Genomic DNA, 57,671 nt, shown 5'->3' on the forward strand with positions numbered 1-57,671 from the left:
TCTCCGGATAGATGTTGATCTTCTTGGTCGTTGATCCATCTACCGGAGACCTCCCCACATCCCCACACCAGGGCCCGTTCTTAAACAGCTCCTAGGCCGCGGTTGTGACTAAAGGTCGTTGCCGGCGTAGGAGAGGTTGAAGCTCTTATTCGTCGGCGGGAAGTCCGGCACGATCGTGTCGGTCAGTGCGACGGGCAAGGCGGGCCAGTTGAGGAAGCTGGGGTCGACGACCTTGACCCGGCGCAGGGTGCCGTCGGAGGCGAGTTCCACGCGGTGCACGATCGTGCCGCGCCAGCCTTCGACGATGCCGACGCCGGAGCCAGCGGCATGGGGGCCGGCATCCGAGGTGTCGCCCGGAGAGGTCGTCCGGCCGTCGAGAACCTTGACCAGACGTGTGATCAGCTCGATGGAGTGGGCGATCTCCTCAGTGCGGACAGTGAAGCGGGCCAGGACATCGCCCTGAGTGTGGCTGTGGGAGGCACGCTCCCCGGGTTCAGGAAGAGTGGGATGGTCGTGCCGGGCGTCGACGGCAAGTCCGCTGGCGCGGGCCACGTAGCCCAGCGTACCGAGGTCGGTGGCCTGCTCATGAGTCAAGACCGCGGTCCCCGAGAAGCGGTCCCGCACCACGCTATGGCCCAGCGCGAGGCTGGCCAGCTCGGCAATGTCCTCGCCGATGGAAGCCAGCGTATCGGTGTCGGGCAGGTGCCGGACAGCGGTGCCGCCGAGGTGGATGCCGCCACGCAGGAGCCGGTGACCGGCGACGTGATCGTTGATGCGGAGCAGTTGTTCGCGGATGCGGCCAGCGTGGGCGTTGAGAATGCTGTGTCCCGCGTCGTTACACAAGGCGCCGAGGTCGGTGACGTGGTTGTAGAGGCGCTCCAGTTCCAGCAGGATCGCGCGGAGCTGCTGGGCTTGTACCGGGACTGACAGCGACCGGGCGTCTTCGATGGCCTGGCAGAACGCGAGCGTGTGCCCGACAGCCGTGTCGCCGCTGACGCGTTCGGCGAGTTCGAATGCTTCCTCGGGGCGGCGTCCTTGGAACAGCTTTTCCAGTCCTTTATGGACGAACCAGAGGCGGGCTTTGAGGTTGAGGATGGTTTCGCCGACGACCGAGAAGCGGAAGTGGCCGGGTTCGATCATCCCGGCGTGTACTGGCCCCACGGGAATCTCGTAGACGCCGGGGCCTTCGACGGTGCGAAAGGGGTAAGGACCGTCGACGTCGCCGAACTCTGGTGGCTCCCCGGCGTCGTGCAGCATCGGGTACCAGCCTTGGGGCCAGTGGAAGTGCCGGACCAGTCGGCGTGGCAGCGGGTGGTCGTCGGGCACGATGCCGAACAGATCGCGCATTTCGCGTTCGAAGCGGCCGGCGGAGAAGGACAACCTTGCCACGCTCGGCAGGTGCGGATGGTCGCGGTCGAGTGGCACGTGCAGTTCGATGCGACGATCGGTGCCCGCCTGCGTGAACAGGTAGACGGCGCGCAGCGCGTCGCCGTCGTCGTGCCCGGCGATCAGAGCGATCCGGAATCCGGCATCCAGCAGCTCCCCCACCTGTCCGGGGACCGCGTCGGGGCTGATCGTGAGCGCGGTGCGGCGGTAGCCGACCGATTCGCCGTGAGCGTGGTGTTCGGGTGTGGTCATGGTGTTCCCGCGAGGAGATCGGCGGCCAGGGACAGCAACGGGTGCAACGGGCCGGTGGTGACCCCGATCGCGGCGCAGGCCAGGAGGCCGACGACCAGTGCGGCACCGGCGATGACGTTCATTCGGGGCGACGCGGTGGCCGCACCCGGCCCATCGGGCGCGGCCCCGAGCACCATGCGGCTGGTATGGGTTACCAAGGCGGCGGCGATCACGAGGACGAGGACGAGCGCAGCGGCCATCGCCCAGCCGAGTCCTGCGGTGAATCCTGCTCGGGCGATGCCAAGCTCGCTGGCGAACAGGCTGAACGGTGGCAACCCGATGAGGGCGAGGACACCGAGCCCGAAACATCCGGCCAGGACCGGCTGTCGGGCGGCCAGGCCCCGAACCTGGTCGATGCGGCTGGTGCCGGTGATCTGCAGGATGTGTCCGGACCCGAGGAACAGCACGCTCTTGGCCAGCCCGTGGCCGAGGATGTGCAGCAAGACCGCAGCGATCGCGAGTCGTCCGCCGACCGCGGCCCCCAAGGCCAGCAGGCCCATGTGCTCGATGCTGGAGTAGGCCAACATCCGCTTGTAATCACGTTGGGCCAGCAGCAGTGACGCCGAGAGTGCCAGCGAAGCCAGGGCGATCACCACCAGGAGCGTCCGGGCGAAGCCGGTTCCCAGTGCGGCGTCGGCGATCACTTTCACCCGCAGAATTGCGTAGAAGGCCACGGAGAGCAGCACCCCGGACATCAACGCCGACACGGGCGCCGGTGCTTGGCTGTGCGCATCGGGCAGCCACGCATGCAAGGGCGCCAGGCCCGCTTTGGTCCCGAACCCGACGATCAGCAGCACGACGGCGATGCGAGTGACGCCCGGGTCGAGGGTGTGGGCACTGGCAGCCAACTCCGCCCAGTTCAGACCCGCACCGGGAGCAGTGTGCTGCGAGGCGTAGTTGAGCAGGAACGTGCCCAGCAGCGCCAACGCGATGCCCGCTGAGCAGATCACCACGTACTTCCACGCCGCCTCCACCGCGGGACGAGTTCGCCGCTGTCCCACCAGAAACGCGGTCACGATGGTGGTGGCCTCGACCGCGACCCACAGCATCCCCAGGTTCGCGGCCAACACCGCGAGTGCCATCGCCGCCAGGAACAACTGGACCAGCAGGCAGTGCCGAGCGGCGGTGCGCGAACTGGCCCGCCCGGCGATGATCTCGGTACGCAGGTGGTCTGGTGTCGCTGCCGTGGCCAAGAAAGCGATGGCTCCGATCACGACAAGCATGAACGCGCTCAGCGCATCAACCCGCAGCAACCCTGCCAAGACGGTGTGAGGATCGTCGTTGACGACCGCGGCGGAGGTGGCGATCGCGGTGGCGAGCACGAGCGCCGCGCTTGCGGCGCTGACCCAGGCGGTGGCGCGGCGCCATCCCGCCAGCGCGTAGATCACGGCTCCGAGCGCGGGGACGACGACGGGGGCAAGGAGGAGAAGGTGAGTCATCAGTCGTGCAGCTCCCGCAGTTCGTCCAGGTCGGTATCGCCGAACGTGGCCCGCATGCGCGTGGTCAGAATTTGCAGGACCAGGACGGCCAGCAGCACGTCCAGGGACACCCCCAGCTCCACGACGAGTCCGACTCCGGAGGTGGTGAGGAATCCGACTGCGGTGATGCCGTTGTCCATCAGCAGGAAGCCGACCAACTGGGATAGGGCGCGCCGTCGAGTGACCAGCACGAAGAACCCGATCAATACGACGGTCATGCCCACGGCGACGGCCTGCGTCGCCGGTGACGGAGCCAAGGCGACCAACGGTTGGGACACCGCATACCCCAGCAGCGTCAGCACCGCTGCAGCGAGCAGGGACGAGGCGACGTTGACCAGTGGCCGGGTCTCCCGGCGCTCTTCGCCAGCCGCCGCCAGCGCGCGTCGCAGCAACGCGGGAAGCACCCCAGCACGCAGCACTAGGATTCCGACTGCGACGGCCCCCAACTCGATCGAGCCTTCGTGCGCAGCCAGGACCGCGACGAGAGCGGCCAGTGCCAGTCCTTGCAGCGCGAACACGCGGATGATGACGGCCAGTTCCCGGCGCCACAGCACGAGTACAGCAGTGAGCAGCAGGACGCCGCAGGCCAAGTCCAACAGTTGGACGTAGAGGTCGTGACTCATCGCGATCTCAGATGCTCGGTCGTCATGGTGGTTCCCATCGAAGATTCGTCAGTGGGGCTGTGCCAGGAAGAAGGAGGCGGTGACGGCCAGCAACGACAGCAGGAATGATCCGGCCAGCAGCTCGGGCACCCGGAACAGACGCAACTTGGCCAGGAACACCTCCCCCGCAGAGAGCAGGACCCCGAGCAGCACCACCTTGATCACGAAGGCCGCGACTCCCGCGAGCAGGGCGACGGGCGTGGCGGCGGTCGCGATGCCCCACGGAACGAACAGGTTCGCCAGCAACCCGAGAAATGCCGTCAGTCGCATCGCCGAGGCCCATTCGACCAGGCCCAGGTCCCGGCCTGCGTACTCCAGGATCATTGCCTCGTGCACCATCGTCAGTTCCAGGTGCGTGGAGGGGTTGTCCACCGGCAGCCGCCCTGTCTCGGCAATGATCACCACGACCAGGGCCACCGCGGCCAAAAGGCTGACCGGGGAGATCACCCGGGCCGGGTCCTGCAAGGTCGAGGTCACGATCGCGCCCAGATTGGTCGACCCGACTCGCACCGACAACGCGAAGATCGACACCAGCAGTGTCGGCTCGACGAGCGCGATGATGGTCATCTCGCGGCTGGCGCCCATGCCGCCGAACGCGGTGCCGGTGTCCAACCCGGCCAACGCCAGCGCGACGGTGCCCAGCGCCAGCAGGGCGACCACCGCGAACAGGTCTGCGACCGAATCCACGGCGGATGCGGTCGTCACGAACGGGGCCACGATCGCGACGACCACGGTCGTGGCCACTAGCACCAACGGCGCGATCCGGAACACCTCGCTGGTGCCGCGTGGCGTGATGGACTCCTTGCGCAGCAGCTTGCGCAAGTCCCGCCACGGTTGACCGATTCCCGCCCCGGCACGGCCTTCCAGCCGTGCCCGCACCTGGCGCATCACCCCTACCAAGAAGGGTGATCCTGCGACGACGAGCACGAACTGCAGGACCCCGCCGATCACGCCCAACGCGTTCATCGGATCACCACCAGCAGGATCAACAAGCCGCACACGGTGTAGAAGCCGTAGCCGAGGTAGCGGTGCACACTGCCGGTGGCCAGCCGGCGGGCAACACTCCCCCAGGCAGTGATCAATCGCAGAACAGGCTCGTAGAGGCGGCGTTCGAGGCGATCGGGCACGCGCTGGCGGTATTCCACGGCTTGCACGAGGTAGCTCGACTCCTGATGGTGGGTCACGTCGATGTCCTGTTCTGGCTGCACCACGTCGTCGAAGACCCGTTGCAGCGGTTCGGCGAAGGACGTCGCCGTGTACTCCATGCGGGGCGACAGTGGTCCCGCACCGCAGTCCCACAGTCGGGCGGTGCGCCGGGCTCGGCGTGCCGCGATCAGGCGCACCGCTCCGACAAGGACGACGCTGACCACTAGAAGGGCGACGGTCAGCAGCAAGGGCGAGAGCGCTCCCGCGACCCCGTTCAACTGCAGCGTGACCTGCCCGCTCACAGCGGGCTGCGCAGTCCCCAGGGTCATGGTGCTCGCGGAGCCGACCGCGGGCAGGACCACGCTGGGCACCAGGGCCAATGTGACGCAGGCCACTGCCGCAAGCCCCATCCCGGCCAGCATGCTGACCGGGCTTTCGGTGGCATTCGCGGCAGCGCTGCTGCGTGGCCGAGCCAAAAACCCGACTCCGAACGCCTTGACGAAGGTGGCCACGGCCAACCCGGCGGTTAGTGCCACGGCCGCCACGGCCACCGGCATCACGATCGCGGTCGCCGCGCCCGAGGCGGGCAGCCCGTGGATCAGGGCCTGCAACAGCAGCCACTCGCTGACGAACGCGGTTCCTGGCGGCAATGCCGAGGCTGCCAGCGCTCCGAGCCCGAAGCCCCACGTGGTGACTGGCATACCTGCCCGAAGCCCACCCAACGCGTCGAGATCACGGCTGCCGGTCGCGTGCAGCACCGAGCCGGCAGAGAGGAACAACAAGGTCTTGAACGCGGCATGATTGATCACGTGCAGCAGCGCCGCAGACAACGCCACCCCCGCCAGCACATCGTCGCCCGCGGAGGCGAAAAGCCCGGCCGCTCCGACTCCGACCAGCACAAGTCCCATGTTCTCGGTCGTCGAATTGCCCAAAAGCCGCTTCAGGTCGCTGCTCATTGCGGCCTGCAAGATCCCGTAGACCGCAGACAGTGCGCCCAGCACGAGCACCAGCAGCCACCACCATCTGGGGCCGCCGCCCAGCAGGTCGAAACCGACCCTGGCGATGCCATAGATACCGAGGTTGACCATCGCTGCCGACATCAGCGCCGACACATGACTCGGGGCCTCGGGATGCGCCCGCGGCAACCAGGCGTGCAGCGGCAAGATCCCGGCCTTGGATGTGAACCCCACCAGAGTCAACACGAACACGACGTTGGCCACGACCGGCGACAGATTCGTTGCAGCGGCCCGCAAAGCTGGGAACGAGTCATCGGCGGAATGCGCCACCAGCACGAGCAACCCGATCAGGATCGCCACCATGCCCAGATGGGTCATCACCGCGTACCAGCGCCCGGCGACCGCCACGGTGTCGCGCTGCTGATGCTCGGCGAGCACCAGTACCAGCGAGGTCAGCGCCATCAGTTCCCAGCACACTAGGAACGTGCCCACGCTGGCCGCCGCCGGAACCAGCAGCATGGCCAGCACGAACAGCGGCAACACCGCTTGGACGCCCCGGCCGTCGAGTCCGTGGCGGGCATAACCGATGCCATACACCGCGACCGCGATCGCGACACCCCCGGTCACAACCAGGAATAACCCGCTCAGCGCGTCTACCGCAAACGACACACCAAACAACGGCAACAGCGCGGGGATCTCCACCGAGTACGCCTGTCCGGCCACAGCAACAGCCCCTGCCAGCACGCCAAATGCCCCAACGAGCACCGTCCCGACTCCGACAGGGACGAGACGAAGTCGTCGCGGAGTGATCAGGGCGAGCAACGCGCTCAGCACACCGACGGCCACGGCCGCACCGAGGCCCGCATGGACGAGGTTCATCGACCAGTCAACTTCCGCAAGCCCTCGACGATCTCCTCCGGGCGAGGCGGACAACCCGCGATCTCCACGTCCACAGGCACCACGTCCCGCACGGCACCCGTGACCCCGTACGCCTCGGCGAACACTCCGCAGTTCCGGGCGCAGTCGCCGACGGCCACAACGAACTTCGGCTCCGGCAGCGCCTCGTAGGTCCGCCGCAGTGGCTCGGCCATGTTCCGAGTCACCGGGCCGGTCACTAGCAGCGCGTCCGCATGACGAGGCGAGGCCACCAGCCGAGCACCATAGCGTTCGGCGTCATACACCGGCCCGAACGCAGACCCAATCTCGACCTCGCAGCCGTTGCACGACCCGGCATCCACATGCCGGATCTGCACCGAACCACCCAACTCCGCCGCAACCGAAAGCTCCTCGCTCGGCTGCGACGGTGCAGGCTCGGCGACCCGACCCGTCCTGCGGATCTTGCGCCACAAACTCAACACACTGTGCTCCCAATTCCTCTTCGGAGGGGAGCGGTCACCCTGCCGATCGGCAGGACCCCGGTACGGCAGGGTGACCGCAGCTCACGCGCTCGCGGACGCGCCAGGATTGCGTAGGTCGTCCAGCAGCTCGGCCTGCCCGGACAGCACCTTGGTCAGGATTGTCCGCGCCACCGCCAACAGTTCCGCCACATGCGGACTCGTCAATGAGTAGTAGACGGCGGAGCCTTCCTTGCGCGTGGTGACAAGCCCGGCCCGGCGCAACACCGCCAACTGCTGCGAGAGGTTTGCCGACTCGATCCCGACCTCCGGGAGCATTTCGGAGACGGCATGCTCACGCTCACTCAGCAGCTCCAGCACCCGAATCCGCGCAGGATGTCCCAGCGTCTTAAAGAACTCAGCCTTCAGCTGATACAGCGGCGTGCTCATCCAGCTCCCTCCACGGAACCCTCGATGCGTGTCCACCACCAGCGTGCACACGCCAGGCCCCGGCCTGCGCCTGCCCGACGAAGTCGAGTCCTACGCATCGATCCCTCCGCGCCGCTCAGCCGAACACAAGAAGTCAGCAATTGCAAACCTTAGCAATTATTTACTCCGGGAAGGCACGCGGGGACAGACGTCATACACCGCAACAAGACTGCACGAAGCCAGTCCGACAGCAGGCGGATGGAGCGGATAGATCGCCATCCCTGCCCACCACGCCTCGGTTCGAGGCAAGCACGCGAGCTGGCTTTAAGTTAAGAGAGCGGGAGCAAGCGGCGCGGCGATCCAGCACTGCCATCCGCCCGCGCCCGCTCGGTGACCTCGGCTCGCGCCGGGAGCTACGAGGCGAAACCCGAGGGGCAGGCAGCTATGACGGAGCGGCGCGACTGGCATCAGCGCTGACGTGCCCGGGGGGCATCTCCGGAGATACGATGGATTTCACCAAGACGCTGACTGTCGGCTTGCTACGAGCAATCGAGTCCGCCACGGATGACGTCCACTAGAAGATCCGCTGGGCGCCGATGTGATCAAGCAGACATGGGTGGCGCACTCAGGACCTCGTGGAGGTGGCCCCCTCCCCGAGGAGACCTGGAACGGGTGGGCGGCGATGGCGATGACACAGCAGTACCTCGCCGGTGAACTGTCCCTGCGCTTGGCGCAGCTGCAGACACTGGCCGCGGACGAGACCTCGCTGCGTAGGGTCGCGTCGCTGCGTCACCACGCGGAGACCGACCCGCTGACCGAGCTGGCCTCGATCGCCAATCGTGCGATCGACCTCGCCGATGTCTTGTGCTGGAGCTCAGTGACACGCGGAGACGTGGCCTCGTTCAACCGCGAGGCCGCGGTGTCCGCCGAGCTTTACGAATTCAGCGTGTGCGCTGGGCTGCTCACCGAGGGCTAGCGCCGAAGCCCTCCCAGATCGAAGTTACCTACGGGAGGTTAAGCCATGACCACAGCACATGAGCCGCAGGTCTCCGAGGCGCAGATCTCCGTCCATTGGCGTGAGGAGGAGTACTACCAGCCGCCGGCGAGGTTCATTGGCCAGGCGAATGCGGCCGATCCGGCTATTTTTCGAACGCTTTAGCGAACAGTACTTTCCCGACTGCTTCAAGGAGTACGCGGAACTGCTCACCTGGGACTCCTACTGGCACACCATCCTCGATTCCAGTAACCCACCGTTTTGGAAGTGGTTCGTCGGGGGTCGGCTCAACGCCTGCTACAACTGCGTCGACCGGCACCTGGCCACGCGACACAACGAGGCAGCCCTGATCTGGGTACCCGAGCCTGAAGGCGAGACCACGCAGGCGATCACCTATCAGGAGCTATACCAGCAGGTCAACGAGTTCGCCGCCGTGCTGCGCGAGTTCTGCGGCGTCGAGACCGGCGACCGGGTGACCTTCCACCTACCGATGGTTCCGCAACTGCCCGTTGCCATGCTCGCCTGCGCCAGGCTGGGCGCCATCCATTCCGAGGTGTTCGGCGGGTTCAGCGGTGCGGCGTGTGGGGACCGAGCCGCTGACGCGACCAGCCACGTCCTGGTGACGATGGACGGTTACTACCGGAACGGTCAGCTGGTCGATCACAAGGCCAAGGCCGACGAGGCTGTCGCGACCGCCCACGAGCGCGGCCACGAGATCGACAAAGTGCTCGTGTGGCGGCGGCACCCCGGTAGCTACGGGTCGCAGAGTCCGATGGTCGAGGGCCGGGACTTCTTCGTCGACGAGTTGCTCGCCGAGCAGCGCGGGAAGGTGGTCGATCCCGTGTCGATGCCCGCGGAAGCCCCGCTGTTCCTGATGTACACCAGCGGCACGACGGCACGGCCCAAGGGCTGCCAGCATTCGACCGGCGGGTATCTCGCCTACGTGGCGGGCACCTCGAAGTACTACCAGGACATCCATCCCGACGACACGTACTGGTGCTGCGCGGACATCGGGTGGATCACCGGGCACTCCTACATCGTCTACGGGCCGCTGGCACTGGGCACCACGAGCGTGATGTACGAGGGCGCACCGGCCTATCCGGATCCTGGCCGGGTCTGGCGAATCGCCGAACGGCTCGGGGTGAGCATCTTCCACACCGCGCCGACGACGATCCGGATGCTGCGCAAGCTCGGCCCGGACGAGCCGGGCAAGTACCACTACCGCTTCAAGCACATGACGACGGTGGGCGAGCCGATCGAGCCGGAGGTGTGGCGTTGGTACTACGAGACCGCCGGCAAGCGCGAAGCAGCCATCGTCGACACCTGGTGGCAGACCGAGAACGGGGGATTCCTCGGCAGCACCTTGCCTGCCCTGCAGCCGATGAAACCCGGTAGCTGCGGTCCCGGCGTACTGGGTATCTACCCGGTGATCTACGACGAGGACGGCAACACCGTCGAGGCCGGGAGCGGTCAGGCGGGAAACATCTGCATCCGCAACCCCTGGCCCGGGATCTTCCAGACCATTTGGGGCCAGCCGGAGCGGTTCGTCGAGACCTACTACCAGAAGTACTGCCGCGACCCCGAGAGCAAGGACTGGCACGACTGGCCGTACTTCGCCGGTGACGGCGCCGTGCAGGCCGCCGATGGTTATTTCCGGATCCTCGGCCGGGTCGATGACGTGATCAACGTGGCTGGCCACCGGCTCGGCACCAAGGAGTTGGAATCGGCCAGCCTCACCGTCGAGGAGATCGCCGAAGCCGCCGCGGTCCCGGTTGTCGACGAGCTCCGTGGGCGGGCCGTCGAGATGTATGTGTCCCTGAAACCGGGGTTGAAGCCCAGCAAGGACATCGAGGACAGGGTCGCCCAGGCGATCGACCGCGAGATCGGCAAGATCGCGCGACCAAAGAACGTCTGGGTCGTCACCGACATGCCCAAGACCCGCTCCGGGAAAATCATGCGACGCGTCATCGCAAGCATCTCCAACTTCGGCGACGTCGGGGATGTCTCGACACTGGCGAACCCGGAGATCGTTGACGACATCCGCCACCACATCCAGAGCGACAAACTGGCCCACGGCGATGTCCCCCGCCAGCTCACACCACAGGAAGCCGAGGAGATCCAATCGTTCGGCCGGGTCGAATAGTCGCTGGCCCCGCCGGGCCGGTCATGTCCCCACCCGGTTGGCCCGCTGAGACTCGTCGACTTCCTGGCTTGGAGGGGCATCGAGTCGAGCTACCGGCCGGCTAACCGCAAGACACCCTCGGCGCTGCGGTGGGCGGTGGAGAGCTGGGAAACGGGAAGTTGCGCAACCAGGCGTCAACTAAGTACGAAGTTCCGCAACCGACATACCAGCAGCATGTACCCCGACCCCGACAACGTGCGATCAGCGCGTTACGGACCGTGGACTATGAAGCGAGTCGACCGAAACGAACCCTGGGGCCGGTTTGCCGCACACGGCCATGTCCGGGGTGGTTTCCTGGTCGAACTCGCCTTTGGCGACGCCGTCTAGGAAGGCTACGACCTCCGCCTCGGTGAACTTCAGCTCAGCGCCGGTCCCGGAGGGCTGGGGCACGGTGCCGCGGAAGGCGTACATCCCGTCGGTGCGGCGGGTCATCTCCAGGCAAAGACCGACGGTCTCACCGGAGCGCACCCCGGTCAGGAAGGTGTCGAACTGCGTCTCAGTGAACAGAGTCTCGACCCGGCTGGCACACGGTCATGCGGTGTTCCGACCATGCGTCCGGCGGAACGTTGAATCGGCCAGGGCTGCAACGCGTTCTGGACGCCGCACGCGCAGGATTGCTCGACGTCCTGCTGGTAGGCCACGTCCACAGCCTGTCCCGCAAGGAGCGTCACCTCCACTTCCTGTTCGGAAAACTCGACTCGTACGGCGTGGTCTTCCACTCGGCCCTCGACCACTCCTTCGACACCTCGACTCCCACGGGCCGGTTCCAGATGCAGATGCTGGGCTCTTTTGCCCGGTTCGAGGAAGAAGGAGCGCTCGAAGATCGCCGTGCTGCACGAGGCTCCAGCGCCGGGTTGAGCAACGGCTGTTCGCCTGGCCAGGACCTGGGCCGCTCGGTCACTGGCCGACAGGTTGGCCAGAGCGCCGCTATTAACCAGTGAGCCCTTGGACGAAATCCGTTTGCTCACAACGAATCACGAAGGGCTGTCATGACCAGCGCATACGCTGACTCCAACGACGAGTTGCAGCAGGATATCGCTGTTCCTGTCGAGCACCCTGCGGATGGCGTGGAACCAGGGACGCGTGCGGTGATCTACCTGCGCGTGTCCTCCACCGGGCAGGTCAAGACCGACTACGACCCCGAGGGCATCTCCATCCCGGCCCAGCGGGAGGCGTGCCTGCGCAAGGCCAAGGACTTGGGCCTGACCGTCATCGATGAGTACGTCGAGCCCGGCCGCTCGGCGACGGAGATGACCAAACGGGAAGCATTCCAACGGATGCTGGCCCGTGTGCGCGGCCAAGGCGATGTCGACTACGTCATCGTCTACATGCTCTCCCGCATGGCACGGAACCGCTACGACGACGCCATCGTCATGGCCGACCTCCGCAAACGCGGCGTCACGCTCGTCTCCGCCACCGAGGCAGTCGATGACTCGCCTGTCGGACAGCTCATGCACGGCATCCTGGCCACCTTCAACGAGTACCAGTCCCGCCAGTCCGGCGCCGACATCGCCAACAAGATGGGTCAAAAGGCGCGCACTGGCGGGACTCTCGGCCGCGCCAAGATCGGGTATCTCAACCACATCGACCACTCCGACGGCCGGGTGATCCGCACCATCGTCCTCGACGACGAACGGGCACCTTTCGTACAGCTCGCTTTCGAGCTGTACGACACCGGGGACTACACGCTCGATGAGCTGGCCGACGAACTCTACGACCGCGGCCTCCGCACGCGACCCACCGCCAAGCACCCGGCGAAGAAGGTCTCGATCAACAAGCTCTCGCAGATGCTGCGGGACCGCTACTACATCGGCTACGTGACCTACAAAGGCGAGGAGGTCCGAGGCCGACACGAGCCGTTGATCGACGAAGACCTCTTCGACCGGGTTCAGGACCGGATCAACTCCCGATCCGCGGCCAAGGAGCGGCGCCGGCTGCACCACCACTACCTCAAGGGCTCACTGTTCTGCGGGCGCTGCCGACGAGCAGGGGTGACCCAACGGATGATCATCCAGCGCACCATCAACTCCAAGGGGGCCGAGTACCTGTACTTCTTCTGCCGCAACCGGCAGAACAGCACCTGCGACGCCCCGCACGTCAACGCCGAACTCGTCGAGGACGCCATCGAACGGCACTACGCCACGATCCGCTTCAGCCAGGCGTTCATCAGCGACGTGCGAGCCCAGATCGACACCGTCATCAGTGAACAGGAAAAGTCCGCACGGCTGCTGCACCAGCAGCTCTCCACCCAGCTCGCCGAACTCGACACCCAGGAGGAGAACGTGATCGACCTGGCAGCCGACGGCACCCTGCCGCAAACCAAGGTCAAAGCCAAGCTCCGCGACATCGAACGCCAGCGACGGCACCTCACCGGGCGCCTGGCCACCGCCTCCGCCGACCTCACCGATGCCGCCCGACTGATCGACGTGAGCCTGAAGCTGCTCGAACGCCCCGAGGACCTGTACCGGCGGTGCAACGACGAGCAGCGGCGCCTACTCAACCAGGCGATCTTCCACAACATCTACATCGAGGACGAGGAGGTCACCGACCACGACCTCCAGGAACCCTTCAATCAGCTCCACGCCATCCAGCAGACGCAACGGTCAACGCACGCACAGCACACCATGCCCGCCATTCCGGAGCCCCGAGACAGCAAAAAGGCCACCCGCCAAGCGGGTGGCCCATCCACGCCTTCCGGCGTTGAGGTACTACTCCAGGGCCTTCAATCAGGCACGTGTTCTAGTAGTACCTCTAAGGTGGAGCTAAGGGGATTCGAACCCCTGACCTTCTCACTGCCAGTGAGACGCGCTACCAACTGCGCCATAGCCCCGTATGTCTGTTCGCGGCTCTCACCGCTGCCTGTGCGAAATAATGTACCCCATCGCCCGCAGGCACCCGCACAGGGGGTCCGCCTCGCGCAGCCGACGCGGCCGGACCCGCCGCCGACCGGCGTCGCACGGCCTCGTCATGCCTCAGTCAGAGCTCGTCGCGCAGGTGGGCGCTGATGGGCAGCACGAGCGGGGTGCCCGCGACCGGGTCGGACACGACCTTCGCGTCGAGGCCGAAGACGTCGGAGAGCAGGTCCTCGGTGAGAACCTCATCGGGTGTGCCCCGGGACACGACGGCGCCGTCGTGCATGGCGACGAGCGTGTCGGCGTAACGGGCGGCGAGGTTCAGGTCGTGCAGCACCATGACGACCGTCGTGCCGCGTTCGGTGTGCAGCCGGTGCACCAGGTCGAGCACGTCGACCTGGTGGGCGAGGTCGAGATAGGTGATGGGTTCGTCGAGCAGCAGCAGTGACGTCTCCTGCGCGAGGGTCATCGAGATCCACGCGCGTTGCCGCTGACCGCCGGAGAGTTCGTCGACGGCGCGGTCGGCGTAGGCGCTCATGCCCGTGACCGAAAGCGCGTGGGCGACGGCCTCCTCGTCGCCGGACGACCACTGCCGGTACCAGTGCTGGTGCGGCTGCCGACCGCGCGCGACGAGGTCGGCGACGGTCAACCCGGCCGGGGCACTCGGGGTCTGCGGCAGCACGCCGACGGCCTTGGCGACGTCCTTGGTCGGCAGCCGGTCGATGCGTTTCCCGTCGAGGAGCACAGATCCGCTGCGGGGACGCAGCAACCGTCCCATGCCGCGCAGCAGCGTCGACTTGCCGCAGCCGTTGGGCCCGATGATCACGGTGACGGACTCGTCGGCGACGTCGAGGTTCAGGCCGTCGACGACGATCCGCTCGTCGTAGCCGAGCCGGACGTGCTCGGCCTGCAGTCGGGGCGTGGTCACGCGCGGGCCTCCTTGCGCGTTCGCAGGAACAGGAAGATCAGGTACGGCGCGCCGAGGATCGCGGTGAGCACGCCGACCGGCAGGCCGGGCGTCACGGTACGTACCGCGAGGTCGGCGCTCACGGTCAGCAGCCCGCCGAGCACCATCGAGCCGACGATCGGCGGCTGCGGGCTGCGGACGAGTCGCAGCGCGATCTGCGGCGTGGCCAGCGCGACGAACGTGATCGGCCCCGCCACGGCGGTCGCCACCGCGGCAAGGGCCGCTGCGAGCAGCAGCAACGTCGCCCGCGCCCCGTCGACGCGGATGCCAAGGCCACGGGCCGTGTCGTCGCCGAACTGCAGCCCGCCGAGGGTGTGCACGCCCGCGATCGTCACCGGGACCAGCAGCGCCAACGCCAGTGCCAGCGGCCCGAGCGCCTCCCAGCCGACGGCGGCCAGGTTGCCGACGATCCACGTGGTCGCGCGCGTGGCGTCGTCCACGTCGCCGACGGTCAGCAGCCAGTACACGACGTTGTTGCCGATCGCGGCCAGGCCGATCCCGACCAGCACCATCCGGTAGCTGTCCAGGCCCCGCCGCCACGCCAGCGCGTACAGCAGCAGCCCCGCCAGCAGGCCGCCCGCCAGTCCGGCCAGCGGCACGCCGAGTTCCGCGACCATGCCGCTCACCTGGCCCGCCGACCCGCCGAGCACGATCACCGACACCGCGCCGACACCCGCGCCCCACGTGATGCCGAGGATGTCCGGACTGGCCAGCGGGTTGCGCGCGACCGTCTGGAACAGCGCCCCTGCCAACCCGAACGCGGCGCCCACGAGCACACCGGCGAGCGTGCGGGGCAACCGCAGGTCGAAGATGATGCCCGTCTCGGCGCGGTCTCCCCCGCCCGCCAGCGTGCGCAGCACGTCCAGCAACGCGATGTCCGAGCTGCCGCGCCCGATGTTCAACGCGGCGACCAGCACCAGCAACACCAGGCAGATCACGGGCACGAGCACCGACCGGGGCCGGAACGAGGCCGCCAGCCCGCCCACCTGCACCTGCTTGCGGCCGGGTACGGATTCGATGTCACGCACGGCACTCATATCTTGCTCAACCCTCGCCGCCGGACCAGATGAATGAACCCGGGCGCACCGACGGCGGCCAGCAGAATGCCGACCTCCAGGGTGTCGCCCGCGATGAGCCGCCCGAGCACGTCCGCGAGCAGCACCAGCACCGCACCGAGCAGTCCCGCGCACGGCACGAGCCACCGGTAGTCGGGCCCGGTGAGCACCCGCGCGATGTGCGGCACGAGCAGCCCGACGAACGCGATCGGACCACACGCCGACACCGCGGCGCCGACCAGCAGTGTGATCGCGACGATGCCGAGCAGCCGGGTGCGGCGCACGTTGCGGCCGAGCGCGGTCGACACGTCCTCCCCGAGCGCCAGGCTGTTCAGGCCCGGTGTGTTGGCCAGGGCCAGCACGAATCCGGCGATCAGGAACGGCGCCAGCTGCCCTGCCACGGCCAGTTCCCGGCCCGCGATCGACCCGACGTGCCAGAACCGGTAGGTGTCCATGCCTTGCCGGTCGGTCAGGACGATGGCCGAGATCAGGCCGTAGAGCAGGGCGCTGACGGCGGCGCCCGCCAGCGCGAGCGTGACCGGCGTCGCACCTCCGCGCACGGTGCCGAGCACGAACACGAGCACCGCCGCGACCAGCGCACCGGCGAAGCCGAACCAGATGTAGGAACCGAGTGCGGTGACGTCGAACACGACCACGGCGGTGACCACGCCCAGCGCAGCACCCTGGTTCACGCCGAGCAGGCCCGGGTCGGCCAACGGATTGCGCGTGTGGCCCTGCATCAGCGCGCCGCCGACGCCGAGCGCGAGGCCCGCGAGGATGCCGAGCACGGTGCGGGGCACGCGCAGCGACCGCACGATGATGTCGTCCTCACCACCCGCGGGCGCCACCAGCGCCTGCCAGACCGCGTCGAACGGCACCGGGTGCGCGCCGTAAGCCAGACTGGCCGCCGAGGCGAGCAATAGCGCCCCCAGCAGCGTGACCAGGCACAACAATCGCCTGGTGCGCCGCCGGTGCAGCGCACGCCGACCCGTCGGGGCCGGATCCGCCGCGAGCGTGGCGTTCATCTCGTCCGCTCCTGGTTTCGTCGTGACGCCCCTTTCGCACCGGGCGTCGCTCGTCTATGGTCCCTGAACCTGTTAGGGAAGCCTAACCGAAACGGAAAGGTGGGCACTCATGCTCCTGTCTTACAGACGGCGCACGGCCGTCACGGCCGCGGCCCTCGGACTCGCGGCATGCCTGGGCCTGACCGCCTGCGCGTCGGAGGAAGGGGCGTCGTCCGGTGGCCAGGGACAGTCCGGCTTCCCCCGTACCGTCTCCGACGCCATGGGCGAGACGACCATCGAGACCAAGCCGCAGACCGTGGCGGCACTGGACTCGAGCTTCGCCGACGCGGCGGCCGCACTCGAGACCGAGGTCGCGGCGTACACGAAGTACCCGTCGTCCGACGGCCCGCCGGAATACCTCGGTGACGACCGCAAATACCTGGAAGGCGGCAAACAGGTCGGCGAACTCGACTCCCCCGACGTCGAGGCGCTGTACGACATCGCCCCGGACCTGATCGTCTCGGCCAAGATCCGCCACGAGCAGATTCACTCCAAACTGTCCAATGTGGCCCCGACGGTGTTCAGTGAGTCGACGGGCGCCACGTGGAAGGAGAACATCCGACTGCTGGCCGAAGCGCTCGGCAAGGAGAAACTGGCCGAACAGAAGATCGGCGCCTACGAGGAGCGGGCCAAGGCGATCGGCGACGCGATCAAGAAGAAGGAGGGCGAGACGCCCACGTACTCGCTCGTGCGGTTCATCGAGGGTGAGCAGACCGTGCGGCTGTATGCGAGCGAGTCCTTCCCCGCGCTCGTCATGCGCGACGTGGGCCTGAAGCGGCCGAAGGGCCAGCCGGACACCTCCGACGAGATCAACGTCGACGTCAGCCAGGAGGACATCGGCAAGCTCGACGCCGACCGCGTGTTCGTCTCCTCCTACGCCGACGAGACCCAGCAGGCGGCCGATCCGCGCAAGAAGTTCGAGTCGAACCCGCTGTGGAACCGGCTGTCGGGCGAGATCACCGACGTCGACGACGAAACCTGGTACGTCTCGGTGAGCCTGCAGGGCGCGCACGCCATGCTCGACGACATCGCCGAGCAGTACGGCGTCGACCCGGCTCGAGGCTGAACGGACGGCGACGGCGGGCAGCACCCGGACGCGGCCCGCCGTCGCCCGGCGAGTCGGACATCGCCGCCCGAGCGAGGCGCGACCGACCGCACAGCAGCGCAGGACTCACAACCTCCGAACGGATCTGGTGAACCGCTGACGAACCGTGCCATGGTCTCCCCGACTGCCGGTATCCTCTGGGGAGGAATTAGCTATGGCGCATTTACGCACACGATTCCAGCGTTTCACCGCTGTCGGTGCAGCGATATCACTCGCACTCGTCGCAGCACCCACCGTTGCCCATGGGCAAGCTCCGCACGCCGCACAGCAGGAAGATTTCAGCATCGTCGTCCTGCCGGACACCCAGTACAATTCCAAGAGCTTTCCGACGGTGTGGGACTCGACCGGGAAATGGATCGCGGCCGAAGCAGAGTCACGCAACATCCGCTACGCCCTGCACGTGGGGGACGTGGTGCACAATTCGGATGAGGCCATCCAGTGGCAGCGTGCCGTCAACGGCATGGACTACCTGCACAACGCCGTGCCGTACATCATCGGGCCGGGCAACCACGACATGGACGACGCGGCGAACTCGCGCGATGCGACGGCGTTCAACGAGAACTTCCCACGGTCCGAATTCGCCGATCTTCCCTCGTTCGGCGGCACGTACCCCTCCGACGGAAACGACAACAGCTACCACACTTTCTCGGCCGGCGGCACCGATTGGCTCGTTCTTGCGCTGAAGTACGAGCCCACGGACGCCGAACTCGAGTGGGGCAACCAGGTCATCGCCGACCATCCAGACCATCAAACGATGGTCGTCACGCACTCGTACCAGAAGGGCGACCAGCGCAACGAGACCGGCGAGGAGGTCTGGAACAAGCTCGCCTCGAAACACGAGAACGTGTCCTTCGTCTTCTCGGGACACCATGTCGCGGCGGGAATGATCGAAAGTGAGGGCGAGAACGGGAACACGGTGTACCAGGTCCAGGCCGACTACCAGGACCCGGACAATCCCGATCCCAACAGCTTCCTGCGCTACATGCGCTTCAGCCCAGCCGACAAGACCGTGAAGGTCACCACGTACTCGCCGCACCTCGACGAGAACAAGGGCGACGCCGACAATGAGTTCACGATCGAGAACTTCGAGTTCCTGACGCCCACCGGCTGAGCGGCCGACGCGGCGTATCGCCGGATGGCTGAACGGCACACGTGAGCCCGCTCCCGAGCACGCCCGGGAGCGGGCTCACGTGCCGTGTCGACCGTTGCCCGACGTCAGCTGTTGCCGGAGGTGAGCTGGTCGAGCCAGTTGTCGGTCAGCTGCACGATCTCGCCCTGGTGCGTGACGGTCGGCGTGCTGAAGCCCTTGCCGCGCGGCCCTTCCTGCATCAAGTCGGGGTTCTGCGAGGTCTTCTGGAACTCCGACTTGAGCCGATCATCGTACTTGCCGTTCCTGATGCCCTGGGCGAACGCATCGCTCTCGATGCCGAGGTCGCGGCCGAGCTGGATGAGCTGCTCGTCGCTGTACCCGCGGCCACCCTCGGCGGGCTGGTTCTGGAACAGGCTGTCGTGGAACGCCGTGAACTTGCCCTCGTCTGCGGCCAGCAGTGAGGCGTTCGCGGCGTCCAGCGAGTACCCGGGCGGGTCGGACGCGTCCATCAGCATCGGCACCGGGTGCGTCCGCACCAGCAACGACCCGTCGTCGATCTTCTGCTGGATCTGATCGCCGAACTGCTCGTAGAACGACCCGCAGGCCGGGCACAGGAAGTCGGCGTAGATGTCGATGGTCGTCGGGGCGTCCTGGTCGCCGGTCTCGACGACGACGCCCTCACGCTTCTCCGGGGCGTCGAACTGGGTCTGCGCCGCGGGGATCTGCTGCCCCTCGGTCTCGTTCTTCGACGCGTTCGTCCACAGCACACCGCCGACGACCACGGCGGCGACCAGCACGACGACGCCGACGATCAGGCCGACGCGCTTGCCGTCCGCCATGCCCGCCGAGCCCCGTGCCTGGGCCACGACGTTCTTGCCCTGCTGATGTTGCTGCTGCCGCCGCTTCCGTGCGTTGCGTTCCGCTCCGCCCACTGGGGTCCTTCCTCGCGTTTGGTCCCCTTCTAGGCTACGTAAACCGGGTAAAACCCCTGTCCAGGGAGGCGTGCATGCAGGTTCCGCAGCTGCCGGAGCTTCCCGCGGCCGCGGTCGCGGGGGAGGTCTGCACCGCACTGGCGGGCGACGGCGCGGCGGTGCTCGTCGCACCACCCGGCACGGGCAAGACGACGCTGGTGCCGCTGGCGCTGGCGCAGGCGTTCGACGACCACGGTCGCGGCGGGCGGATCGTCGTCGCAGAGCCGCGCAGGCTGGCCGCGCGAGCTGCAGCGAAACGGATGGCCGACCTGCTGGGCGAACGGGTCGGCGACACCGTCGGGTACGCGGTGCGCGGCGATCGCCGCACGTCGGCGCGCACGCGTATCGAGGTCGTCACGACGGGTCTGTTGGTTCGTCGGGTGCAGCGCGATCCGGAGCTGCCGGGCGTCGCCGCGGTGATGCTCGACGAGTGTCACGAACGCCACCTCGACGCCGACCTGTTGCTCGCACTGCTGCTCGACGTGCGCGCGGGCCTGCGCGACGACCTGCGCCTGCTGGCGACGTCGGCGACCGTCGCCTCCGACCGGCTCGCCGCGCTGCTCGGCGACTGCCCCGTCGTCACCGCCGACGCGCGCACGTACCCGGTCGAGATGCGGTACTCCCCGCCCGCGCGTGGTGAACGCACCGACGCCTGCGTCGCCCGGACGATCAGCACGGCGCTGGCCGAGACCGACGGCGACGTACTGGCGTTCCTGCCGGGCGCTGCCGAGATCGGCCGGGTCACGCGCGCGCTCGACCTGCCCGGTGTCGACGTCCTGCCCCTGCACGGCAGACTCTCGGCGGGCCACCAGGACGCCGCGTTGACCGAAGGCCCGCGGCGGCGGGTGGTGCTGGCGACCGCAGTCGCCGAGTCGAGCCTGACCGTGCCGGGGGTGCGTGCCGTCGTCGACTCCGGACTGTCACGGGTACCGCGGGTGGACCACCGGCGCGGACTGTCCGGGCTCGTCACCGTGCGGACCCCGCTGGCGATCGCCGAGCAGCGGGCGGGCCGCGCCGGTAGGCAGGGCCCCGGCGTGGCGTACCGATGCTGGCCGGAGTACGAGACGGCGAGCCTGCCCGCCTACCCCGAACCGGAGATCCGCACCGCCGAACTGTCACGCCTCGCACTCGAACTGGCGTGCTGGTCGACACCGGACGGGCGGGGGTTGTCGTGGTGGGACCCGCCGCCGGAGGGCGCGCTGGCCGCGGGCACGGAACTGCTGCGCACCCTCGGGGCGATCACCGGCGACGGCACCGTCACCACGCGTGGCGGCCGACTCGCCGACGTGGGGCTGCATCCCCGGCTCGCCCGGGCGCTGGTGGACGGCGCCGACGAGACGGGCGCCGACGTGGCGGCGGAGGTCGTGGCACTGCTCGACGCCGGGTCGGCGGGAGACATCGATGTCGAGGAGGCTCTCCGGAACCTGCGCCGATCGCGCTCGCCCGAGGCCTCCCGGGCGCGCCGCGAGGCCCGCCGCCTCGCGGGTCTCGTCGGGCAGGAGGGCCGTTCGACCCAGACCGGTTCCGGGCGGGGCGGTTCAAGGCGGGGCGGTTCGGCAGACGGCGACGCGGGCGACGTCGCCGCCGTCGTGGCGCTCGCGTACCCGGAGCGACTCGCCCGCAGGCGCGACGCGACCTCGCAGGTGTACCTCATGGCGAGCGGCACCGCGGTGGAACTGCCGCCGGGGAGCGGGCTCGCCGACGCGGAATGGCTGGCCGTCGCCGACGCCACGCGGGAACCCGGCCGTGCCCACGGCGTCGTGCGGCTGGCGGCGCGGGCCGACGAACAGCTGGCGACACTCGTCGCGGCGAACCTGCTGACCGAATCAGACGAGGTCTCGTGGACCGGCGGGGACGTGGCAGCGCGGTCGGTGCGGGCCCTCGGCGCGATCACCCTCGCCGAGCGCCGGGTGCCCGACCCCGAGCCGCGACGCGTGCGCGCGGCTCTGCTCGACGGGCTGCGCGACGAGGGATTCGACGTGCTGACGTGGCCGGACGCCGCGGTGCGCCTGCGGCAGCGGCTGGCGTTCCTGTACGCGCGACTCGGCGAACCGTGGCCGGATGTCGGCGACGACGCGCTGCTCGCCCGCGCCGACGAGTGGCTCGAACCGGAGCTGTCGGCCGCGCGCCGCCGGGCCGACCTGGCACGGATCGACACGGCGTCGTCCCTGCGCAGGCTGCTGCCGTGGCAGGAGGCGCGCAGGCTCGACGAACTCGCCCCCGAGCGGATCGACGTGCCGTCCGGGTCCAGCGTCCGCGTCGACTACTCCGGTGACGATCCGGTGCTGGCGGTGAAACTCCAGGAGACGTTCGGCTGGCGCGCCACCCCGCGGATCGCAGGCGGCAACGTGCCTGTCGTGCTGCACCTGCTCTCGCCGGCGGGCAGGCCGGCCGCCGTGACGTCCGATGTGGACTCGTTCTGGGATTCGGGGTACGCCTCGGTGCGGGCCGAACTACGCGGCCGATACCCGAAACACCCGTGGCCCGACGACCCGCGCACCGCCACGCCGACCCGCGGGACGAAACGCAGGACCTGACAGCGCCGTGACCGTTCTCAGCTGAAGAGCGACCGCTCCGGCCGGGCGGGCAGTCGCTCGGCGAGTTCGGGATCGTCCTCGTAGTGCAGACCGAGGCTGACGGCCTCACGGATCTGCTGCCGGTTCTCGCGCACCACCTCGGCGAAGAAATGGTCGATGCGATCATCGGCGAGCACTTCCAGCACGATGCGGATCACCGTGTCGGTCACCGAATGGACGACCTCGTCGTGGAACGGCAGCCGCGAGAACCGGCCCGCCTGCGGATCGTTCTTGAGCTTCTCGGTGACGATCTCGCGCAGCATCTCCTGGTTCTGCGACAGCGACCGCGCCAGGTTCTCCGGATAGTTGCCGGTCTCGAGGACCTTCACCACCTCGTCGAGCACGACGACCGTCACGGGCTTCTTGATGGCCTGCACGATCGTCGTCGAATAGCGCTCGACGAGCTTCTGCGTGAAACGTTCCCCGAAGGCCCGGTCCGCGGTGCGCGCAAGCCGCACGACCACCACGACGATGCGCAGCAGGCGGAACCCACGCAGCGCCGGGTGGGCGATCGGGATCATGCCGAGGATCTCGTACCACCCGCGGACAGGGAACATCTTGTCCCAGCCCGCCCGGTGCCATCGCCACAGGAATTCGACGAGGAACACACCGCAGATCGCCGTGTCGACGACGAAGATCGTCTGCGCCGTCTCCGCTGGGACGTCGAAGAACATCAGGTAGCACAGCAGCGCCACCGAGCCGGCGGCGAGCACGAGCATCGCCAGGTCGACGAGGCTCGGCCGACGCCCGGCCCGCGGCGTTCCGGTGGTCATGGGCGCACATTGTGCCACCTGTGATCACTCACACGCGTACAGCGCGTCGACCGCCCTCCGCAGCCGGCCTGTGCCCTCGAGGGCCCCTCGGGGCGTTGAGCGCCACTACGGTGCCTTTGGCTGCGCCCCGTACGTCAGGTGGTCGTCGCTCGGACGAACGACAGCACCTGGGGTTGCGACACGGCGTAGGCGGCCTCGTTGACCTCGGCACCGTGACTGCGGGTGTCGCTGAAGCCGTGGTGGGCCTCGGGGTACAGGTGGACGATGCTGGCGGCGCCGGTGCGCGACTGCAGGCCCTCCTGCAGCTTGGCGAACACCTCGTGGGGAACGATCGTGTCCTGCCCCGGGTAGAGCATCATCACCGGCGCGCCGATCCGCGGAGTCTGCTCGAACGGGTCGGCCGTGTGGTTGTCCGCGGGCGTGGCGGGCACCGTCGGGTGGTAGGCGACGACGTTGGCGAGCCGCTCGTCCCGCGCCCCCAGCAACAGTGCGAATCGCCCACCGAGGCAGTAACCGATCACGCCCACCTTCGTCAGCCCGAGCTCGCCGAACATGTGGTCCAGCAGCCGCTGCATCTCCGCCAGGCACGTCTCGTCGTCGAGGCCGTGCATCAGTTCGACCATGGTGTCGAGCTCGTGATCGTCCATGCTCACGCCGTGGAACGGGTCCCAGCTCAGGGTCGTGACGCCGGCCTCGGCGAGTTCGGCGGCGAACTCACGGACTCGCTGTCCGATGCCGGTGATCATGGGAAGCAGCAGCATCCCTGCGCCCGTCGGCTCGGCAGGGCGCGCCAGATACGCGCCCAGGCCGCCGACACCGATCGTCGAAGTGTCGATCTCCTCTGCCATGGGTGCGAAACTATCCCTCACCTGCACAGCCGTCCGCGGAGGGGATCGATGACGACGGACCGCACGCTCGCCGAGCAGCTCGACGGACCCCATTTCGACGGGTTGCCCGCCGGTATCGACGCCCTTCCCGATGAGCAGAAACAGGTGCTCGCCGACGCGCTGCGGCAGGCCAGGCGCCGGCAGGCCGCGGCGCTGCAGGAGTCGGCCGACAGCGCGTTGTCGCACATCCCGTTCTTCATCCGGCCCGCGGTCCGCAAGGCGGTGGGACTGTGACCGGGGCGCTCGACCGGCTCGCCGCGCGCGCCGAGATCGTCAAGCTCGCCCGGGTGCTCGGCCAATCGGAACAGCGCCTGGAGTTCCTGCGGGACGTGCCCGCCGCCGACATCCGCGCGTTGCGCGATCAGGCCACCGAGGCTCTGCACGGCGCGCACCAACCGGTATTGCGCAAGCTCGTGGCGGCCAGCGGGATCATCCCGGTCCCGGTGCTGGTGACACTGGCGCAGAAGGCGTTCGGACCACTGCTCAGCGCACGTCTGGCCGGGCTGATCGACGGCGACCGGGGCGTGGCGATCGCGCTGAAGCTGCCCGCACCGTTCCTCGCCGATGTCGCGGCGGAGCTCGATCCGCGCCGCGCCGTCCACATCCTCTCCGAACTGCCGACGGCCACCGTCACCGACGTCAGCAGGGAACTACGCAGACGCGAGGACTGGATCACCCTCGGCCGGTTCGTCGGCGGCGTGCCTCCCGAGATCGCCGAGGCCGGCCTGGCCGAGCTGAACGAACGACAGGTCCTCGAGGTCGCGTTCGTCGTCGACGACAAGTCGTCGCTGAGCACGCTGGTCGCACGCCAGCCGGCGGAACAGTGTGCCGCCTACGCCCGCGCGGCCGACGAGTACGACCTGTGGCACGCGCTGTTCGACCTGCTCGCGCACCTCGACGACGGCCTGCGGGAACGCCTCGTCACCGCAGGCCTCGACGAGGACCCCGAGCTCCATTCCCGCGCCCACGAAGCCGCCGCGGACCTCGGCGTCGAGTCCCTGCTGACCTGACGGCCCGGCCCGCGGCACAGCGGTCGCCGGCGAGCCCAGCGGTCGTGCGGGTGCAGGACACGCAGGTCAGGCCGCGCGGTGGCCGCAGCGCCACACGGCCCACGTGAGCGGGACGCCGGGCCGGTAGGCGAGGTGGGTGGCCGACGGTGCGTCGAGTACGTGCAGGTCGGCGCGCGCACCGGCACGCACCGTGCCGACGGCGCCGTCGCCGGTGTCACGGCGCAGGGCCCGCGCGCCGCCCGCGGTTGCGGCCCACACGGCCTCGCGCACCGTCAGGCCCATCTGCAACACGGCCGTCGCCACACAGAACGCCATGGACGTCGTGTACGAACTGCCCGGGTTGGCGTTGCTGGCGAGGGCGACGGCGGCACCCGCGTCCCACAGCCTCCGCGCCGGGGCGAGCGGCTGCCGGGTGGACAGGTCGCACGCGGGCAGAAGGGTCGCGACGGTCGACGACGAGGCCAGCGCGTCGACGTCCTCGTCGGTCAGGTGGGTGCAGTGGTCGACACTCGCCGCGTCGTGGCGCACCGCGAGCCGCACGCCGGGCCCGTTGCCGAGCTGGTTGCCGTGCACCCGCACCCCGAGGCCCCTGGTCGCGGCCGCTGCCACGATGCGCTCGGACTGCGCCTCGTCGAACGCACCCGCTTCGCAGAACACGTCGACCCACGCGGCGTACGGGGCGACGGCGTCGAGCATGTCGCCGCACACGAGGTCCACGTAGGACTCCGCGTCGGCCCCGGGCGGTACGAGGTGCGCGCCGAGATAGGTCACCTCGTCGGCGTGCCGGGCGGCGAGCCGGGCCGAGCGGGTCTCGTCCTCGACGGTCAGGCCGTAGCCGGTCTTCGTCTCCAGGCACGTCGTGCCCTGCCGGACGGCCTCGTCGAGGTGGGCCGTCAGGTTGGCTTCGAGGTCCGCGTCGCTCGCCGCCCGCGTGCGGGCGACGGTCGTGGCGATGCCGCCCGCCTGGTACGGCTCCCCCGCCATGCGCGCCTCGAACTCGGCGGTGCGGTCGCCCACGAAGACGAGGTGCGTGTGGCTGTCCACCCAGCCGGGCAGCACCGCGCGCCCGCCGACGTCCACGGCGGCGTCGGCCGCCGGAGCCACGGCGGACTCGCCCACCCAGGCGATCCGATCGGCCTCCAGTACGACCGCTGCGTCGCGCAGGATCCCCAGCCCGGGATCGTTCGTGGTCAGCTCGCCGATACCGGTGATCAGAGTGGACGCCGGGTGCACAGTGGACGGCGGGTGCACAGTGGACGGCGGGTGCGGCGGGGCCGTCGAGGGGTCGGCGGCGGGACGCGGGTTCGGGGTCATAGTAGTTTTCCGATCTCGGCCGCCAGGTCGGCGGCGGGACGTTCGATACGAGTGTGCTCCCCGTCGGATACCACGGACCGCCCGGCGACGAGCACGTCGGTGACGTCGGCCCCGGTCGCGGTGAGCGGGGCGCCGTCGGGTGCCCCGCCCGCGGTGCGGACCGAGTCGAGTCGCACGGTCACGAGGTCGGCCTGCCCGCCCGGTTCGATCCGGCCGACGTCGTCGAAGCCGATCGCGGCGTGGTCGGTCGCCGCGGCGACCAGGTCGTCGACGGCGAATCTGCCGCGCGCCTCCGCGGCCAGCCGTTCGTTCAGTTCCAGCGCCCGCGTCTCCTCGAAGGCGTCGATCACGGCGTGGCTGTCGCTGCCCAGACACAGCCGCACGCCCGCTGCCGCCAACGCCGAGGCGGGCCCGATGCCGTCGCCCAGGTCACGTTCGGTCGTGGGGCAGAAGCACGCCCGCGTCCGCGACGCTCCGAGTGTCGACATGTCGTCGTCGGTCAGATGCGTCGCGTGGACGGCGGTGGTGCGCTCGGCCAGCACGCCGTGACGCGCCAACAGCGCCGTCGGCGTCACGCCGTGCACCCGCAGGCAGTCCTCGTTCTCGGCGCGCTGCTCGGACAGGTGGACGTGGAGCGGCCTGCCCGCTGCCCACTCGGCCACGACGGGCAGTTGCGGCGCCGGCACGGCGCGCACCGAATGCGCAGCCGCCCCGACGACGACGTGCTCACCGCCGGGCCGGAAATCCTCCGCCCGGGAGGCCCAGCCGTCGGCGTCGCCGTCACCGAACCGCAGCTGGACACCCTCGAGGGGCTTGTCCGGACCGCCCGCGAGGTAGCACGTGTCGAGCAGGCAGATACGGATCCCGGCGTCGGCGGCCGCCGCGACGAGCGCGGCGCTCATCGCGTTCGGATCGTCGTAGCGCCTGCCGCCCGGGCCGTGGTGCAGGTAGTGGAACTCACCGACGCTCGTGTACCCGGCCAGCACCATCTCCGCGTAGACGGCCCGCGCGAGACGGTAGTACGCGTCCGGGTCGAGCCGTTCGGCGAGGCGGTACATCAGCGCGCGCCAGGTCCAGAACGTGCCGCGGTCGCCGTGCGTGCGCCCGCGCAGCGCTCGGTGGAACGCGTGCGAGTGCGCGTTCGCCATGCCGGGCAACGTCAGACCCCGCAACGTCCGGCCGCGCCGTGCTCTGCCGGGTTCGACCGCGACGATCGCCCCGCCGGCCACGTCGACGCCCACACCCTCGGCCACCCCGCCGGGCAGCCAGGCGTACTCGCACCAGTACTCGCTCACCCCGGCCGCGGCGGTGCTCCGGGTCCCACGGCTCCGCGGCCCACGGCTGTCCGGCTCATCACGCACCGGCCCGCTCACGCCGACAGCCCCGACAACACGGTCGCCAGCGCCTCCGCACCGGCGTCCACATCGGAGTCCTCGGCGAACTCCTCGGGGGCGTGGCTGACGCCGGTCGGGTTGCGCACGTACAGCATCGCCGCGGGCACGTGTGCCGACAGCACGGCCGCGTCGTGCCCGGCGCCGGTCGGCAGCGCGGGCACGCCGCCCAGTTGGGCCGACACCGCGTCGCGCAGCGCCGGGTCGAACACCACCTCGTCACCCCACGACTCCTCGCTCAGCGCGACGGTGCAGCCCTCCGCCTCGGCGGCGGCCCGCGCCGCGGACTCGACGTCCCGCACCACCGACGGCACGTCGGGACCCCGGGCGTCGAGCCAGAGGTCCACGGTCGAGGCGATGACGTTGGTGCCACCGGGGTTCGCCGCGAGTCTGCCGACCGTGGCGCGCGTTCCGGGGGCGGACGCGGCGATACGGCGCACGGCGGCGACGGTCTCCGCGGCGGGCAGCATCGGATCCCGGCGATCGTCCATGGGGGTCGCTCCGGCGTGGTTGCCCTGGCCCGCGAACGTCAGCCGCCACCGCCCGTGCGCGATCACGGTGCTGCCGACGGCGACGGGCCCGCCGAGATCGATCAGGCCGCGCCCTTGTTCGACGTGCAGTTCGACGAACCTGCCGATACGGCCGACGAAGTCCGGATCGGCACCGATGCGCTCCGGGTCGAGGCCGGCGCCCCGCACGGCGTCGGCGAACGTCGTGCCGTCGGGATCGCGCAGCCGGAGGGCCTTCTCCGCGGGCAACGACCCGGTCAGCAGCCGCGATCCGAGGCACGGCACGCCGAACCGGCCGCCCTCCTCCTCGCTGAACACGACGACGCCCAGCGGCTTCGCAGGTGTCACACCCCGCGCCCGCAGAATGTCCACTGCGGTCAGTGCACTCACGACGCCCAGTGGCCCGTCGAACGCTCCGCCACCGGGAACCGAGTCGAGATGGCTGCCGGTGACGACCGCGTCCGGGCCGGGGGCGCCCCACCACGCCCAGAGATTGCCGCACCGGTCCTGCTCGAGATCGAGCCCGCGACGCCGCGCCTCGCCCGCGAACCACTCACGCAGTTCCAGCTCGGCGGTGTCGAACACGTGCCGGGAGTATCCGCCGCGCGTGCGGTCGCGCCCGACGTCGGCGATGTCGGCGAGCAGTCCGCTCGCGCTCGGCTCCGGTGTGCCTGTCACGTCCGCCATGGTCACCGCCGCATCGGCACGGTCAGGCCACCGGCCGTGGCGGCCTCCGCGGCACGCTCGTACCCGGCGTCGACGTGCCGCAGCACTCCGGTGGCGGGGTCGTTGCTGAGCACCCGTTCGAGCTTGCGAGCGGCGAGCTCGGTCCCGTCGGCGACGGTGACCTGGCCCGCGTGGATCGAACGGCCCATGCCGACGCCGCCGCCGTGGTGGATGGACACCCAGGTCGCGCCGGAGGCCGTGTTGACAAGGGCGTTCAACAGCGGCCAGTCCGCGATCGCATCAGAACCGTCCATCATGGACTCGGTCTCGCGGTACGGTGAGGCGACGCTGCCCGAGTCGAGGTGGTCCCGGCCGATGACGACCGGTGCCGAGAGCTGCCCGCTGGCGACCATCTCGTTGAACCGCAGGCCGGCCAGATGCCGCTCGCCGTGACCGAGCCAGCAGAGCCGGGCGGGCAGGCCCTGGAACGACACCCGCTCGCCCGCCATGCGGATCCAGCGCGCGAGCGACTCGTTCTCGGGGAACAGCTCCAGCACGGCCCTGTCGGTGGCGGCGATGTCCGCCGGGTCGCCCGAGAGTGCAGCCCACCGGAACGGGCCCTTGCCCTCGCAGAACAGCGGCCGGATGTAGGCGGGCACGAAGCCGGGGAAGTCGAACGCCCGCTCGTACCCGCCGGCCTGAGCCTCGCTGCGCAGCGAGTTGCCGTAGTCGAACACCTCGGCGCCGCGGTCGGAGAACCCGACCATCGCCCTCACGTGCTCGGCCATCGACTCCCGCGCCCGGTCGGTGAACTCGTCGGGCTTGGCGGCGGCGTAGTCGTGCCAGTCCCCGACGTCCACACCGGACGGCAAGTAGGCCAGCGGATCGTGTGCCGACGTCTGGTCGGTGACGATGTCGACGTCGACGTCTCGGCGTAGCAGTTCGGGCAGGATCTCGGCGGCGTTGCCGATCACGCCGACCGACAGCGCGCGGCGGTTCGCCTTGGCCGTCGTCACGCGGGTGATCGCGTCGTCGAGGTCGGTGGCCAGCTCGTCGAGGTAGGCGGTCTCGAGCCGGCGCTGCGCGCGGTGCGGATCGCACTCGATCACCAGGGCCGCGCCGTCGTTCATCGTCACCGCAAGCGGTTGCGCACCGCCCATGCCGCCGAGCCCCGCGGTGACCGTCAGGGTGCCGGCGAGCGTGCCGCCGAAGCGTTTCTCCGCCACGGCCGCGAACGTCTCGTACGTGCCCTGGAGGATGCCCTGGGTGCCGATGTAGATCCACGACCCGGCGGTCATCTGGCCGTACATCGTCAACCCCATGGCCTCGAGCCTGCGGAACTCCGGCCAGTTGGCCCAGTCGCCGACGAGGTTGGAGTTGGCGATGAGCACGCGCGGCGCCCACTCGTGGGTGCTCAACACGCCGACGGGTTTGCCCGACTGCACGAGCAGGGTCTCGTCCTCGGCCACCGTGGCCAGCGTGGCGGCGATGGCGTCGTAACTGGCCCGGTCACGGGCGGCCTTGCCCGTGCCGCCGTAGACGACGAGGTCCTCGGGCCGCTCGGCGACCTCGGGATCGAGGTTGTTGCGCAGCATCCGCAGCGCAGCCTCGGTCTGCCAGTTCTTGGTGGTCAGGCTCATGCTTCCTCCACACAGCTCTGCACGGCACCGGAGGCGATGAGCTCCTCGGCCGCGGCGATCTCGGGGGCGAGGTGACGGTCGGGGCCGGGACCACCGACGCGGGTGCGCAGTAGGTCGCGGACCGCACCGGTCACCGGAGCGGGGCGCAGCGGGGCGCGCAGGTCGAGCGCACGCGCCGCGGTGAGCAGTTCGACGGCCAGCACGGTGCGCAGACCGTCGACGCCGCGGCGCAGTTTCCGCGCCGCCGACCAGCCCATGGAGACGTGGTCCTCCTGCATCGCGCTGCTCGGGATGGAGTCGACCGACGACGGCGTGGCCAGCCGCTTGAGCTCGCTGACGATGCCCGCCTGCGTGTACTGGGCGATCATGTGCCCGGAGTCGACACCCGGGTCCTCGGCGAGGAACGCGGGCAGCCCGTGCGAACGCGCGACGTCGAGCATCCGGTCGGTGCGGCGCTCGGCGATCGACGCGACGTCCGCGACCGGGATGGCGAGGAAGTCGAGCACGTACCCGAGCGGCGAGCCGTGGAAGTTGCCGTTGGACTCGACGCGCCCGTCGGCGAGCACGACCGGATTGTCCACAGCGGACACGAGTTCGCGGTCGGCGACGGCCTCGGCGTGGGCGAGCGTGTCCCGCGCCGCTCCGTGCACCTGCGGTGCGCAGCGCAGCGAGTAGGCGTCCTGCACGCGGGTGCAGTCGGGGCCGCGGTGGCTGGCGACGATCTCCGAACCGGCCAGCGCCTCGCGCATGCGCCGCGCGGAGACGGCCTGTCCCGGGTGCGGGCGGAGTGCCTGCAGGTCCTCGGCGAACACCCGGTCGGTGCCGAGCTGCGCCTCGACGCTCATCGCCGCGGTCAGGTCGGCGACGTCGAGCAGCGCGGCGAGGTCACGAATGGCCAGCGCGAGCATTCCGAGCATGCCGTCGGTGCCGTTGGTCAGCGCCAGGCCCTCCTTCTCCGCCAGGGTGACCGGGGTGATCCCGGCGTCCCGGAGCGCGTCGGTGGCGGGGCGGGTGGCGCCGTCGGGCCCGACGACCTCGCCCTCCCCCATCAGCGCGAGAGCGACGGCCGACAGCGGCGCGAGGTCCCCGGAACAGCCGAGCGAACCGTACTCGGGCACGACCGGCGTGATGCCGGCGTTGAGCAGGGCGGCCAGCGCGTCGACGGTGGAGGTCCGCACACCCGTGTGCCCGGTGGTCAGGGTGCGCAGGCGCAGCAGCATCAGCGCGCGCACCACCTCGGTCTCGACGGCCGGTCCGGCACCGGCCGCGTGCGAGCGGATCAGCGAGCGCTGCAGGTCGGCCCTGCGTTCCGGTGGGATGCTGCGCACGGCCAGCGCACCGAAGCCGGTGGACACGCCGTACGACGGCGTCGTCGCGTCGGCGAGGGCGTCGACGTGTGCGCGGGCGGTGGCGACGTTCTTCCGCGCCACCGCGTCGACGGCCACGGGGGCACCGCCGCGGGCGACGGCGACGACGCCGTCGCGCGTCAGCGGAGCGGATCCGATCACTACCTCGTTCGGCTCGTTCGGCATGTCCTCATTGCACCGCGTGGAGGGCGGGCTCATCAGCGCCGACGGTAGGATTTCCGTCTCGGATCCCAGACAGGAGGACTGATGGCGCAGGACAGCACCTCCACCAGGAGCGAGCAGGCCGCCCAGGGAAACGTACCTGCGCTGCGGCGCGGGCTCGCGCTGCTCGGCGTACTCGCCCGGCACGCGGGACCGGTCTCGGCGGCGACGCTGGCACGCGAGGCGGGCGTGCCCCGGTCCTCGACGTACCACCTGCTCACCGAGCTGCAGGTCGCCGGATTCGTCGTCCACCTGCCCGCCGAGCGACGGTACGGGCTGGGCATCGCCGCGTTCGAGCTCGGCTCGTCGTACCTGCGGCACGACCCGCTCGAACGCCTGGCGGGGCCGATCCTGCGCAGGCTCGTCGACGAGACCGGGCACACCGCGCACCTGGGCGTGCTGCACGGGGGCGAGCTCGTCTACCTCATCAAGGAACGCCCACCACAGCCTCAGACGGTCGTCACCGACGTGGGTGTTCGCCTGCCCGCGCATCTGACCGCCTCCGGCAGGGCGATGCTCACCCACCTGCCGAAACCTCAGGTCAGGGCGCTGTATCCGGCTGCGTCGGCGTTCGTCCGGCGCACCGCCAGGGGACCGCGGAGCCTGGCCGAACTGCGGGCGACGCTCGCAGCCCACGACCGGCTCGGCTGGGCGGTCGAGGACGGCCACGTGACGGCGGAGTTCGCGTCCGTCGCCCACCCGGCGTTCGACCACGGCGGCAGGCCGTTGGCGGCCATCAGCCTGACCTTCCGCCACCGCTGCCACGACGGCGACGACGCGGGCGGCGGGTCCGGCGGGTCCGGCGGGTCCGAGGACGCCGACGTCGAATGCGGCGCCACCTGGCCCGACCTCGCCGCGAGCGTCCGCCGTGCCGCGGCCGAACTCACGACGCGAATCGGAGGCCTGCCGCCCACCGCGTGAACGTCCTGCCGACAGCGCGTCGTGGGGTTTGCCGGCCCTGCCGGAGAGCGGCCGGCGGGGCCGCGCTCGCCGGAGCGTCACCGTCGGTGCGGACCGGCCGGACGAATCAGGCCGAACGGTCGTTGACATTGGGCCGTTCGGCCCCGCCCCGGTTCCTCGGCACACTCTCCGATCGGCAGTCGGTCAAAGATCGTTCATCGCGACCTGCGCGGCGGGCAATGTCGGACGTGTGGGGTGAAATCGACCTTCCGGACTTTCAAGGAGCGCCAGTCATGGTCGAACGCCCCACCACACCCTCCAACCTGTCCCGCCGCGGTTTCCTCCGTAGCGGAGCCGCCGTCGGCGCCACGTCGGCACTACTCGGCATGATGGGAGCCACGACCGCGTCGGCGAAGCCGGGCCGTGGTCCGCAGCAGGCCGAGAACAACGGCGGGTACGGCCCCCTCCAGCCGGCCCCCGGAGGGGAGCTGCTGCTGCCGGCAGGCTTCTCGTGTGTCGCGTTCGGACACACGGGCACGCCGATGAGCGACGGCAGACCCACTCCGGGGATGCACGACGGCATGGCCGCGTTCGCCGGTGAGGACGGGCGTATCCGCCTGGTGCGCAACCACGAACAGAGCGAGGGCGCGGCGTTCGCCTCGCCGTCGTACGACCCGGCCGCCGCGGGCGGTACCACCACGATGGTGTTCGACCCGGAGAAGATGGAGCTCGTCGACACGTTCCCGAGCCTCACGGGCACGATCCGCAACTGTGCGGGCGGCCCGACGCCGTGGGGTTCGTGGCTGTCCTGTGAGGAGACGTTCACCGGCCTCGACGTCGACACCCCGCACGGGTACGTCTTCGAGGTTCCCGCCGGTGCGGACGGCCCCGTGGATCCGGTGCCGTACAAGGAGATGGGCCGGTTCACGCACGAGGCCGTCGCGATCGACGAGGCGACGGGCATCGTCTACCAGACCGAGGACCGCGGTAGTGCCGGGTTCTACCGGTTCGTGCCGAACAAGCCGGGCGAGCTGGCCGCGGGCGGCAAGCTGCAGATGCTGGCGATCAAGGACAAGCCGGGGTTCGACACGCGGCTCGGTCAGAAGCCGAACCGGACGTTGCCGGTCGAGTGGGTCGACATCGACGATCCGGACCCGGACAGCGACGACAGCCTCGCGGTGGCCCGGCAGGGCTGGGACAAGGGCGCGGCCGTGTTCGCGCGCCTCGAGGGTGCCTGGTTCGGCGGTGGGTCGATCTACCTGGTCTCGACCAATGGCGGCGACGCGGGCATCGGTCAGGTGTGGGAGTACCGGGCGCGTGGCAACTCGGGCGGCCAGCTCGTGCTGGTGTACGAGTCGACGAACCCTGACCTGCTCGAAAGTCCGGACAACATCTGCGTCTCGCCGAACACGGGCGGGTTGGTGCTGTGCGAGGACGGCAGCGGGAAGGATCTGCTACGCGGTGTGACGAACCGGGGCGAGATCTTCGACCTCGCGGAGCTCAACTCGTCGAACACGAGCGAGCTCGCGGGTGCGACGTTCTCCCCGGACGGGAAGATCCTCTTCTTCAACGTCCAGTCGCCGGGTGTCACCTACGCGGTCACCGGGCCGTGGGAGCGCGGAGCGCTCTGATGAATCGGTAGCGCGGAGCGCTCTGACGGCCCGGGAGCGCGGCGCGCTCTGACAAATCGGGAGCGCGGCGCGCTCTGGTCAGCGGTGGTCGAGCGCGTTGAGGGCCCCGTTGGTCCGCGGGAACCGCCGGGGCCGTTTCCCGTGTCGCGACAGCGACGCCACCGCCGGCCGCACTCCTCCGGTAGGATGACGTCATCCGGTTTGTCCGGCCGTCGGCCGGAACCGGCGGAAGCGGCGCCGACGCAGCGGTTTCGCCTGTTGAATGGCGAAGCGGCTCGCCGGGAATGCCGTGACCCGGGGGATGTCTTGACGGTGACCTGCCAGGAAGGGCGATGGACGACAGTTGTAGTACCGGCACCCGGATCGTGAGCGAGAGCACCGCGAGGTGCCGCACATGATCTGGGCCCTCAGCCTCCTGCTCGGCATCGTCGTCATCCTGGCCGTGATCGCGGTCAACGGCTATTTCGTGGCGCAGGAATTCGCCTACATGGCTGTCGACCGTTCCCGGCTCGCCGCCCTGGCCGAATCGGGCGACCGGTCGGCGCAACGTGCGCTGGCGATCACGCGCCGTACGTCGTTCATGTTGTCCGGTGCGCAACTCGGTATCACCGTGACGGGCCTGCTCGTCGGTTACGTGGCCGAACCTCTGGTCGGCAACGCACTGGGAACGGCACTGGGTGGTGTCGGTGTGCCGACGTCGGTCGGTATCGCGGTCGGCACGGTGGCCGTGCTGGTGGTGTCGACGTTGGTGCAGATGCTCGTCGGCGAACTGTTCCCCAAGAACCTGGCGATCGCCGTCCCCGAACGCGTCGCGCTGTGGCTGGCCGGGTCGACGACGCTGTATCTGACGCTGTTCGGCTGGCTCATCAGGTTCTTCGACGCCGCGTCGAACGCGCTGTTGCGGCTGCTGCGCATCGAGCCGGTGCACGACGTGGAGCATTCGGCGACGGCGCGCGACCTCGAACACATCGTGGCCGACTCGCGCGCCACGGGTGATCTGCCCGCGGACCTGTCGGTGCTGCTCGATCGGGTGCTGGACTTTCCCGATCAGGACGTCGAGCACGCGATGAATCCGCGGACGCGGGTGGACGTGGTGGCGGCCGAGACGCCGATCTCCCACGTCCGTGAGCTGATGGCCGCGGGCCACACGCGCTACCCCGTGGTCGACGAGGCGGGTGATGTCCTCGGCGTCGCCGAGTTGGCCGCCGTGTTGGCCCGGCCGGCCGACGACGAGACGCCGGTGTCGCAGCTGTGCCGCCCGCCGTTGCTGGTTCCGACGACGATGGCCCTGCCGGACGCCTACGCCAGGTTGACCGCGACCCGCAACGAGCTCGCCTGTGTGCTCGACGAGTACGGCGGGTTCACGGGCATCCTCACGATCGAGGACCTCGCCGAGGAGCTCGTCGGCGAGCTGCAGGACGAGCACGACGGTCCGGAGCCCCCGCCGGTGACGGTGCAGGACGACGGCAGCTGGCTGGTGAGCGGCGACGTGCACGTCGACGAGGTGGAGCGTGCGGTCGGTCACGACCTGCCGTCCGAGGACGTGGAGACGGTCGCGGGCCTGACCATCGCTGCTCACGGCGCGTTGCCTCCGGCGGGCGCGACCGTGCTGGTCGGCCTGCCGCAGTCGGGGGCCGAACTCGCCGAGCCGGACCCGCCCGCACCGCCGGTGCTGCGCGTGGACGTGCTCGACGTCGACCGCCACGTGCCGTCGCGGCTGCGGCTCACGCTGCAGTCCGCCGATACGTCCGCCGAAGCCGGCAGCGGATCCACGAGGGAGGAGGCGCGATGAGCAACCCCTGGATCGTGATCTCCGCTTCCGTGCTGATCCTCGTGGCCAGCGCGTTCTTCGTGGCGGTCGAGTTCGCCACGTTGGGGGCGAAACGCCATCGCCTCGAGGAAGCCGCCACGACGAGCCGTTCGGCGCGCGCCGCACTGCGCAGCTCCCGCGAACTGACACTGCTGCTGGCGGGCTGCCAGCTCGGCATCACCGGCTGCACCCTGGCGCTCGGTGCGGTCACCAAACCGGCCGTGCACCACTGGCTCACCCCGCTGTTGGAGACGGTGGGCGCGCCCTACTGGCTGGCCGACGCGGCCGCGTTCACGATCGCGCTCGTCGCGATGACGTTCCTCCATCTGGTCGTGGGCGAGATGGCACCGAAGTCCTGGGCGATCGCGCATCCGGAACGGTCGGCGACCCTGCTCGCGCTGCCCGCCCGTGTGCTGGTGACCACGACGCGGCCGCTGTTGTCGACCATCAACACGGCGGCCAACGGCCTGGTGCGATGGGCCGGTGTCACCCCCGCCGACCAGGTGGCGACCGGGCAGAACCCGGAGGGACTGCGGCAGCTCGTGAAACACTCCGTCGAGGCGGGCACGCTCGACGACCGGTCGTCGGAGCAGCTCTCCGGCGCGTTGGACCTGCAACGCGTGACGGTGCGCACCGTCGCGACCGGCCCGCTGGTCACGGTGCCCGCATCGGCGACGGCCGCGGCGGTCCGGGAGGCGGCCCGCGAGTCCGGCCACCGGCGCATCCTCGTGGGAGACGGCGACCCGCGCTCGGTCGTCCACGTCCGCGACACCCTGCTGCTCGCCGACGACGCGCCGATCACGCCGGTGGCGTACCGGGTGCTCGACCTGCCGCCGGACACACCGCTCTACACGGCACTGACGCGGATGCGGGAGACGTCGCAGCACCTCGCCGTGGTTCGGACCGCCGGGGACACCAGGGTGATCACGATCGCCGACATCCTGGGCCGCGTGCTGCCGGGTGAGTCGACGACCGCGGACGCGGGCAGCGTCTGACCCGTCGCTGCGGCCCGGCACCGGGCTCGACCCGAACGCGGACGGCGACAGCGGCCGGAGCGGGCCCCGGGTGCCGCGCTCGGCGGTTACATCGTCGAACACGGCCTCCTCGAACACGGCCTCGTCGAACACGACGGCGTGACCCCGACGCGATCCGGCCATCAACGCCACCGGACGACGTCGTCGGCCCAGGCTTCGAGGAGCGCGTCGTCGTGGCTGACGGCCAGGACACCGGTGCCTTCGGCGGCGACGCTCCGCACGAGACGGACGAGCAGGGCGGTCGTCGAGGCGTCGACCATCGACGTCATCTCGTCGCAGATCAGGTAGCGCGGCCGCAGCACCAGCGCACGCGCCAGGCACGCGCGCTGCAACTGGCCGTCGGAAACCTCGTGCGGCCGCCGTGCCAGCAGTTCCCGGGTGAGGCCGACGGCCTCCGTCAGTTCGGCGACGATCCCGTCGTCCCGGCGGCGCGACGCCACCAGCGGTGCGCGGACGACGGCGTCCAGGGTCCATCGTGGCTCGACGGCGAGTCGCGGTTGCTGGAACACCACGCCGATGGCGGTGCGCTGCGTGGCCGGTGCGCGATGCCGGAAACCTCGCACCGGCTGCCCGTCCAGTGTCACGCTCCCCGACCACGGCTCCAGCAACAGCGCCAGCACGGCGGCGAGTGTCGACTTGCCGCACGCGCTCGGGCCGGCCAGACCCAGCGTCGCACCGGGGTGGAGTTCGACGTCGACGCCGTCCAGCACCGGCCGTCCCCGCCGATAGCCCACGACCAGGTCTTTCGCGCTCAGCACGGCACGTGCCCCGCGATCAGCCGACCACCCACGGCGACGGGCTCCGGGTCACCGTTGCACGGCGGCCCCGGAGCGTCGGGCACCCTGGCGCAGAACGCGCACCCGTCGGGCACGTCGGTCAGCTCGGGCGGATGGCCGGGAATCGGCTCGAATCCGCCGTCCGGCAACGCTCCCAGCAGACCGCGGGTGTAGGGATGCCACGGGTCGGCGAACACGTCACCCGCGGGTCCCGCCTCGACGATGCGCCCCGCATACATCACGGCGACGTCGTCGGCCACGCGCCGCCCGGCCGCGAGGTCGTGGGTGATCAACAGGACCGCCGTGTCCTCGGCGGCCGCCGTCGCGAGGCCGTCGGTGACGTGGTCGACGAGGGCCCGGTCGAGGCCGGTGGTCGGTTCGTCGGCGAGCAGGACATCCGGTTCTCCGGCCAGGGCCAGCGCGAACCCGACCCGCTGAGCCATGCCGCCGGACAGCTCGTGAGGATAGGCGTCGAGCGAGGCCGGGGCGAGGCCCGCGCGCTCGGCGAGGGCGTCGACGTCGCTGCGCGACGCGGCACCGCGCAGGTGCCGCATGCTCTCGGCCAGCTGGGAGCGAGCGGTGCGCACGGGTGTGAGGTGGCTCGCCGCCGACTGCGGGACGAGCCCGATCCGCCTGCCCCTGACCTGCCGGGACATCCGGCGCTCCGGCGCCGTGCACAGGTCGAGGTCGCCGCCGGGCCCGTGCAGGAGTGCGCGTCCGCGCGTCTGCGCGTTCGCGGGCAGCAGTCCCAGCAGCGCCGACGTCAGGACGGACTTGCCGCAGCCGCTCTCCCCGACCAGTGCCAGCACGCGACCTCGACGTAGCCGCAGCGACACGTCCGCCGCCGCGTGCACGATCCCTGCTTTTCCCTTTCGTCCCAGCCGGAATCGCACCGAAAGCCGGTCCACGGTGAGCGCACTCGCGGGCTGCCGTGTTCCCGTGAACGTATCCGCGTTCGCCACGGGCGTCTTCGTCACAGATGTCTTCGTCACCGATGTCTCCCTCACAGGGCCAGCTCCGATCGGCGCCGGGGGACGAGCCGGTCGCGCAGGGTCGCGGCGATGCCGGCGGTCGCGAGCGTGGTCAGCACGAGCAGCACCGACGGGAAGGCGACGTTCCACCAGCCTCCGAGCAGCAGCTCCGACCGGGCGTCCGACAGGATGTTGCCGATGCTGGCCAGGTGCGGCGGCAGGCCGAGCCCGAGGAAGCTCAGTGCCGTCTCGTGCCACACCGCGTGCGGCAGCACGAGCACCGCCGACAGCGCGGCCTGCCCGGCGACGGCGGGAAGGATGTGCCTGCGCAGGATGTGCCCGCGCGTGGCGCCGCCCGAGATCGCCGCATCGACGAAGGGGCGGCGCCGCAGCGACAGCACCTCGGCGCGCACGATGCGAGCCACGGTGGTCCAGTGGGTGACCACGATGGACACGATCACGGCCGTCAGGCTCCCGCGGTACAGCGCCACGATGACGATGCCGAGCAACAGGTGCGGGACAGCGTTGACGGTGTCGAGCAGGCGCATGAGCAGCCGGTCGGGCCACCCCCCGAGGAATCCGGCCACAGCGCCGACGACGGTGCCGAGCGTGATCGTCCCGACGGCGCAGATCACCGCGACGAGGAGCGACACGCGCAGGCCCGCCAGCGTGCGGACGAACAGGTCGCGGCCCGCCTGATCGGTGCCGAACACGTGCTCACCGCTCGGCGGCCGCCGCACCTGTGTGTAGTCGAACAGCTGCTCGCTCGCGGGCCAGAGCCAGGGCACGACGATCGCCGCCAGCACCAGCACGCCGAGCAGGCCGGCGCCGACGCCGAGCCGCAGCCGCGCCCGGGCGCCCGCTCCGCCGCGCGGCGTGCCCGCCCGGGTCCGAGCGGCAGACCGCCATTCCCGCACCGAGCCGTCCACGACCTCCCGCTCAACCATCGGCGCGCACTCTCGGATCGGTCGCCACGGTGGCGATGTCGGCCAGCAACGAACCGAGCAGCACCGCGACGGTCGCCAGCAGGGCCAGCACCGCCAGCAGCGGGTAGTCGACCGCGAGGCCCGCCTCGACCATCGCCGAGGCGACACCCGGCCACGAGAACACGGTCTCCACCAGCACGGCACCCGTCACGAGCTCGGGCACGCGTGTACCCAGCACGTTCAGGAACGGCAGCAGCGCGGTCGGCAGCGCGTGCCCGGTGACGACCAGTCGTTCCGGCAGGCCCCGGGCCCGGGCACCGATCACGTGGTCGTCGGCGAGCGCGGTGAGCAGCGACTGCCGCAGGTGCAGCACCAGCCACGGCGCCTGCGACACGCCGAGCACGAGCGCCGGCAGGACGAGATGTTCGACGACCTGCGCGAACGTGGCGTCGGAGTCTCCGTCGGTCACCCCTGCGACCGGCAGCCACCCCAGGCCCAGCGAGAACACCCCGATCGCCGCGAACGCGACGACGAAGCTCGGCAGGCCCTCCATCCCCTGGCCGACCGCCGTCACGATGCGGTCGAGCAGACCACCCTGCCGCCACGCGGTCACGACGCCGAGCACCAGCGCCAGCACGGCGGCGATGACGATGCCCGTGCCCGCCAGCAGGAGTGTCCACGGCAGACGCTCGGCCAGCACCTCGGCCACGGGCTGATGGAACACCCGACTGGTGCCGAGGTCACCGGTGACGATCCCGCCGAACCAGTGTCCGAACTGGACGACTATGGGATCGTCGAGACCCAGTTCGACACGGGTGTGCGCCAGCTGCTCGTCGCTCGCGGTGAAGACGTCCTCACCGTAGTACTGGTGGATCGGGTCGAACGGCGACGCGGCGCCCAGGAGGAACACCCCGCAGGCGACCACGAGCAGGACCGGCACCGCCAGTGCGATCCGCCGCAGCACGAGGACGCCGACGGCACGACGCCGGGACACGGCGCCCCGCTCGGCCCCCACCCCGGCGTTCACGACGCAGCCGTCCAGTTCTGCACGTTCCACCACGGTCCCCAGGTCAGACCGTGCGTGTGCGGTTCGACCACCGGCCGGTAGCCGCGCCACCCGGCGTCCCGCAGCACGTAGCTGTGGTCGAGGAAGGCCAGGAACACGAACCCCGGGTCGTCGCGCAGCTCCCGCTGCACGTCGCGATAGGCCCGCGTGCGCGCACCGGGCGAGGACGCCGTGCGCGCACGGTCGAGCGCATCATCGACATCGGAATCCGAGTAGAACCCCGGGTTGTTGTAGCCGTCGCCGCCGTACGACGAATGCAGCAGCGGGTACGCGACCAGGTCCGGTTCGAACGGGTTGCCGCCGCCGAGGACGACGGCGTCGCGCGCCATCCGCGGTTCGATTGCCTCCCAGCCGAGCCCTTCCAGGCTCACGTCGACGCCGACGGCGCGGGCGTCGGACGCGAACGCCTGCGCGAACAGTTTCCGCACGCTGTCGTCGGCGGGGTACAGGAGCGTGAACGCCGCCCGGGTGCCGTCTCGGTTGCGGACGCCGTCGCCGCCGGTCCGCCAGCCTGCGCGGTCGAGGATGCGGCGCGCCTCGGCCCTGTCGAACGGGAACGCCGAGGAGGGTTCGTGCAGGTCCCCGAGCACGGGCGGGATCGGCGTGCTCGCGGGCCTGCCGTGTCCCCCGAGGATCGCGTCGATCATTCCCTCACGGTCGACGGCGTGGTTGAGCGCGCGGCGGACGGCGAGGTCTCCGGTGACGGGATGGCGCGTCGGGAGCGTCACGGCACGGTGGTCGGCGGTGCGGTGGTGGACGACGCGGTAGCCGTCGAGGTCGCGCAGGGTGTCGGCGAGCGCGGGCGGGAGGGATGCGCCGTCGAACTCGCCCGCGCGCAGGCGCTGGGCGCGCGTGTTGTCGTCGCCCGCGAAGACGACGGTGATGGTGCGCACCGCAGGCCGACCGCCCCAGTAGTCGTCGTTGGCGGTCAGCACCATGCGGTCGCCTCTACGCCATTCCGCGAGTTCGTACGGCCCGGTGCCGACGGGGTGACTGCCGAACGACGAGGTGTGGAGCGGTTCCGGCTCCGCTCCGGGACCGGGGTCCAGCGACTCGGCGGGCACGATGCCGAGCGTCAGTTTGTGCGGCAGCGGTGCGTAACGGTGGGCGAGGTCGAACCGGACCGTGTGGTCGCCGACGGCACGCACCGAGTCGATCATCTCGTACTCCGACGCCACGGTGGCCGCGTAGCGCGGATCGGCGAGCGAGCGGTACGTGGCGACGACGTCGGCGGCCGTGAACGCGGACCCGTCGTGGAACCGGACGCCGCGCCGCAGCGGCACCGTCCACGTGAGCCCGTCCTCGGACGCGTGGGCCCGACCTGCCGCGAGCGCGGGGCGAAGCTCGCGGTCGGCGCCGTAGTCGTAGAGGCCGTCGAAGATCTTCGACGCGCCTTCCTGACCGTGGCCGAGCAGCGGGTGCAGACTCTCCTCCTCGTACGCCGCGGCCAGTACGAGGCCGTCGTTGCCGGTGTCGCCACCACTGCCCTGCGGCACGGCACATGCGGCGGAGACCCAGGTCAAGGCAGCGAGGGCGCACACAAGCAGGCGGCGGTACATGCGTCTTCGCGGCATGCCCACCTCCTCCCACACTCGCGGCCCACAGCTACACGTCAAATTATCTTTTCAGTTGGTCAGATGAAAAGCCGAGGCTGGCGAACGGGTCGTCAGCGCGTCCCACTCGCGGCGGACCTCGCCTACGGCGTCTCCGCCGGAGCCGCCGCGAACCCCCTGTCCGGGGCGAGCTCTCGACCCACGAGGCCGGACCGGTCAGAGCGAGCCCATGTCGGCCGACAACCAGTGCTCGGGCCGCATCGTGATCACCGTGTGCTCGCCCAGGTGCGTACGCTCGAACTCCAGGAACTCCTCGGCCTGCTCCGCGGCCAGATACCGGACGGCCATCTCGACGGACAGGTCGTGACTGTCCTCCGAGAACTCAGCCGGACCTTCCACGCTGACGTACCGGATGGTCGGCTCCACCCGCTGCACCATCAGGCTGAAGCGGCCCGCGGCGCGAATGGCCCGTGCCTTACGGGACTCGGGCCCGGTGCGGATCCAGAGGTTTCCACCGAGCGTGTACTGGTACCAGATCGGCACGTTCAGCGGCGCCCGTTCGGCCGATTCGACCACGGACAGTGCGCCGATGTGCGGTTGTGCCAGGAATTCTTCGCGTTCTTCCACTGTGAGCGCCATGACTCGACGCTAACGCCGGCCACCGACATCCGCCGGATGCTCCGACCCGGACGGCCCGACCACGACAGCAGGACCCGCCGCATCACGGCAGCGGTCCGTCAGCGGTCGAGGAGCCTGCGGAACGACGCCTCGACGTCCGCTCGTTCGGGGAGCTGTTCGCGCACGATGCCCTGTAGCTGCCAGCCGCAGAACAGCACCGACAACGCACGGCCGGTCGCGGCGTCGGTGTAGCCGGCGAACAGCTCGGCCAGCGCGGTGTCCCACTCCTGGCTGACGTGCTGCAGCGCGGGCCGGTGCAGTGCCGCGATGTAGAGCTGGTGTTCGACGATCGTCTTCGCGCGCGCCGGCCCGAGGTAGTGCAGTACGAGTTCCGCGAGCGCCTCGGCGAGGTCACCCCCGGCGTCCAGTCCGGCGGCCCAGCTGCGCAGGTGCTCGACGTCGTCGTCGGCCGCCTGCCGGAGCGCACTGGCCAGCAGGTCGTCGAGCGTCTTGAAGTAGTAGGTCGTCGAGCCGAGCGGCACGCCCGCGGCCGCGGCGACCTTCCGGTGCGTCAGCTTCTCGACCCCGACCTCGGCGACCACCTCGATGGCCGCGCGCGCGATGCGCTGCCGCCGGTCCGGATCCCGCTGCCCGGCCGCGCGCGCACCGTTCGACCGCGGCGTCGGGCCTGCGGGGGTCGCATCGGGGGTAGTCACAGTCTCGGAATCCTCGTCTCTGACGTGTCACGTTCGGTCCGTTCACCCTGCCATGCAGGCGGACCGAAGCGGTGCGGCGCAGATCACCGGTGCCGCGAATCCACTGCTCGGCGGCGCATTTTCACCCACTCGAACCGAACCGCCGAATTCGTTGGTGTACAGATGTACAGGTCTGGTGTTAGTGTCCTCCACCGACGCCGCACGGCCCGCGAGAAAACGCGATCACGGGGAAACCCTCCGCGACCACGTCGCCCGCGCCGAAGACCGTTTCCCACGCGCGGAATCGCCGGGAACGCGGTGTCCAGGAAACGGTGCGCGGCACCGGATCCGCGCGCCCAGGCGGCCCCGGGAAACCGCACGAACAACGCATGCGACCCGGCGGGAGCGGACACGCGAGCCGCCGGGGAACGCTACCGAAGAAACGAACGCCGACGAACGAGGAAAAGGGCGGAAACGACCATGCCGCACGCCGACAATTCGGCTGCCACGCTGTTCATCGACGGCGAATGGAGAACCGCCGCGGGCGGACACACGAGAGAGATCCGCTGCCCCGCGGACGGGACACTCGTCGCCACGGTCGCCGAAGCGAGCCGCACCGACGCCGAACAGGCCGTGGCCGCCGCGCGCCGGGCCTTCGACGACGGCGCGTGGCCGTCGAGCTCGGCGTGGGACCGCGGCGACCTGCTGCTGCGCGTGGCCGACATCCTGGCGCGCGACAAGGCCGAGTTCGCCCGCGCGGAATCACTCGACACCGGTAAACGGCTCGTCGAGAGCGAGTTCGACATGGACGACATCGCCGCCTGTTTCCGCTATTTCGGCAAGCTCGCGGGCACCGATTCCGGACGGGTCGTCGACACCGGCACGCCCGATGCGATCAGCCGCGTGCAGTACGAGCCCGTCGGGGTGTGCGGCATGATCACGCCGTGGAACTTTCCGCTGCTGCAGGTGGCGTGGAAGGTGGCGCCCGCGATCGCCGCCGGTGACACGTTCGTGCTCAAGCCCAGTGAGTTGACGCCGAGCACCGCGATCCTGCTCATGCAGGCGCTCACCGAGGCCGGACTTCCCGCGGGCGTCGGAAACCTGGTGCTGGGCGCGGGCGCCGAGGTCGGCAGCGTGCTCGCCGAGCACCCCGACGTCGACCTGGTCTCGTTCACGGGCGGACTCCACACGGGACGCACGATCTCCGCGCTGGCGGCACCGACGGTGAAGAAGGTCGCGCTCGAACTCGGCGGCAAGAACCCGAACGTCGTGTTCGCCGACGCCGACTTCGACACGGCCGTCGACTTCGCCCTCACCGCGATCTTCCTGCACTCCGGCCAGGTGTGCTCCGCGGGCGCACGGCTGATCGTACAGGACGAGCTGCACGATCAGCTCGTCGACGAGATCGTGCGCAGGGCGGAGCGGATCCGCATCGGCGGGCCCTTCGACGACGACGCCGAGACCGGTCCACTGATCTCGGAGGGTCACCTGCGCAAGATCGAGGACTACGTCGCCAAGTCGGTCACCGAGGGGGCCGTCCTGCGCACCGGTGGCGGACGTCCGGAGGGTGAGCGCTACGTCGATGGCCACTTCTACCTGCCGACCGTCCTCGACGAGGTGCAGCAGGGCTCGTATGCCGTCACCGAGGAGTCGTTCGGGCCGGTGCTGACCGTCGAGCGGTTCACCGACGAGGACGACGCCGTGCGGATCGCCAACGACACGCACTACGGCCTCGCCGGGGCCGTGTTCACCGGTGACCCCGCCAAAGCCCAGCGCGTGGCGAACCGGCTGCGCCACGGCACCGTCTGGATCAACGATTTCCACCCGTATCTGCCCCAGGCGGAATGGGGCGGCTTCAAGCAGTCCGGAATCGGCCGCGAACTCGGCCGCGGCGGTCTGGGTGAATACCAGGAAGCCAAGCACGTCTACCAGAATCTGCGACCCGGACCGCAGCACTGGTTCTCCGGCGAATAGGCCGGAATCACGGCGCGGAATCCCCTCGCCGCATTTTTCGCACTACGCAGGAAACGACCACCCGGGACACGTGTGTCCGCACACCGCCCCGGGAAAGGAGTTCAGGGCATGAGTGCGCCCAACCACGACGCCGGACTCGGCGAGTTCGGCTACACGAACAAACTGAAACGCAGTCTCGGCGGATTCCATACGTTCGCCGCAGGGATCAGCTACATCTCGGTGCTCACCGGCACCTTCCAACTGTCCTATTTCGGACTCGGCCTCGGCGGCCCCGCCTACTGGTGGTCCTGGCCGATCGTATTCGTCGGGCAGTTGCTGGTGGCGTTGAGTTTCGCCGAGCTGGCCGCGCGCTATCCCATCGCGGGTTCGGTCTACAACTGGGCGAAGAAGCTCGGCGGACGCCACGTCGGCTGGCTCGCCGGCTGGATGATGCTGCTGGCCTCGATCGTGTCGATCTCGGCCACGGCACTGGCCTACCAGAACACGCTGCCGCAGATCTGGGAAGGATTCCAGTTCGTCGGCGACGGCGGCAACGCCACGGACGCGGCCGTCAACGGAATCGTCCTCGCGATGCTGCTGATCCTGTTCACCACGCTCGTCAACGCCTACGGCGTACGGCTGATGGCCCGGATCAACAGCACGGGCGTGTTCATCGAGCTGGTCGCCGCGGTGGCACTGATCGTGGCGCTGGCGCTGGTCGTGGTGAATCCGCCGACCGTCGTGTTCGAGACGGCCGGCACCGAGGCCGCCCACGGCGGCAGCTACCTGACGGCGTTCCTGGTGGCCGGGATCGCCTCGTCGTACGTCATGTACGGCTTCGACACCGCGGCCTCGCTCGGCGAGGAGTCGATCGACCCGCACCGCAACGCTCCGAAGGCGATCCTGCGGGCGCTGGTCGCGTCGTTCGTGCTCGGTGGTCTGATCCTGCTGTTCGGCATGATGGCCATCCGCGACCTCGACGCCCCCGAACTCGGCGTCTCCGGCCTGCAGTACGTGCTCAGCGACGCGCTCGGCCCGTTGGTCGGCAGGCTGTTCCTGCTGGGCATCTTCGTGGCGATCACCGTGTGCGTGCTGGCCGTGCACACCGCGGCGATCCGCATCATGTTCGCCATGGCCCGTGACAACGCGCTTCCCGGTGGCAAGCGGCTCGCGCGCGTCAGCCCGCGGTTCCGGACGCCCGTGCTGCCCGCGGTGTTCATCGGAGTGCTAGCCGTCGTGCTGCTGCTGGTGAACATCGGCCAGCCGCAGATCTTCACCGCGGTGACGTCGCTGGCGATCATCCTCATCTACATCTCGTATCTACTGGTCACTATCCCGATGCTGGTCGCACGGCTACGCGGGAAGTGGCGGCCGACGAAGGAGGAAGGCCGGTTCAGCCTCGGCAGGCTCGGTCTGCCGATCAACGTCCTCGCCGTCGTCTGGGGTCTGGGCATGACGGTGAACCTCGCGTGGCCGCGCACCGAGGTGTACAACGCCGAGCCGCCACACCACTGGTACCTGCAGTACAGCGCCGTGTTGTTCGTCGGGATCGCGGCCGCGGGCGGATTCGCGTACTACTGGTTCGTCCAGCGGCACAGGGTCGGCGTGCTCGCCGACCACGCCGCCGAGACGTCCGCACCGGACTCCACCGCCTCCGGGTCCCACGACGACACGACCACGCCGACGACCGACCGCGAAGCCTCGAGCCTCGCCTGAGCCGGAAGGGAATTCCCATGACCGATCAGTTCGACTACGTCGTGGTGGGCGGTGGCAGCGCGGGCGCCGCGGTCGCATCGCGCCTGTCCGAGGACCCCGACGTCACCGTGTGCCTGCTCGAGGCCGGACCGTCCGATGTGGGCGATCGCAACATCCTCGAGCTGAACCGCTGGATGGCACTGCTGGAGTCCGGTTACGACTGGGACTACCTCATCGAGCCGCAGGAGAACGGCAACTCGTTCATGCGGCACGCCCGTGCGCGCGTGCTGGGTGGCTGCTCGTCGCACAACTCGTGCATCGCGTTCTGGGCGCCCGCCGAGGACCTCGACGAGTGGGAGTCGATGGGCCTGCCGGGCTGGGGCGCGAAGGACGTCTTCCCGTTGTACAAGCGGCTGGAGACCAACGACGGCCCCGGTGAGCACCACGGCCGCAGCGGTCCGGTGACCATCCGCACCGTCCCGCCGAACGACCCGTGCGGTGTGGCGCTGCTCGAGGCGTGCGAGCAGCAGGGCATCCCGACCACGGAGTTCAACTCCGGTACGACCGTGACCCGTGGGGCGAACTGGTTCCAGATCAACGCCCGCGAGGACGGCACTCGCTCGTCGTCGTCGGTGTCGTATCTGCATCCCGTGCTCGACCGGCCGAACCTGGAGATCCGGACGAACGCGTGGGCGAAGAAGGTCACCTTCGACGGCACCCGCGCCACCGGGGTGCAGTACCTCGACGACGACCAGATCCACACGCGCGCCGTCACCGCCCGCCGCGAGGTCGTGCTGTCGACGGGCGCGATCGACACGCCGAAGCTACTCATGCTGTCCGGCATCGGCCCGGCCGAGCACCTGCGCGAGTTCGGCGTCGACGTGCTGGTCGACTCCCCGGGCGTCGGCTCTACGTTGCAGGACCACCCCGAAGGTGTCATCAGCTGGGACGCGAAACAGCCGATGGTCGCCGACTCGACGCAGTGGTGGGAGATCGGCATCTTCACCCCCACCGAGGACGGCCTCGACCGGCCGGACCTGATGTTCCACTACGGCTCGGTGCCGTTCGACATGCACACGGTGCGGCAGGGCTATCCGACGTCGGAGAACGCGTTCTGCCTGACGCCGAACGTCACCCGTGCCCGCTCCACCGGTACGGTTCGCCTGCGCAGCAGGGACTTCCGCGACAAGCCCGCCGTCGACCCGAGGTACTTCACGCATCCCCACGACATGCGCGTCATGACCGCGGGCGTCACACTCGCGCGCAAGATCGTCGAGCAGCCCGCGATGCGCGACTGGGCCGGCGCCGAGCTCTTCCCCGGGCCGGATGTGCGCACCGACGACGAGATCGCCGACTACGTCCGCCGCACCCACAACACCGTCTACCACCCGGCGGCGTCCGTCCCGATGGGCGCCGAGGCCGACAAGCCGCTCGACGAGCGGCTGCGGGTGAAGGGCGTGCACGGGTTGCGCGTGGCGGACGCCTCGGCCATGCCGTTCCTCGTGGCGGTGAACCCCAACATCACCACGATGGCCATCGGCGAGAAGTGCTCCGACATGCTCAAGGCCGACAACGCCTGACGCAGGGCGGTGTCCGCACCGTCTCGCCACGTCCGGGTGCGGTCCCCCGGTACCCGGCCGCGGCGGAGCCTGCCCGCGTCGCGAACCCCGAGCGCGCCGCGGGCACGGTCCCCACGGCGTGGCCCCTCCCGGATCTCAGTCCGGGAGGGGCCACGCGACCGGGCCCGGAGTGTGACCTGCGCCCGAGATGTCGGGTATCGGCCCGGCCGCGGCGGCTCATCGGTGATACTCCTGCGGTGACATGGACGATCTGGCTGATCGGCGCGCTCGTGCTGATCAGCGCCGGTGTGGCGAGCGCGTACCTGCCCCGGCTGCGCGCGCACGCGGACCGGAAACGCGCGGCCTGGGCGACGGCGACAGCGGCGATCGCCGCCGCGGGTGTGAGCCGCGACGCCTGCACCGCCGATGTTCCCGAAGCACGGCGACTGCTCGCCGAGGCCGAGGCGCTGAGCGGTGGCCCGGCCGCGGCCCGGGTCGCGACGGAGCTGGCCGAACGGGCCGACCCGCTGTGGCGGGAGGCGCGCGATGGCTGACCGCACTCTCGGCCTCGCCCGTTGGGTGCTGGCGGGCGTCGCCGTCACCGTCGCGGTGGTCTTCCTCCTCCACCAGCGCCAGGGCGACATCGACGTCAGCTACGGGCAGTCGCCGTCGTCGGATTACGAGGAAGGTGACGCGGGCGAGCTGAGCGGCCACTCCGCACCCTCCACCGCCGAGATGGTCCGGCGCGTGCAGGCCGAGCCCGTCGTCCGGCTTCCGGGGTCGAACGCGACGTGGCACCGGCGGTGGCTGCGCGAGCACGTCGGCATCGACGGCGTGCGGCTGCTGTTCGCCCCGCCGGGGCTCGACGAGCAGGATACCGAGCGGGTGCGCGACGTCGCCGAGGATCCCGCCATCGTCGACGCGCCGTTCGAGCTGGTCACGGTCACCGGCACGAAGGTCCGCAGCGGCGTGTACACGGCCGTTCCCGACGACGTCGACGGGTTCCAGCGGCAGTTCGCCGCCGGCGACGTCACCGGGCTGCTCGCCGCGGTGATCACCGGTATGCGGGACGAGGGCGACCCTCCGGCGGCCCCGCGTGTGGCGTGGCGTGAGCCCACGACTGCCGAGGTCGACGCCGTGGCCGCCGACCTGGAACGCGACGGGGTTCACGTGGCCGAGGGCGCGACGCTGTCGGACGTGCCCGGCAACGCCTCGAACGCGTTCCCCGACACCGAACCGCTGGTCGTCGCATTGCCACGACAAGACACCGCGTTGCCGCGACAAGACGGCGCATCGCCGCGGCAGGACACCGCGCTTCCGCGGCAGGACACGGGCCGGCCGGTTCCGGACTACGCACCGGCCCTCGCCGACCGGTTCCCGGACACTCCGGTCGTCGTCGTGTACGGCTCCTACATCGACTACGCCGGTCCGCACCGCGACGAGTTCTACGAGGTTGCGACCGCGGGGGTGTACGGCATGCTCGGCGACCGCCTCGGCCGGTACGACTACCCGCAGGACAACGTCCTGTTCGCGTGGCTGAACAAGGTCACCGACATCCGGTATGCAGGCCTGTTCGACCGGCCGCTGCCGTATCAACCGTTCGACCCGCTGCAGGTCACGATGCCTGCGCTGCCGTTCGTGTTCGCCGGGTGTGTGCTGGGCTTCGTCGTGCTGTCGGTGACCGCGCTGCGCCGCAGGCCCTCGCACGGCAGGCCACCGACGGTGCGGTTGGCCGCGCTGTCGGCGTTGTCGGTCGAGGTGTCGGGGCTGACGACGGAGACCGGCAACCCGTCGTTGACCCGCGCGATCACGCACCTCGACGCGGCGAAGGAACTCGACTGCTCCCTCGTGGCCACCAGGAACGCTCACAAGCTCCTGGACAAGGCCGAGGAGGAACTGAGCGAGACGGCGCGGCTGATCGGGCGTCGTGACTACGAGCCGCGGCGCTACGTCATGGGCTGGGAACCGTCGTCGCAGGCTGGGGAGTGTGGTCGGCGGTGACCGTGTTCAAGAAGCCGTTCACACCGGCCGTCCTCGTCGCCGTCGCACTCGCGGGCTGGGCGGCGGTCAGCGGCGGGCTGTTCGACGGTCCGGTCGCGAGCACGCTCCGCGCCTCGTCGGTCCACGCCGCGCCGGACTACGACCTGGACACGTACGCCGCGGAACGCGTGATCGGCAACCGCAAGCTCACCGTCGGGTTCCTCTCCCCCGACGACGACGCGAGCGAGGTGTGCGACGACGTCGCAGCGGAACTTCGTCACGCGCTACCGCGGTCTGGTCGACGACTATGTGGCTCTGACCCGTGACGTCGCGGGCGCGGACGACGAGAATCTGAACGCGCTCGTCGAGCAGGCACGCGAGCTGCACCGGAAGGCCACCGCGCTGCAGGATGCGACGCCGGCACCGGTGTGACGGCCGGCGCGTGCTGCGCGGAGACGTCCGCGCGGGACCGCAGGCTCCGGACCCGCCGGCCCCGGCCGTCGCCGCGGGTCACTGATCGCTGGTCAGTGGCACGAACGCAACGGGCATGAGGTCCTCGCGACGCCCGCCCCGGACCCGGACGAGCTGCCCGGTGTCCCCGGCTCCCACCGGGCACACCAACGTCCCGTCGGGAGTGAGCTGGTCGAGCAACGCGCGAGGGATGTCACCGGCCATGGCCGCCACGGAGACGGCGTCGAACGGGGCCCGGTCCGGGGCGCCGCGGGTTCCGTCCGCGTTGCGGACCTCGACGTTGTCGTGACCGAGTTCGGCGAGCAACTCACGCGCACGACCGGCGAGCTCCGGCTGCCGCTCGATCGCCACGACCCGACCGGCGCACAGGGACAGCACCGCCGCGGCGTACCCGGTCCCCGCGCCGACCTCCAGCACCTCGTCGCCGGGGTTCAGGTCCAGCATCTCCGCCATCCGGGCGACCATGTCCGGCGCAGAGATCGTCTGGCCCGCGCCGATCGGCAGCGGACTCTCGTCGTAGGCCTCCCCGGCGCTGTCCGGGTGGACGAACCGTTCACGGGGAACGACGGCCATGGCATCGAGCACCCGCGCATCGGTGACCCCGGCACGCCGCACTCGCGCAACCATCGCCTCACGGGCCTCTTCCGTACTCATCCGGCCAACCTCGTTCTCGTTCCGCGCGACCTCGACCCGTGGTCTACCCCGCCGCTGCGCCGTCGAATCACCCGTGGCGGCGCACCACGTGCGCGTGTTCTGCACTCGCGGGGCCGTGTTGCGGTTTCAGGGGCGCGTATTGCGGATTCAGGGGCGCGTGTTGCACTTCCGCGTTTCCCACGGAGGACGCCCCGGTCGGCGCGTGGGCGGGTGCTGCACCGTGCGCCGCGACCACGTGAACGTCGACGCTCGACCGTTGCCGTCGGGCCGCGCGGGCCCGCCTCGATGAGATCGATGTCCGGAAAGACGGAGGAGGCACGGTCACGGCTGCCGATCGAGGCCCGTCGGGGCCGTGGCCACACCGGACCACGGCCCCGAACGCCGAGTGTCAGCTGCGCGCGTCGACGCCGAGCGCGTCGATCACCGCGAAGAAGACCTCCGTGTTGTCGAGTACGCCGTTGAAGCGGGCCGCACCCGGACCGGAGGTACACACACCGACGTCCTCGACTGTGTGCACGCAGTTCGTCTCCTCACCCGGCAGGTTGCCGACCTGCAGCTCGGCGCCGGGGTCGCGCTCCGGGTTGTCGACGGCCTTACCGGTGTCCTCGTCGGTGAGCGCGGGCTCGGCGAAGGCGTGGTTGTGCTGGAAGTCGTCGGTGTGGTCGGGGTGGTTGGACCAGCCGAAGAACAGCTGCACGTCGGGGTTCGGGTCGTCGGGGAACCCGTCACCGTCCTCGTCCGAGTAGGTCGGGTAGTCGGCGTCGCCGTAGACGCCGTTCGCGTCACGGCCCGCGGCGTCCCGGCGGTCGTGGGTGCCGACGATGCTCATCGAGTGGTTGTGGTCGGCGGTGACCACGACGAGCGTGTCGTCACGTCCCTGGGCCCACCGCTTGGCGACACCGACGGCCTGGTCGAGCTCGATCGCGTCGTACACGGCACGCGGGCCGTCGAGCGGGTGCTCCATCTTGTCGATCGAGGCACCCTCCACCATGAGGAAGAAGCCGTCCTCGGAATCCTCGAGCACCTTGAGTGCGGCCTCGGTCATCTCGGTCAGCGTGGGCTGATCGTCCCACTTGCCGAGCACCTCGGGCTTCTTGACGTGTTTGCGGTCGAGGTAGACGTTCAGATTCCCGGTGTGGAACGTGCCGAGCAGTTTCTCCGGAGCCTTGCCCCGCACCGCACGTGTCAGCTCGGCACTCGTGGTGACATGCGTGAAACCCTGGTCGGCGAACTCCTTCACGAGGTCGCGGTCGTCGTCGCGCGAGGAGTCCTCGTGCGACTGCGGCAGCAACGACGCCAGCCCGCCGCCCAGGTACACCGTCGGCTGCTGCTCCTCGCGCAGCGACTGGTCCATGATCTCCTGGTACTCGGACCGGCGACGCGTGTGCGCGAACACCGCGGCGGGGGTGGCGTCCTGAATCTCCGCGGTGGTCACGACGCCGATCTTCATGCCGCGGACGCGTTTGAGCAGTTCGGCCATCGTCTCGACCCGCGGGTGCTTGTTGGGGTCGGGCTCACTGCCCTCGTAGACGCCCATCGCGTTCACCGACGACTTGTGCCCGCACATGTACGCCGACATCGAGTTGGCCGAGTCGGTGGCCAACGCGTCCATTCCGGACGTGGTCACCAGCCGCGGTAGTCCATCCGGTCCATTTCGAGCAGACCGTGGTACTTGCCCTCGGTCAGCCCCTTCGACAGGATCCGCGCCGCGGTGACAGCCGGCTGGCCCATGCCGTCGCCGAGGAAGAAGATCACGTTCTTCGCGGGCGCGGCAGGGGCTTCTGCGAGGACGACCTCGTGACCGACCTCGTCCTTCGACGTCCGGTTGCCCGACCGCACCTTCGCTTCGACGGTGTAGTCGCCGGGTTCGGGATAGTGCAGACCACGGTAGGTGATCTCGAGGCTGTCGTCGGCGGAGCTGGTCCGTTCGGGTTCGCCGACGAGGATCTCCGCCGGGCCCTTCGGCCCCTTCACACGGATGTCGATGCGTGCCGTCTGCGGGTCGACCCCCACGGCTTCGACCCGAAGGTCGAACGTGGCGCCCGCGAGGAACTTGGCCCGGTCGATCGGCAGGACGGTGATCTCGGCGGCGTCGGGCCCGCCCCGTCGCCGAGGGCGCGTGCGCTGGGTCAGCGCGTGCGGGTCGGCGGCCTTCAGCGGCCCCACCGGGCTGCGGCTCCCGGCGGGGCCCGCCTGCGCGGCTGCGGACTGCGCCGCGGCCGGTTGTGCGCCCAGCCCGACGATCGCCGCCGCTGCGGCACCCCCGCCACCGGCCGCCTGCAGCAGTGCTCGCCGGCTCAGGCCGCCCTGTCCGTCGTTCTTGTTCATCTGTGTCGCCCTCCGCGCCCGCCGTGGCCCGCGATCGGCCACGGCCTGGAATAGGTCCACCTCCCACTCCAACGGCCGATTTCCTCGACCCACTGAATGAAAAGTGACGCAACGGGATACAGAAGCACAAAAGTGTCGATATGCCGCAAATATCACACTCGAATTTTTGTTTTATTCAGAAAGAACCTTGACGGTGGTCTCGACCTCCACCGCACAGGTCCAGACCTTGCCCGCGGGCGCGGCGTCGGCCGCGAGCGTGGTGTCACAGAGCGAAGAAGTCCCCGATGAGCTGTCCACCACCGCGCGCGGCGACCTCGTCGTACACCCAGCCACCGATCGCGACGTCGAGTACGCCCATTCCGAACGGCGAGAAGAGCGCCGGCTTCCCCGGTTCCCTCGCGAGATCGCCGCGCACGACGTCGGCGATCGTGCCGTGCACGAACTCCCGGTGGCCGACCTGCTGCTCGGCGAGGTGCAGCGACGTCCGCTCCCGGACGGCGTGGTCGACGTCGTCGGTGACGTTGGTGGCGGTGAGCACGAGCTCGGGGGCGAAGTCGCGCAGCGAGATGTGCAGCACCACCGGAGCGTCGGCGAGCAGCGCGGGATCGGTCAGATGCGGCGTCCCGGCCACCGTGGCGACCACGACCAGGTCCGCACCGGCGAACGCGCCGGCGACGTCGTCGACGACCGTCACGGGCGCATCGGGACCGTCGGCGGCGAGCACACCGGCGAACCGCTCGGCGTTGCCGCGGTCGGTGTCGAACAGCGCGAACTCACCGACCTGCCACGACAGGTCACGCAGGAACATCCGCACGTGGTCGCTGATCAAGCCCGTGCCGACGAATCCGACCTTGCCCGCCCTGCGCTCACCGAGCAGTTCCTGCGCGCCCAGCACAGCGGAGGCCGCCGTGCGCGTCGCGGAGACGATCGACGCCTCGAGCAGCGCGTACGGGTAGCCGGTGTCGTAGTCGTTGAGCACCATCGTCGCCGAGGCCCGAGGAAAGCCGTGGGCGACGTTGCCGGGGTAGCTGGCGATCCATTTGATGCCCGACCGCGGCGCGGCACCGTCGTCGAGGAACGCGGGCAGCGCGATGATCCGGTCCCGCGGCCGGTCGGGAAAGCGCAGGAAACTCGAATGCGGATTGCTGCTCGCACCGTCGGCGTGCGCCAGGTAGGCGGCACGGACGGCGTCCAGGGCGCCTTCGCGATTCCCCTCGATCGTCGCGGTCACGTCCGCGGCGCCGATGACGCGCAGTCCTTCGGGCGGGCGCGGGCCGGTCTCGATCGGTCCCTCGGTCACGTGCGGTCCTCCTCGTCGGTTCAGTGGTTCTCGGGTCGGTTCAGCAGTTCTCGGGTCGGTTCAGTGGTTCTCGGAGTGCCGATGGCCCTCGATGACGAGCCGGGCCGCGGCGACGGACTTGCGCACCACCAGTTCGGGCGCGTAGCCGTGCTTCGTGAACACGCCGTCGAGCCAGAACATGCCGTAGCCGTGGGCCTGCGTGAACAGCTGCTCCATGAGTTCGAGCGCGTTCTCGGGCCGGTCGGAGACCGCGAAGCACAGCATGAGGAACCGGTCCGTCAGCCGCCGGGTCTGCTCGTGCAGTTCGATGTACTCACCGCCCTGAAGCCCGTCCGCGTAGATGACGTTCATGCCGGCGCGGCGTTCGATGACGTACTCGGTGTAGGCGCCCGCCGCCGCGGAGAGCGCCTCGGCGGGGTCGGCGATGCCGTCGGCCGCGGCGGCGACCCGGTCGGCGAGCCTGCTCGCGACGGCCGTGGCGACGGCGGCGAGCAGGCTCTCCCGCTCGGGGAAATGCCGGTACGGCGCACCCGGGCTGACCCGCGCACGGCGGGCCACCTCGGCCACGGAGAACCCGGCGACCCCCTGCTCTGCGATGAGGTCGAGCGCGACGCGGACGAGCTCGTCACGAAGCTCGCCGCGGTGGTACCGGTCACCCATGGCCGTGATCACATTTCTACATCGGAATATGTAAGACCCCTCTCACGTCGTTACGTGAGAGGGCCCTTACATCGGGCCTCGTGATCGAGTATCTCAGGAGTTCTGATGAGCACAACGACGCACGCCATCGCCGCGCCCGGCCCTGGGGCGCCGCTCGAGCAGACGACGATCGAGCGGCGCGACCTGCGTCCCGACGACGTCCTGATCGACATCGCCTACGCGGGTATCTGCCACAGCGACATCCACCAGGCCCGCGGCGAATGGGGCGAGGCGATCTTCCCGATGGTGCCCGGGCACGAGATCGCGGGCACGGTCGCCGCGGTCGGCTCCGCGGTGACCGAGTACCAGGTCGGAGACCGGGTCGGCGTCGGCTGCATGGTCGACTCGTGCGGCGAGTGCGAGTACTGCCAGGCGGGCACCGAGCAGTTCTGCGTCAAGGGCAACGTGCAGACCTACAACGGCGTCGGCTTCGACGGCGAGCCCACCTACGGCGGCTACAGCCGGCAGGTCGTCGTCACCAGCGCCTTCGTGTGCCGGATCCCGGACGGCATCGGCCTCGACGTCGCCGCGCCGCTGCTCTGCGCGGGCGTCACCACCTACTCGCCGCTGCGCCAGTGGGGCGCCGGCCCCGGCAAGAAGGTCGCGGTCGTCGGCCTCGGCGGCCTGGGCCACATGGCGGTGAAGCTGGCGGCCGCGATGGGCGCCGAGGTGACGGTGCTGAGCCAGAGCCTGAAGAAGCAGAAGGACGGCAAGCGGCTCGGCGCGACCGACTACTACGCCACCGCCGACGAGTCG

50 protein-coding genes, 1 tRNA gene and 2 pseudogenes (1 of these 53 running past the window's edge) are annotated in these 57,671 nt (G+C 69.9%); 21 read left to right on the forward strand and 32 right to left on the reverse strand.

The window, feature by feature from the left end:
• Positions 1–108: 108 nt before the first annotated feature.
• The 7 genes from FHS23_RS21515 to FHS23_RS21545 form a co-directional block, all read right to left on the reverse strand.
• The gene (locus FHS23_RS21515) at positions 109–1,638 is read right to left on the reverse strand and encodes a hydrogenase large subunit (RefSeq protein WP_183659027.1); all 1,530 of its coding nucleotides are present in this window, start codon (positions 1,636–1,638) and stop codon (positions 109–111) included.
• The gene (locus FHS23_RS21520; protein ID WP_343054163.1) at positions 1,635–3,065 is read right to left on the reverse strand and encodes a proton-conducting transporter transmembrane domain-containing protein; all 1,431 of its coding nucleotides are present in this window, start codon (positions 3,063–3,065) and stop codon (positions 1,635–1,637) included. Before FHS23_RS21520 ends, FHS23_RS21515 begins: the two co-directional genes overlap by 4 nt.
• 50 nt (positions 3,066–3,115) lie before the next feature.
• Complete coding sequence (locus FHS23_RS21525) at positions 3,116–3,778, reverse strand: hypothetical protein (protein ID WP_183659031.1); 663 nt, start codon at positions 3,776–3,778, stop codon at positions 3,116–3,118.
• A 48-nt stretch (positions 3,779–3,826) separates the two neighbouring features.
• The gene (locus FHS23_RS21530; RefSeq protein ID WP_183659033.1) at positions 3,827–4,783 is read right to left on the reverse strand and encodes a respiratory chain complex I subunit 1 family protein; all 957 of its coding nucleotides are present in this window, start codon (positions 4,781–4,783) and stop codon (positions 3,827–3,829) included.
• Positions 4,780–6,798: a proton-conducting transporter transmembrane domain-containing protein gene (locus tag FHS23_RS21535; protein WP_183659035.1), complete on the reverse strand. Its 2,019-nt coding sequence runs from the start codon at positions 6,796–6,798 to the stop codon at positions 4,780–4,782. Before FHS23_RS21535 ends, FHS23_RS21530 begins: the two co-directional genes overlap by 4 nt.
• Complete coding sequence (locus FHS23_RS21540) at positions 6,795–7,277, reverse strand: NADH-quinone oxidoreductase subunit B family protein (RefSeq protein WP_343054164.1); 483 nt, start codon at positions 7,275–7,277, stop codon at positions 6,795–6,797. Before FHS23_RS21540 ends, FHS23_RS21535 begins: the two co-directional genes overlap by 4 nt.
• Positions 7,278–7,358: 81 nt before the next feature.
• Positions 7,359–7,703 (reverse strand): ArsR/SmtB family transcription factor, encoded by a 345-nt coding sequence (locus tag FHS23_RS21545; RefSeq protein ID WP_183659037.1) that lies wholly within the window; start codon positions 7,701–7,703, stop codon positions 7,359–7,361.
• Positions 7,704–8,364: 661 nt separating this feature from the next.
• Between FHS23_RS21545 and FHS23_RS21550 the strand changes: the two genes are divergently transcribed.
• The 4 genes and pseudogenes from FHS23_RS21550 to FHS23_RS23445 all read left to right on the forward strand — a co-directional run.
• Complete coding sequence (locus FHS23_RS21550) at positions 8,365–8,658, forward strand: hypothetical protein (protein WP_183659039.1); 294 nt, start codon at positions 8,365–8,367, stop codon at positions 8,656–8,658.
• A gap of 148 nt (positions 8,659–8,806) precedes the next feature.
• Positions 8,807–10,819 (forward strand): acetate--CoA ligase, encoded by a 2,013-nt coding sequence (acs, locus tag FHS23_RS21555; RefSeq protein WP_221219943.1) that lies wholly within the window; start codon positions 8,807–8,809, stop codon positions 10,817–10,819.
• A gap of 569 nt (positions 10,820–11,388) precedes the next feature.
• Positions 11,389–11,799: pseudogene (locus tag FHS23_RS21560) on the forward strand (recombinase family protein); the annotation flags it as partial.
• A gap of 48 nt (positions 11,800–11,847) precedes the next feature.
• A pseudogene (locus FHS23_RS23445) lies at positions 11,848–12,933 on the forward strand (recombinase family protein); the annotation flags it as partial.
• On the opposite strand, the gene FHS23_RS23450 reads toward FHS23_RS23445, so the two are convergent.
• The 5 genes from FHS23_RS23450 to FHS23_RS21585 form a co-directional block, all read right to left on the reverse strand.
• Positions 12,817–13,224: a hypothetical protein gene (locus FHS23_RS23450; RefSeq protein ID WP_246382572.1), complete on the reverse strand. Its 408-nt coding sequence runs from the start codon at positions 13,222–13,224 to the stop codon at positions 12,817–12,819. The pseudogene FHS23_RS23445 and the gene FHS23_RS23450 sit on opposite strands and share 117 nt — an antisense overlap.
• A 391-nt stretch (positions 13,225–13,615) precedes the next feature.
• Positions 13,616–13,688, reverse strand: a tRNA-Ala gene (locus FHS23_RS21570).
• A gap of 146 nt (positions 13,689–13,834) precedes the next feature.
• A complete protein-coding gene (locus tag FHS23_RS21575; protein ID WP_183659043.1) occupies positions 13,835–14,638 on the reverse strand; it encodes an ATP-binding cassette domain-containing protein in 804 nt (267 codons plus the stop codon).
• Positions 14,635–15,714 (reverse strand): FecCD family ABC transporter permease, encoded by a 1,080-nt coding sequence (locus FHS23_RS21580; RefSeq protein ID WP_183659045.1) that lies wholly within the window; start codon positions 15,712–15,714, stop codon positions 14,635–14,637. Before FHS23_RS21580 ends, FHS23_RS21575 begins: the two co-directional genes overlap by 4 nt.
• The gene (locus FHS23_RS21585) at positions 15,711–16,757 is read right to left on the reverse strand and encodes a FecCD family ABC transporter permease (RefSeq protein WP_183659047.1); all 1,047 of its coding nucleotides are present in this window, start codon (positions 16,755–16,757) and stop codon (positions 15,711–15,713) included. The genes FHS23_RS21580 and FHS23_RS21585 overlap by 4 nt, the downstream gene beginning before the upstream one ends.
• 109 nt (positions 16,758–16,866) lie before the next feature.
• Here FHS23_RS21585 and FHS23_RS21590 point away from each other — a divergent pair, with 109 nt between their 5' ends.
• Together FHS23_RS21590 and FHS23_RS21595 are read left to right on the forward strand one after the other, a co-directional pair.
• Entirely contained in the window at positions 16,867–17,862 is a 996-nt protein-coding gene (locus FHS23_RS21590) for an ABC transporter substrate-binding protein (protein WP_183659049.1), read from the forward strand.
• 145 nt (positions 17,863–18,007) lie between these two features.
• Positions 18,008–19,012 (forward strand): metallophosphoesterase, encoded by a 1,005-nt coding sequence (locus FHS23_RS21595; protein ID WP_183659051.1) that lies wholly within the window; start codon positions 18,008–18,010, stop codon positions 19,010–19,012.
• A 104-nt stretch (positions 19,013–19,116) separates the two neighbouring features.
• Here the strand turns inward: FHS23_RS21595 and FHS23_RS21600 are convergent, their stop codons facing one another.
• Entirely contained in the window at positions 19,117–19,923 is an 807-nt protein-coding gene (locus FHS23_RS21600; RefSeq protein ID WP_183659053.1) for a thioredoxin domain-containing protein, read from the reverse strand.
• Positions 19,924–19,997: 74 nt separating this feature from the next.
• Between FHS23_RS21600 and hrpB the strand changes: the two genes are divergently transcribed.
• Positions 19,998–22,499, forward strand: a complete 2,502-nt coding sequence (hrpB, locus tag FHS23_RS21605; RefSeq protein ID WP_183659055.1) for an ATP-dependent helicase HrpB — start codon at positions 19,998–20,000, stop codon at positions 22,497–22,499.
• Positions 22,500–22,516: 17 nt separating this feature from the next.
• On the opposite strand, the gene FHS23_RS21610 is transcribed toward hrpB, so the two are convergent.
• Entirely contained in the window at positions 22,517–23,311 is a 795-nt protein-coding gene (locus tag FHS23_RS21610) for an ion transporter (RefSeq protein ID WP_183659057.1), read from the reverse strand.
• Between the two features lie 134 nt (positions 23,312–23,445).
• Positions 23,446–24,159 carry a dienelactone hydrolase family protein gene (locus FHS23_RS21615; protein WP_183659060.1) on the reverse strand — a complete coding sequence of 238 codons (714 nt, stop codon included), beginning with the start codon at positions 24,157–24,159 and terminating at the stop codon, positions 23,446–23,448.
• Between the two features lie 48 nt (positions 24,160–24,207).
• Between FHS23_RS21615 and FHS23_RS21620 the strand changes: the two genes are divergently transcribed.
• Both FHS23_RS21620 and FHS23_RS21625 read left to right on the forward strand, forming a co-directional pair.
• Positions 24,208–24,432 (forward strand): hypothetical protein, encoded by a 225-nt coding sequence (locus FHS23_RS21620; protein ID WP_183659062.1) that lies wholly within the window; start codon positions 24,208–24,210, stop codon positions 24,430–24,432.
• The gene (locus tag FHS23_RS21625; protein ID WP_183659064.1) at positions 24,429–25,208 is read left to right on the forward strand and encodes a hypothetical protein; all 780 of its coding nucleotides are present in this window, start codon (positions 24,429–24,431) and stop codon (positions 25,206–25,208) included. The genes FHS23_RS21620 and FHS23_RS21625 overlap by 4 nt, the downstream gene beginning before the upstream one ends.
• 66 nt (positions 25,209–25,274) lie before the next feature.
• Here FHS23_RS21625 and hutI read toward each other — a convergent pair whose 3' ends face one another.
• The 5 genes from hutI to hutH form a co-directional block, all read right to left on the reverse strand.
• Entirely contained in the window at positions 25,275–26,522 is a 1,248-nt protein-coding gene (gene hutI, locus FHS23_RS21630) for an imidazolonepropionase (protein WP_183659066.1), read from the reverse strand.
• Positions 26,519–27,817 carry a formimidoylglutamate deiminase gene (locus FHS23_RS21635; RefSeq protein WP_183659068.1) on the reverse strand — a complete coding sequence of 433 codons (1,299 nt, stop codon included), beginning with the start codon at positions 27,815–27,817 and terminating at the stop codon, positions 26,519–26,521. Before FHS23_RS21635 ends, hutI begins: the two co-directional genes overlap by 4 nt.
• A gap of 74 nt (positions 27,818–27,891) precedes the next feature.
• Positions 27,892–29,100, reverse strand: a complete 1,209-nt coding sequence (locus FHS23_RS21640) for an allantoate amidohydrolase (protein ID WP_343054166.1) — start codon at positions 29,098–29,100, stop codon at positions 27,892–27,894.
• 11 nt (positions 29,101–29,111) lie between these two features.
• Positions 29,112–30,728, reverse strand: a complete 1,617-nt coding sequence (hutU, locus tag FHS23_RS21645; protein ID WP_183659073.1) for a urocanate hydratase — start codon at positions 30,726–30,728, stop codon at positions 29,112–29,114.
• Positions 30,725–32,260, reverse strand: a complete 1,536-nt coding sequence (hutH, locus tag FHS23_RS21650) for a histidine ammonia-lyase (RefSeq protein ID WP_183659181.1) — start codon at positions 32,258–32,260, stop codon at positions 30,725–30,727. The genes hutU and hutH overlap by 4 nt, the downstream gene beginning before the upstream one ends.
• Positions 32,261–32,341: 81 nt before the next feature.
• On the opposite strand from hutH, the gene FHS23_RS21655 reads away from it, so the two are divergent.
• From FHS23_RS21655 to FHS23_RS21670, 4 genes are all read left to right on the forward strand, one after another.
• On the forward strand, positions 32,342–33,217 hold the full coding sequence (locus FHS23_RS21655; RefSeq protein WP_183659075.1) for an IclR family transcriptional regulator: 876 nt from the start codon (positions 32,342–32,344) through the stop codon (positions 33,215–33,217).
• A gap of 272 nt (positions 33,218–33,489) precedes the next feature.
• Positions 33,490–34,827, forward strand: a complete 1,338-nt coding sequence (locus FHS23_RS21660; protein WP_183659077.1) for an alkaline phosphatase PhoX — start codon at positions 33,490–33,492, stop codon at positions 34,825–34,827.
• A gap of 394 nt (positions 34,828–35,221) precedes the next feature.
• Positions 35,222–36,619, forward strand: coding sequence for a hemolysin family protein (locus FHS23_RS21665; RefSeq protein ID WP_183659079.1), 1,398 nt, complete (start codon positions 35,222–35,224; stop codon positions 36,617–36,619).
• Positions 36,616–37,632, forward strand: coding sequence for a CNNM domain-containing protein (locus FHS23_RS21670; RefSeq protein WP_183659081.1), 1,017 nt, complete (start codon positions 36,616–36,618; stop codon positions 37,630–37,632). Before FHS23_RS21665 ends, FHS23_RS21670 begins: the two co-directional genes overlap by 4 nt.
• 161 nt (positions 37,633–37,793) lie before the next feature.
• On the opposite strand, the gene FHS23_RS21675 is transcribed toward FHS23_RS21670, so the two are convergent.
• The 7 genes from FHS23_RS21675 to FHS23_RS21705 all read right to left on the reverse strand — a co-directional run bounded on the left by FHS23_RS21675 (position 37,794) and on the right by FHS23_RS21705 (position 44,297).
• Positions 37,794–38,429, reverse strand: coding sequence for an ATP-binding cassette domain-containing protein (locus FHS23_RS21675; protein ID WP_183659083.1), 636 nt, complete (start codon positions 38,427–38,429; stop codon positions 37,794–37,796).
• Entirely contained in the window at positions 38,423–39,439 is a 1,017-nt protein-coding gene (locus FHS23_RS21680; protein WP_343054167.1) for an ABC transporter ATP-binding protein, read from the reverse strand. Before FHS23_RS21680 ends, FHS23_RS21675 begins: the two co-directional genes overlap by 7 nt.
• An 11-nt stretch (positions 39,440–39,450) precedes the next feature.
• Positions 39,451–40,365 carry an ABC transporter permease gene (locus tag FHS23_RS21685; protein WP_183659085.1) on the reverse strand — a complete coding sequence of 305 codons (915 nt, stop codon included), beginning with the start codon at positions 40,363–40,365 and terminating at the stop codon, positions 39,451–39,453.
• Positions 40,358–41,404, reverse strand: a complete 1,047-nt coding sequence (locus FHS23_RS21690) for an ABC transporter permease (RefSeq protein ID WP_343054168.1) — start codon at positions 41,402–41,404, stop codon at positions 40,358–40,360. Before FHS23_RS21690 ends, FHS23_RS21685 begins: the two co-directional genes overlap by 8 nt.
• The gene (locus FHS23_RS21695) at positions 41,368–42,984 is read right to left on the reverse strand and encodes an ABC transporter substrate-binding protein (protein ID WP_183659087.1); all 1,617 of its coding nucleotides are present in this window, start codon (positions 42,982–42,984) and stop codon (positions 41,368–41,370) included. The genes FHS23_RS21690 and FHS23_RS21695 overlap by 37 nt, the downstream gene beginning before the upstream one ends.
• A gap of 195 nt (positions 42,985–43,179) precedes the next feature.
• Positions 43,180–43,602, reverse strand: a complete 423-nt coding sequence (locus tag FHS23_RS21700; protein ID WP_183659089.1) for a pyridoxamine 5'-phosphate oxidase family protein — start codon at positions 43,600–43,602, stop codon at positions 43,180–43,182.
• Between the two features lie 98 nt (positions 43,603–43,700).
• Positions 43,701–44,297 (reverse strand): TetR/AcrR family transcriptional regulator, encoded by a 597-nt coding sequence (locus tag FHS23_RS21705; RefSeq protein ID WP_183659091.1) that lies wholly within the window; start codon positions 44,295–44,297, stop codon positions 43,701–43,703.
• 459 nt (positions 44,298–44,756) lie between these two features.
• Between FHS23_RS21705 and FHS23_RS21710 the strand changes: the two genes are divergently transcribed.
• From FHS23_RS21710 to FHS23_RS23640, 7 genes are all read left to right on the forward strand, one after another.
• The gene (locus tag FHS23_RS21710) at positions 44,757–46,250 is read left to right on the forward strand and encodes an aldehyde dehydrogenase family protein (protein WP_183659093.1); all 1,494 of its coding nucleotides are present in this window, start codon (positions 44,757–44,759) and stop codon (positions 46,248–46,250) included.
• A 108-nt stretch (positions 46,251–46,358) separates the two neighbouring features.
• On the forward strand, positions 46,359–47,945 hold the full coding sequence (locus FHS23_RS21715; protein WP_183659095.1) for an APC family permease: 1,587 nt from the start codon (positions 46,359–46,361) through the stop codon (positions 47,943–47,945).
• Positions 47,946–47,962: 17 nt separating this feature from the next.
• Entirely contained in the window at positions 47,963–49,504 is a 1,542-nt protein-coding gene (locus FHS23_RS21720) for a GMC family oxidoreductase (RefSeq protein ID WP_183659098.1), read from the forward strand.
• A gap of 236 nt (positions 49,505–49,740) precedes the next feature.
• Positions 49,741–50,037, forward strand: a complete 297-nt coding sequence (locus FHS23_RS21725) for a DUF6403 family protein (RefSeq protein ID WP_183659100.1) — start codon at positions 49,741–49,743, stop codon at positions 50,035–50,037.
• Complete coding sequence (locus FHS23_RS21730; protein WP_183659102.1) at positions 50,030–51,484, forward strand: hypothetical protein; 1,455 nt, start codon at positions 50,030–50,032, stop codon at positions 51,482–51,484. Before FHS23_RS21725 ends, FHS23_RS21730 begins: the two co-directional genes overlap by 8 nt.
• Positions 51,481–51,789, forward strand: coding sequence for a hypothetical protein (locus tag FHS23_RS21735; RefSeq protein WP_183659104.1), 309 nt, complete (start codon positions 51,481–51,483; stop codon positions 51,787–51,789). The genes FHS23_RS21730 and FHS23_RS21735 overlap by 4 nt, the downstream gene beginning before the upstream one ends.
• Positions 51,773–51,895, forward strand: coding sequence for a hypothetical protein (locus FHS23_RS23640; protein ID WP_281372572.1), 123 nt, complete (start codon positions 51,773–51,775; stop codon positions 51,893–51,895). Before FHS23_RS21735 ends, FHS23_RS23640 begins: the two co-directional genes overlap by 17 nt.
• A gap of 78 nt (positions 51,896–51,973) precedes the next feature.
• Here the strand turns inward: FHS23_RS23640 and FHS23_RS21740 are convergent, their stop codons facing one another.
• The 5 genes from FHS23_RS21740 to FHS23_RS21760 all read right to left on the reverse strand — a co-directional run bounded on the left by FHS23_RS21740 (position 51,974) and on the right by FHS23_RS21760 (position 56,876).
• The gene (locus FHS23_RS21740) at positions 51,974–52,588 is read right to left on the reverse strand and encodes a protein-L-isoaspartate(D-aspartate) O-methyltransferase (RefSeq protein WP_183659106.1); all 615 of its coding nucleotides are present in this window, start codon (positions 52,586–52,588) and stop codon (positions 51,974–51,976) included.
• A 388-nt stretch (positions 52,589–52,976) separates the two neighbouring features.
• On the reverse strand, positions 52,977–54,215 hold the full coding sequence (locus tag FHS23_RS21745) for an alkaline phosphatase (protein ID WP_183659108.1): 1,239 nt from the start codon (positions 54,213–54,215) through the stop codon (positions 52,977–52,979).
• Complete coding sequence (locus FHS23_RS23645) at positions 54,212–54,916, reverse strand: alkaline phosphatase (RefSeq protein WP_183659110.1); 705 nt, start codon at positions 54,914–54,916, stop codon at positions 54,212–54,214. Before FHS23_RS23645 ends, FHS23_RS21745 begins: the two co-directional genes overlap by 4 nt.
• Before the next feature lie 262 nt (positions 54,917–55,178).
• Positions 55,179–56,216, reverse strand: coding sequence for a 2,3-diaminopropionate biosynthesis protein SbnB (gene sbnB / locus FHS23_RS21755; RefSeq protein WP_343054169.1), 1,038 nt, complete (start codon positions 56,214–56,216; stop codon positions 55,179–55,181).
• Positions 56,217–56,276: 60 nt separating this feature from the next.
• Positions 56,277–56,876 (reverse strand): TetR/AcrR family transcriptional regulator, encoded by a 600-nt coding sequence (locus FHS23_RS21760; protein ID WP_221219944.1) that lies wholly within the window; start codon positions 56,874–56,876, stop codon positions 56,277–56,279.
• Between the two features lie 105 nt (positions 56,877–56,981).
• Between FHS23_RS21760 and FHS23_RS21765 the strand changes: the two genes are divergently transcribed.
• Positions 56,982–57,671: the 5' portion of an NAD(P)-dependent alcohol dehydrogenase gene (locus FHS23_RS21765; protein WP_183659115.1), read on the forward strand. The gene runs 360 nt beyond the window's last position; 690 of the gene's 1,050 nt are visible here — the first part of the coding sequence; it begins with the start codon at positions 56,982–56,984; its stop codon lies beyond the right edge, outside the window.

Source organism: Prauserella isguenensis, assembly GCF_014191605.1.
Taxonomy (GTDB): Bacteria; Actinomycetota; Actinomycetes; order Mycobacteriales; family Pseudonocardiaceae; genus Prauserella; species Prauserella isguenensis.

Bases quoted from the DNA above. Each gene is read 5' to 3' on its own strand.
- FHS23_RS21515 (WP_183659027.1), bottom strand. From the start codon at position 1,638: ATGACCACACCCGAACACCACGCTCACGGCGAATCGGTCGGCTACCGC.
- FHS23_RS21525 (WP_183659031.1), bottom strand. From the start codon at position 3,778: ATGAGTCACGACCTCTACGTCCAACTGTTGGACTTGGCCTGCGGCGTC.
- FHS23_RS21530 (WP_183659033.1), bottom strand. From the start codon at position 4,783: ATGAACGCGTTGGGCGTGATCGGCGGGGTCCTGCAGTTCGTGCTCGTC.
- FHS23_RS21535 (WP_183659035.1), bottom strand. From the start codon at position 6,798: ATGAACCTCGTCCATGCGGGCCTCGGTGCGGCCGTGGCCGTCGGTGTG.
- FHS23_RS21545 (WP_183659037.1), bottom strand. From the start codon at position 7,703: ATGAGCACGCCGCTGTATCAGCTGAAGGCTGAGTTCTTTAAGACGCTG.
- FHS23_RS21550 (WP_183659039.1), top strand. From the start codon at position 8,365: ATGGCGATGACACAGCAGTACCTCGCCGGTGAACTGTCCCTGCGCTTG.
- acs (WP_221219943.1), top strand. From the start codon at position 8,807: ATGCGGCCGATCCGGCTATTTTTCGAACGCTTTAGCGAACAGTACTTT.
- FHS23_RS21580 (WP_183659045.1), bottom strand. From the start codon at position 15,714: ATGAGTGCCGTGCGTGACATCGAATCCGTACCCGGCCGCAAGCAGGTG.
- FHS23_RS21585 (WP_183659047.1), bottom strand. From the start codon at position 16,757: ATGAACGCCACGCTCGCGGCGGATCCGGCCCCGACGGGTCGGCGTGCG.
- FHS23_RS21590 (WP_183659049.1), top strand. From the start codon at position 16,867: ATGCTCCTGTCTTACAGACGGCGCACGGCCGTCACGGCCGCGGCCCTC.
- hrpB (WP_183659055.1), top strand. From the start codon at position 19,998: ATGCAGGTTCCGCAGCTGCCGGAGCTTCCCGCGGCCGCGGTCGCGGGG.
- FHS23_RS21610 (WP_183659057.1), bottom strand. From the start codon at position 23,311: ATGACCACCGGAACGCCGCGGGCCGGGCGTCGGCCGAGCCTCGTCGAC.
- FHS23_RS21615 (WP_183659060.1), bottom strand. From the start codon at position 24,159: ATGGCAGAGGAGATCGACACTTCGACGATCGGTGTCGGCGGCCTGGGC.
- FHS23_RS21620 (WP_183659062.1), top strand. From the start codon at position 24,208: ATGACGACGGACCGCACGCTCGCCGAGCAGCTCGACGGACCCCATTTC.
- hutI (WP_183659066.1), bottom strand. From the start codon at position 26,522: ATGACCCCGAACCCGCGTCCCGCCGCCGACCCCTCGACGGCCCCGCCG.
- hutU (WP_183659073.1), bottom strand. From the start codon at position 30,728: ATGAGCCTGACCACCAAGAACTGGCAGACCGAGGCTGCGCTGCGGATG.
- hutH (WP_183659181.1), bottom strand. From the start codon at position 32,260: ATGCCGAACGAGCCGAACGAGGTAGTGATCGGATCCGCTCCGCTGACG.
- FHS23_RS21655 (WP_183659075.1), top strand. From the start codon at position 32,342: ATGGCGCAGGACAGCACCTCCACCAGGAGCGAGCAGGCCGCCCAGGGA.
- FHS23_RS21660 (WP_183659077.1), top strand. From the start codon at position 33,490: ATGGTCGAACGCCCCACCACACCCTCCAACCTGTCCCGCCGCGGTTTC.
- FHS23_RS21665 (WP_183659079.1), top strand. From the start codon at position 35,222: ATGATCTGGGCCCTCAGCCTCCTGCTCGGCATCGTCGTCATCCTGGCC.
- FHS23_RS21670 (WP_183659081.1), top strand. From the start codon at position 36,616: ATGAGCAACCCCTGGATCGTGATCTCCGCTTCCGTGCTGATCCTCGTG.
- FHS23_RS21685 (WP_183659085.1), bottom strand. From the start codon at position 40,365: ATGGTTGAGCGGGAGGTCGTGGACGGCTCGGTGCGGGAATGGCGGTCT.
- FHS23_RS21695 (WP_183659087.1), bottom strand. From the start codon at position 42,984: ATGCCGCGAAGACGCATGTACCGCCGCCTGCTTGTGTGCGCCCTCGCT.
- FHS23_RS21700 (WP_183659089.1), bottom strand. From the start codon at position 43,602: ATGGCGCTCACAGTGGAAGAACGCGAAGAATTCCTGGCACAACCGCAC.
- FHS23_RS21710 (WP_183659093.1), top strand. From the start codon at position 44,757: ATGCCGCACGCCGACAATTCGGCTGCCACGCTGTTCATCGACGGCGAA.
- FHS23_RS21715 (WP_183659095.1), top strand. From the start codon at position 46,359: ATGAGTGCGCCCAACCACGACGCCGGACTCGGCGAGTTCGGCTACACG.
- FHS23_RS21720 (WP_183659098.1), top strand. From the start codon at position 47,963: ATGACCGATCAGTTCGACTACGTCGTGGTGGGCGGTGGCAGCGCGGGC.
- FHS23_RS21730 (WP_183659102.1), top strand. From the start codon at position 50,030: ATGGCTGACCGCACTCTCGGCCTCGCCCGTTGGGTGCTGGCGGGCGTC.
- FHS23_RS21740 (WP_183659106.1), bottom strand. From the start codon at position 52,588: ATGAGTACGGAAGAGGCCCGTGAGGCGATGGTTGCGCGAGTGCGGCGT.
- FHS23_RS23645 (WP_183659110.1), bottom strand. From the start codon at position 54,916: ATGAACAAGAACGACGGACAGGGCGGCCTGAGCCGGCGAGCACTGCTG.
- FHS23_RS21760 (WP_221219944.1), bottom strand. From the start codon at position 56,876: ATGGGTGACCGGTACCACCGCGGCGAGCTTCGTGACGAGCTCGTCCGC.